This is a genomic window from Nostoc sp. FACHB-110 (genome assembly GCF_014697425.1).
Taxonomy (GTDB): domain Bacteria; phylum Cyanobacteriota; class Cyanobacteriia; order Cyanobacteriales; family Nostocaceae; genus Nostoc_B.
In genome coordinates this window covers 57,672-113,489 of record NZ_JACJRU010000025.1, presented here as the reverse complement: position 1 = coordinate 113,489, position 55,818 = coordinate 57,672, and the positions used below count along the sequence as shown (strand labels likewise).

Below are 55,818 nucleotides of genomic sequence, written 5' to 3'. Positions count from 1 at the left end.
TGGCGCGGGCTTTGACTATCTAGACTACATAGTTACAAGCCTTGTCGCCCGTGCCAGACACCGCCGAATCTAGCGCAGCGATCCTCAGTTGCGTCAATGTTTCTACCACCTCTTTTTTGTTCATGATCGCTTGACATTCAAGACAGTCGCTACTATTCTCTTAACTGAACCGTATTGAGGTGTAGGTTGGGTGGAGGAACGGAACCCAACATTCACGCATACTTTGTTGGGTTACTTCGGATAAGCTTGAGTCATTTAATCATTGCTATATATTATTTTTCGTAAAGCGCAATACGTTCAACGTTTAATGATTCGTTATCGTCACCGCTTGCCTTTTGAATCAAAAGGCTAACATTTTTACTATTCCTTTCCAGAATCCTTTTACGAGCCTGTTGGATTAATTCGTCTGTAATGTCGAATTCAAAATTCTTGGTGACTGGTTCAGCAGTTGGCGACACAAGGAAGGCAATTGTGCCAACAAAGAAGGTATTTATGTCACTCTTAGACTCATCATTAGGTAGGTCTAGATACACATCGTAAGTGCTGTAGGGTCTACCAGTATAAGTAACATCAATTTTTAATGTATAGCCGTTGAAATCTGGTGAATTTGGGTTGATCTGATCCAAAAGTCTAAATTCTGTTAACTTCTGAGATGTGAGATTTACCTCTACTTTAAGAGGATGCTCGCTATCAACAACCTTGTTTATTTCTCGTGAAGCAAACTTCTTGGCAGAAATAGATGGCTGTTCTGATGAGAGTTTAACGATAGGCGTGTCATCATTAACTATAGGCGTGTCATCATACTTATAGCCCAAGTCATAAACCTTTTCAATTACTTTCTCTAAGGTGTATGTAACTTCTTTTGATTCAATTGTGCCATCATGCTTTACTACAGCGTCAAAAAATTTGTATTGCCAATGGTTTTCATTATCTGCCTGTAAGTCAGCCAAAGTAACGAGCTTCCCTTCCTCAGTAGTCCACTGAGCCCATAAGCGATCAATGTTACCGTGGTGAAGCCAAAATATTGGATCAAAACCAGCACTGGGAATCTCAGTCACTAAGCCTGTATTCTTCTGAGAATTATATATCTTATTGAAGCCGTTTTTGGGAGGATAAAATCTGATATCGGGAGTCTGAAAATCCAATCCGCCAATATATGGATGCATAATTATGTGGGGATTCAATTCGATTAAAGTATTAAAATCAACAAATTCCCTTTTGTTTCTGAGATCCTCCACTCCCTTGTATAGCTGCATTTCTAAAAACTTTTGGTCAATCTCTTCGCCGTTTAGCAATCTCTCAGATCGTCCATCCTCATAAAGACTATTGCCTACAAATTGTTCGTTCTGATCTTTCTTATAGAGAATAGCAGGTTCTATGAAGGCTTTCGGCATAGTTAGAAATATCTTATTTTCCGGCACTGTTTTTGATGGCAAAGAATCTAAACTGATATATCTCCAGTAAGGTAGGGCAAAATCTTTATTTCCGGAAAGCACACGCACAATATTTTCAAAATGATAAAGGTAGAATCGGTGCCAAACTAAAAAGTTGCGTCCAGATGTTGTACTGTTCTCGATATGGGTACAGTTGTTCCAAGCTATTTGAAAACCGGGATTGCTTTGAGTGTAAGAAGAACATAGCGGATTACTTGTTAAACCAACTATCTCTTCAGGCTTTGTCGGAAGCCAATGAATTGCTCCTTGGTAATACCAACTCAGCGGATTGGTACAGTCCATCGCACGCATCTTTTCAAAGGCAATTTTCAGTGATTCAAGATCCTTTTTAGCTTCTGGTGAGTGAGCGTTCTTCCGAACGTAAATTGTTGAAGCTTCAGCTGGAGTAATTACCATCCCGAAAGCTAAGATGGTGCACATCAGAATGGGTCCTAAAAATTTAAGAAGGTTTTTGAGTAAATTTCTACTCAAAAAAACCCCAGAAATAGGCAGCCGTTTAAAGAGGTTCATATTTTTCCTCTAAATAATTTTGTTGAGTTATTGGGCTTGATTAGAGCAAGCAAAATTTTTCTACTTACGTTACTCCTTTTGCTTAGGAAATGCGTTAGCAGACTCTTGGTGGATAAATATTTTGCTTTTAGATAGCTGACATTTCCCCAACAAAATTGCACACCACAGATGTACAGTGGTTCACAATTTTGTTTTTTCTATATCTCTATGACGTAAGTTATGCCAAAACCTATTGACTGAGCAATCAACTATTTTGACAGAGCAAGTCTGTTTTAGAGACTTTTATCTCTCAAAAATAGCTATCAATCTTGATCTAGTAATTTATCAACTAGGGATATGTCAAAATTCAAAAATGATGTCAATAGCATAACAGCGACAGTTTAACACCCACCTAAAGATAGTTGCAAGATATAAATAAAGTATTTTTGTAAAAAAATATACCGATATATATTAAGAAATATTATGTATAAATACGATCGCCTAACTTAAGCAAAGATGAATGTGCGATCGCCAAAAAACCAGGTAAAAAGTATACTTTTTAAGTAGCGGATGAGTCACAAAAGTAGATTGAAGGGCTGAAAGTCCTAATTTAGCGTTGATTTAGCTTGTTGAATAGTAAACTTCACGATTTAAACCTTGATTAAGTAATTGAACGCTCTACTGGTTTTCAAGTTACAAAATAGAAAAAGGTGTTGGGTTTTGCAATTATGAATCAGCCACTGCGGACTTTGGGAGTTGTACCAAATGCTTGGATGGTAGATAATGCGATCGCAGATATTACCCGTTCTCCCAAAATCCCACAACCCGTTATCTTAACAACCGAAACTAAAACCCTGCGCCTTGACCTGGCAAAAGCCGCAATCCTCGTGATTGATATGCAAAACGACTTTTGTCATCCTGATGGCTGGTTGGCGCATATCGGCGTGGATATTACCCCTGCACGTCAACCCATTGAACCGTTACAAAATTTACTGCCCAAACTGCGCCATTTTCAAGTACCTATAATTTGGGTAAATTGGGGTAATCGCCCCGACTTACTCAACATCAGTGCGGCTTCACGTCACGTCTACAACCCGACAGGCGATGGTGTGGGCTTAGGCGATCCCTTACCCAAAAACGGTGCTAAAGTACTGACAGTGGGTAGTTGGGCTGCTGCCGTAGTTGATGAACTATCACCCTTAAGCGAAGACATCCAAATTGATAAATACCGCATGAGTGGCTTTTGGGACACACCCTTAGATAGTATCTTGCGGAATCTAGGAGTAACTACAATATTTTTTGCTGGTGTGAATGCTGATCAATGTGTATTAACTACACTTTGTGATGCCAATTTTTTAGGCTATGACTGCATCTTAATTAAAGATTGTACCGCGACTACTTCTCCCGATTATTGTTGGTTGGCAACTTTATACAACGTCAAACAATGTTTTGGCTTTGTCACCGACTCTCAAGCACTTTTCACAGCTTTCAATCACCCAGAACTAACAGCAGGAGATTCAGAAAATGCACTCTACTAGTTGCGTAATTCCTGTGATTAAATCTCCCAAAGATTATCAAGCATACCGCATCAATCCTAATGATACGAATCGGTTAGCCATTATCTTTGATTCCACCAACGCTAACACTTCTTTAACTTGCTGCATAGAAATCTTTGACGTAGGTGGACAAACACCACCCAACCGCCATCAGTGGGCAGTGGAAATGTTTTTCATCCTCAAAGGCGAAGGCATCGCAATTTGTGATGGTAAAAAAGTGGCAATTAAAGCCGGAGATAGTTTATTAGTACCGCCTACAGGTACACATTTAATTAAAAATACAGGTTCTGGTCGCTTGTATACACTGACAATTATGGTTCCCAATGAAGACTTTTCGGAATTAATTCGCAGTGGCACACCCGTAGAATTAGATACCGAAGATATGGCAGTCTTTAGCCGATGGGATACTTTCATGCCTTATTCCAGATAACGCTATAAATTAAGGTTGCAGAGGTGAAGCGATCGCTTTAGCTATACTGACACATACAACAAGTAATAGAGTTAAAAGCCCAATAATTACCTTTTGTATTTAACTGTGCCAAAACTCCTGATCAGTCTTTCCATTTAAGCAAATTTTTCTCACCAATCAATATGGTTCAAGCATACGAAGACAATAAAAGTTCATATTCATCCCCCAACAATGTGAACCTCTCATACCCAAAAAACAATACAAAAACCTCAACAGGGCGCAAACATATCGAAACAGAAGCATCACTGCTCTCTGTTGTCAGCTTTCCCCAAATACCTTTTGAAATCAAAAACTTCGTCAGTGCCGAACATGGCACAACTCAAGTACTATCAACTAACGAAAGTACCGGAGAATCTACCCAAAGAGTCATCCTCAAACAAGGCTGGAACGCACCTATTGGTCACTTCACCACCGACGTAGAAATTTTTGTCCTAACAGGTACACTCTACCAAGGTGGGTTTAAACTCCGCAACCTCAGTTACTCCTTCATCCCGGCTGGCATACCTACAGGCCCTTGGAAAACCGAAGAAGATACCATACTTTTGTGGATGCCAGATGCTACCCCCACATACATTACACAAGACTACGCTACTCTAGAGCAAATCCCCGAAAACTCTGTATATCATCCAAATATGCAGACCCATCCACGGATGACTGAATACGTCCCTTTGCAAGAACTCCACGCCATGAAATGGGAAAGCACAACATTTCTACCCCCAGGTTCAGCGCGTAAAAGTTTGTATACCAATAAAAAAACCGGACGTGCTACATGGATACTTGGCTTAGTACCTATGTGGATTGAAGGTAACTTCTACGCTGGACATCCCACCACCGAAGAAGCCTATGTCATCAGCGGTGATGTACTAGGACATTGGTCGATGAGTGACGATCCATTTAATAGACGCTATGCCGCAATGTGCAAAGATGGTTATTATTGGCGACCAGCACACATACCACATGGCCCATTCTGGACAGAAAGTGGTGCGCTACTTTTATTTAGAACTAATGACCGCCTAGATTGTTATTGGATGTTACATAACCCAGACATTACTCAACAGGATGAAAACCGTCTGCAAGCTGCACTTAATCAACAAAAGTGATGATTAAATTTTTGTGCTAACAGATGCTGATTCATTCAAAAAATCGGCATCTGTTTTTTGTGTACAAGATGAATTTATAAAGCCTTATCCCACTCTAATTGATGAGCTAAACCATACTTAATAAAATCATCTACACTTGCTTTATCACTCTTACCAAATACACCTAAACTGTAAGGATTGTCTTGCATTCGCTGTGCAACTTGTTCTTGTTCAAAACTGATTACTTCGTCTCTAGGTTTATCTGGTTTAAAAAAGTCTACAACCAAAACAGTTCGATCATAATTAGTGTAATTGTGCGGACAATGGGGATAACTATGATCTAAAATCAAAAACTTGCCTTCATGCCAATAAAGTTTTTCATGACAAATTTTCATTGCCACATCACCCTCTGGCACAATTAAACCTAAATAACCGCGATTCATGTGCGGGTTATAGTTGACATGAAGCTTAATATCTAAACCTGGATGAAACGTACCAAAATAAACGTTTCTCAAAATAGCATCATGACTAAAATTTACTTTCTCTATAGCATTAGCTAAATTGGGAAAATATTTATTCCTAAAAGCCCGAGCTTGTGCTGATGCTGCTTCTGTTGGATAATCTGGATATTGGATTTGATGTAATTGAATATATTCTTCAATAAATAAACCTTGAAATAAAATTCCAAAAGCACTATATTTGGAATCGCCTTTGGTTTTAATAGTTTTACTTTTAGGCCCTAAAACATCGTAAGCAAACTTTAACTCGGCTGACGATGAGTGCTGCCGAAATTTGGTAAACTCATCTCTAATTACTTGCCATTCATCTTGAATACTTTTGAGAAAATAAAATTCTTCGGGGTTGAGATGATACTCATTAAAATTTGCCATTTTTTTATCCTAGAGATAATTGAATAAAAAACTGTTACATAATTATGGGTTATTGCTGGAGTTCCGTTACTATGTGGAAATTCCTAGTTATACCTTAACTTAATCTATTGTCATTATTTTAGTGTGAAGTCTACTGTGTCTGAATCTCCTTTATTAGATAAAATTATCAAAAATGTGCGCCTAGTTCGACCTCATCATGATGCTGTCGAATTAACTGATGTAGGCATTAAGGATGGAAAATTTGCGGAAATTGCTCCTCATATTAGCGCAAACCAAGCTATAGAAGTATTCGATGCTAAAAATTTCCTGGGATTTCCTGGGGTTGTGGATGCTCATATGCATATTGGAATTTATCAACCCCTTGATCAAGATGCAAGGACTGAAAGTAAAGCTGCTGCAATGGGAGGAGTAACCACAAGTCTCAACTACATTCGCACAGGACAATATTATCTAAATAAAGGTGGTTCTTACCGCGATTTTTTTCCTGAAGTATTGAGTTTATCTGCAGGTAATTTTTTTGTTGATTATAGCTATCACGTTGCACCTATAGCGAGTCAACACATCGCCGAAATCCCCCTCTTGTATGAAGAATATGGGATTAGCTCATTTAAAATTTTTATGTTTTATGGTGGTTATGGTCTGCATGGTTTGTCAGACAAACAAAATTTATTTTTGATGATCAATAAAGAGGAACGCTACGACTTTGCTCATTTTGAATTTATCATGCGTGGCATCACTCGCTTAATGGCACAATATCCCAGTGCCCAAGACACTATTAGCTTGAGCTTACATTGCGAAGTTGCAGAAATTCTCAACGCCTACACCAAAATAGTCGAAAACGATATTAGCCTGAGTGGACTGAGTGCTTATAGTGCGGCGCGTCCTCCCCATTCTGAGGGGTTAGCTATTTGCATCGCTGCTTATTTGGCGCAGGAAACTAACTGTGCAAATATCAATTTGCTGCATCTGAGTTCCCGCAAAGCAATGGAAGCTGCTTTAACTATGCAAATTGCTTTTCCTCATATCAATTTTCGCAAAGAAGTCACTGTGGGGCATTTACTATTAGATGTTGATACACCTAATGGTACTTGGGCTAAGGTGAACCCACCGATTCGTCCCCGCGCTGATGTGGAATATTTATGGCAAGCTGTACTCAATCATCAAGTAGATTGGATAGTAAGCGATCATGCTTGCTGTTCTGCTGAACAAAAACGCAATGCAGAAGACCCGAATAATATTTGGTTGGCGAAGTCTGGTTTTGGTGGTACAGAATATTTACTTTCGGGTGTGATGAGCGAAGGTAGTAAGCGGGGTATGTCTTACAATCAGATGGCTAGGTTGTTGTCTTGGAACCCATCACGGCGTTTTGGTTTGCAGACAAAAGGTGATGTGGCTGTTGGTTATGATGCGGATTTGGTGTTAGTAGATCCCGATGAAAGCTTTGTGGTTAATGCGGCTGAATCAGAGTCACAGCAAGGCTATACACCTTTTGCGGGTATGGAGTTAACCGGAAGGGTAAAGAGTACGTTTTTGCGGGGAAATTTGATTTATCACAATGGCCAGGTTTTAGGTTCACCGACTGGACGCTATGTCAAAAGAAATTAAAAGTATTCCCAGATAAATTTCCTGAGTTTAGTAGGATGGGCAAATACTTGCCACCCTAATCTTGGATGAATAACTATTTATTCTGTATAGCAAGTTGTACCATACGTAGTTCCGACTTGAAATTTATTACATTGTTTGGGAATTAGACGTTGTGGCGACCACCAATAGGGTTTATCTGAGGTGATACTCCCGACTGATAAAGTGGTGAGGCGGAAGTTCGCTCCGCGAAAATTGGTGAACTGCAAATTAGCACCTTGTAGATTAGTAGCTTCTAAATTGGCTCCAATTAACCCTGTAAAGGACAAATCTGCATTTTGGAGGGATGCTGATTTTAAGTTTGAGCCTGTTAAAGAGGCGTTAGTGAGGTTGGTAGATTGCAACACGGCATTTTCGAGATTTGCGCCTGTTAAGTCGGCGTTGGTGAGGTTTGACTGAGTGAAATTTGCTCCTTTTAAGTTAGCTCCGCGCAAGTTGACATTAGTTAAGTTAAATTGACTCAAGTCGGCTCCGCTGAGTTCGCATCTAGGACAAGCACCAGATGTTTTTAATTGTTCTAGGTCTTGCTGATTCAGGGCAAAGGCTGTTTCTGTGAACCCCGCACAAACTATTAGAGCAACAAGGCTGACAATCTTGTGTTTCATCAGAGAAATGGGTTTTAAACCCCGCCCTTAGCAACACGGAGGGCGGCTTTACAAAGACTTCTAAGCAACAATTAACCCGTTAGAACGACGAATTAACCGTACTTTGCAAGAAGCGATCTGCCCTAACCGTTTCCAGTTAGCGTTGCTGACAGATACTTGTTTTTCGGTGTCGCCGGACACATAGCCAATCCCTTTTGGGGAGTTAACTAAATCACTTTTACGAACACCATAACGAGTTGTAGATCCGCCATATTTACGGCGCACTCCACCCCTGACTGGAACCATTAAATGCAACTGGCGACGAGAGTAAGGGGGACGGCGAATTACTCTAAACACCGCAGGCGTAATTGCGACACTACTAAACCAATTGCCACCATCAACCTTGATTGTGTGGTACTGACGATACTCAACAAAAGCTGTTGCTGCAATAGCCACGCCATCGACAGCATGAGTATTAAACTCTAGCTTGGATTTATCAGTTTTATTTTTGGCTAATCCTAAGTGTTTGCGAGTTGATGCAGTTTGATAGCCTTCAACCTTAACAACTGGGACAAGCTGTTCTAGCTGTTTTAACATCCACTTTTGTCCAACCATGACCGCAGAAAAACCTTTACCACTTCTGGCTTTTTTGCGTCCACTAGTGAGGTCTACATCTGCCCTAACGTACTCGTAACGAATTTCTGAGACTGGGTAGATTTTACAAAGCTCAGAAACAATTCTGAGTTCTAGTTGACGATTGGCGCGGATTGACGGAGCTAATTTACCTTGTCTTCGGTTGGAAAACCGTTTTTGGCGATGTGCGCGTTTAGAAAAAATGACCTTACGATTAATTCTTCTGCCCCTACGACCACGACGCATTAATCGCCTTGCGTCCATGCGGTCACGCACTATTTGAAACGGCAAAATCAAATGTGCTGTATACAGAGTGAATTTGGCTGACTGAACGCCAATTCCAGAATAAAGTTTGCCAGGGTCAATCCCAATAACAATATCTTGGGTATTGCGTCCAGATGGTTCACCGGTCAGTTGCACATAAAACTGTCCGCAATCTGACCAACGCTTTACTGCTTTACCCGACTCTACCCACTTCCTAGCCCTTGCAGGTGTTGTGGGCATTAGTGCTTGGTGCAAATTGTCTACTACAGGTACTCGTTGCATTTGGTATAACCCAAAATTGTTTTAGTCGCTTTGCCCAACACAATCAAGATGTCTTAGCTTTACCTAACGCTTAACCAATCAAGCTTACAGATAGTCCGAACTAGCGAAACATTCGGAAGTGTGTACCAGATTGTGTCTCAATGGGCTATTCACTTCTTGCATCGGAATAACTGGTTATTCCAATCCCCGCACTTTTAGGGCGGGGTCAGTGAAACTTAAGATATACACATATACAGCTTGTTCCGCAAATCCTAGCAATGAAGTGGTGATGAAGAAGCGATAAAAATAGTATAAATTATAATTTTGGGACTACCCAAAACTAGAATTAGGTTTTAAAATCGATTCGTAAGGAAATATACAGAACTCACTATAGACTACCACATATGCGATCCCCCTAGCTAGAAGAATCAAGTAGCTAGGGGGATTTTGATTTAGAGTATATTTACTTAACGCCATCCTAAAAAGCGCAATCCTGGAACGATGAGATAATGGCTAATGCCTAACCAAAAACTCATCAAAATTCCCACAACGCTAAATAAAGCCAAGGGTAAGCCTAGTTCTGACCAAGGTGGCTGTTGCGAAAAATTAAATAATGTAGTGGGAAAGCCTAAAATAAATAAGCCGGAAAAAATACTGGCAGTACCGAAGGCAGCAACTAAGGCATAGGCTAAGTGATGACTGCGAAATTTAAAACCAAGAGATAGTAAAAACACTGAGATAGTGATCATCGCTACTAAGCCGTCACTGCTATCTTTTGGCGACATTACTTCCCAACATAGCCAGCCAAAACTGTAACTAATAATACCCATAACTGAGGCGACTAAAAATCGTCGTCTTTGCCCAAAACACCCAGAGGTTGTGAGTCCCCAAGCAGTTCCTAAGCCTGCGATCGCAAATAATACCAAATTTGCACCAATGTTAGTTTGCACATTAGGCACAATTTCTGGTAGCTGACTCCAGATTAATTGAACGATGCGATCGCCTAAAATGGTGCGGTATGCCAAAAAGAAACCAAAAATTGTCCCAATACAAGCCCCCAGAGCCGATAACAACATGGCCCAAATTGTGGCTAAACAGGCTTGAATCATCTTGAGCAAGGCTTTCGCCACAAACAAAACCACCTTACCCAAAGCTTGCAAACCATCAGCTAAAGTGCGCTCTATCGTTTGGATGAATAAGGATAACTGATTGCTGGCTTGGGTGGAAGTTTGATTGGCTGAGTTTTTGAGTTGGTTAAACAAACCTGGCTGATGAGAACGGCTAATCTTAGTCAAGCGTTTGAGAATTATAACTGCATTTGCAGGACGCGATCGCACATCTTCCTGCACCATCTCATCCAGCAAATCAGCAAACTGGGGGTTTACATTGACTTGGTTGCGCCAACGAAGTTCTCCTGTTTGTACATCTTCCAATTCTGGCGGATACTTACCCGTCAGCAATTCAATCATTGTGCGACCAAGAGCGTAAAAATCAGCCGCCGGCCCCACATTACCCCCAGTTACCTGTTCTGGTGGACTGTAACCAGACGAAAATAAACGCGTTGAACTCGACTCACGTTTGAGTGTTGCGGAATTAAATTGTTTTGCTCCGCCAAAATCAATCAATACTAGCTGTTCCCAACCTGTTTTGGCTTGGCTTGGTGGCGCAGTTGAGGCTGGTATCCGCAACATTAAATTAGACGGTTTGATATCGCGGTGAATAATTTGGCATTTATGCAGTTCTTGTAAAATTTTGACAGCTTGCGTAAACCAACTCAGCACCAAGTTTTCTGGACATCCTTGAGGATAGTTATCCAACATCTCATCCAGAGTCGGCCCATTAATTTTTTCCATCACCAAGCAAGCTAACTGGCGTTGTTTGGGACTAGACAAAGTTACCTGAAAAAAACCATCAGCCTCGACTTTCGGCACGCCAGGATGCTGCAAACTAATTAAAACAGCCGCTTCTTGTGTAAATAACTCTAGGGCTTTGGGGGAATCTTCCACCAATACTTTTAAAACTTTTTCGCTTTGGGTCTTCTCGTCCCAAACTGTGTAAATTTGAGCAAAACCACCAGACCCTAAGGGTTGGAGTGGCACATAGCGGTCTAACAGTTGTAGCAATGCGCCACAACTGTTACAAAACTTGTTTCCCCAAGGTTGGGGATAAGGACGTTGACAAGTAGGATTTATGCAGTGAACCGCTAAGTTACCGTGCATCTAGTTTAACTGTTGATTTTTATTAAGCTGCTCATCAAAATGGTAGTTGCCAGTATTTGAGCATAAGTCTTACGGATGTTTGAACAAATAGCAACTTCTATTTTATGTTTATGCGAACAGAGTTTAGAACTGTTGACAGTTTGACAGTTAAAAATTTTATCTAATCACTCTGGGTAAAATCCTGATAGCTGATGTATGAAACCGCAAAATTCAGGATTTCGGCGGATAAATAATGTATTTTTTTACACCTAATTTCAATTAGTAATTGGCAAGAATAAATAACAAGTTCCTTGCCCCGCAAGAATTTTAGGATGAGGAAAACGCGCTTAAGTCGGCAAAATGTCAGTAGTGATTCTATGACAGTGGGTTGAAATAATAGACAAATGTCAATTTCTAGTGAAAAAGGAGAGCCACTTGGGCAGCTCTCCAGATCATCAGGGTGCATCTACTTAACACAGCATATCATTTTTGCCCTGAGGAGTATCACCCATTATTTGTTTTTTTGTATAAATATTGTTAAGAAATTTCCCTTAGACTACTTAGAAATAAAAAATTGTGTGAAGACGGTAACTTTACTGACTTTGTTCCCGGCAATGGGAAAGAGGGAATGGGTAATAGGAACTATGTATAGTAGAGACTTAAAACCCTTACTAACCTGTTTCCTTCTCCCTATTCCCTGTTAAGTGTTAAGTGAATCTACTTCACTCAAATTAGGAATTGAGCTTTTTCTCGACTAGTTCGTTAGTTAATTTAGGATCAGCGCGTTTGCTGGTCTTTTTCAGAACTTGTCCTACAAAGAAACCTTTGAGATTGGTGTTACCGCTACGATATTTTTCTAGTTCTTTGGGGTTAGCCGCGATAACTTCATCAACAATTGGTTCGAGGACGCTGGGGTCGGTGATTAACTCTTGTCCCGCAAAGGCTTTTTCTGGAGGTACGCCTTGGAGTAAATCAGGCAATTTTTCTTTAGCTTGGGCGTTGCTGATTTTGCCTTTTTCAATGCGAGTAATCACATCAGCCAAGTTAACTGCAGTTAAGCCAATTTGGGTAATGCTCAATTTTTGCTTGTTGAGGTAAGCGGCGATATCTTGGGTAATCCAGTTAGCTGCGGCTTTGGGATTAGCCCCAGCTGCGATCGCACTTTCAAAATACTCACCTACTACACGTTCTTCTGTTAAAACTCGCGTATCATAAGCTGAAAGCCCCAACTCCGTTTCATAACGATGACGTTTGTGTGCGGGTAGTTCTGGTAATTCACTGCGCCAGTTTTCTAATTGCGTATCAGATACTTCAATGGGGGCTAAATCTGGTTCCGGGAAATAGCGATAATCGCTAGAACCTTCCTTAGTCCGCATACTAATTGTGCGTTGCGAACCTTCTTCCCACAGCCGCGTTTCTTGAATAATGCGTTCCCCTGCTTCCACAGCAGCGATTTGGCGTTCAATTTCGTATTCAATCGCCCGTTGAATGGCGTTGAAGGAGTTCATATTTTTAATTTCTACCTTCGTGCCAAATTCTTTTTGTCCCACAGGACGCACGGAAATATTCACATCGCAACGCAACGATCCTTCCTGCATATTGCCATCACTCACACCGAGATAGCGCAAAATCCGGCGTAATTCTTGGGCATATTCGGCGGCTTCTTGCCCAGAACGGATATCTGGTTCCGAGACAATTTCCACTAATGGCACACCTGCACGGTTGTAGTCTACCAAAGAGTAGCTCGAACCAGACAAGCGATCGCTACCTGCATGAACTAACTTTCCTGCATCTTCTTCCATATGCAGACGGGTAATCCCAATGCGTTTACGCACAGGATTACTATCAGCATCTACCAACTCAATTTCTAACCAACCATGTTCAGCAATCGGTAGATCATATTGAGAAATTTGGTAATTCTTCGGCAAATCAGGATAAAAATACTGTTTACGGTCAAATTTACTATATTTAGCAATTTGGCAATTCAACGCTAAACCGGCTTTGACAGCGTACTCTAGAACTTTTTGGTTAAGTACAGGTAAAACCCCAGGTAATCCCATACATACCGGGTCAATGTTAGTATTTGGTTCAGCGCCGAATGCCGTAGAACTAGAAGAGAAAATTTTTGTATTTGTACTGAGCTGACAATGGGTTTCTAAACCAATAATCGCTTCGTACTCAGTTTTGACTCGAGTAGCAGAAGTCATAATATCTAAAGTTCAAGCAATTTACACGTAGATTACTATTTTAGCCCCGCCTCTTCCCAACCCATACACTCACGGGGCTATTTATTCCCCCACACCCAACACCCCGCCCCGGAGGGGATGGTCAACTTTTGTAGTTGTGTCAAGATGTAGGTAAGCTTGGACAACTCATGCAATGTTAGGAACTGTATTAGCCGGGCGTTATCAAATTCGTCAAATCTTGGGTGGAGGTGGATTTGGTCAAACTTACATAGCCCTAGATACCCATCGTCCTGGTTATCCTAAATGTGTCGTCAAGCACTTTCAGCCTGTCACCCATAACCCCGAATTTATGGAAACAGCTAGACGACTATTTACCTCTGAAGCAGAAACATTAGAAAAACTTGGCCATCACGATCAAATCCCCCGACTGTTAGCATACTTTGAAGAAAACCGAGAATTCTTTTTAGTACAAGAGTTTATAGAAGGCCATTCTTTGAAAGTAGAAATGCCACCAGGACAACCTTGGTCAGAAAGTAAAGTTATCTTACTTTTACAACAAATCTTAGATATTTTAAAATTTATTCACCTTCATAATGTCATTCACCGAGATATCAAACCAGACAACATTATAAGAAGACTGCAAGATAATAAATTAGTCCTAATTGACTTTGGTGCAGTCAAAGAAGTTCAAACACAAATGATTAGCCCCAAGTTAACAGAAATCACTGTTGCTGTTGGTACTCCTGGTTATATGTCTCTAGAACAAGTCAGAGGTAAACCACGCACCAATAGCGATATTTATTCTTTGGGTATTGTTGCTATTCAAGCACTTACAGGTTTAAATCCCCGAGAATTAGAAGATGACCCTCATACTGGAGAAATTTTATGGCAAAATCGCACCCAAATTAGTCCAGAGCTAGCAAATATCTTATCCAAGATGGTGTTAAATAACTTCAAAGAACGCTATCAAACAGCAACAGAAATTTTACAAGTATTACAACAGCAATTTACTTTTACATCAGAAAATCAAAATACTTCAATATCCTTACATTTAACCCAACCACCTCAGATTTCACAAACTCAAAAAGAACCAGCAAACATCAATAATTCAATTCTTTCCCGAGAAAAATATAACGCACTGGAAAATTTATTTTCAACATTTGTCGGCCCAATAGCTAAAACATTATTAAGAAGAGCTTCATCTGCACAAACTCATCAAGAATTAATCGATAATTTAGCGATTCATGTAGTCGAAACACAAAAAACACAGTTTAAAGAAGCGGCAATATTACTACTTGAAAAACAAAATTACCCTCAACCTTCATCACAAAATGTTCAGCCAGTCATCAATTTAGATATTGATGACCGTTTTATCAATCAATGTGAGCAAGAACTATTAGGTATAATTGGCCCAATTGCTCGTTTATTAGTTCAAAAAACAATTAAATCTGTTGACATAACAACTTCGCGCGAGGAATTTATCAAAACTTTAGCTGCGGAAATTCCAGATGTACAGCTAGCCAAGCAATTTCAGCAACGTTTAATTAGTTAAATTAACCTTTGAATATGCACTAATTTTGTTTATCCAAGATGTTCATAGCTATCATTAAACTATATTTCATCCGGTTGAAGGCAGCTGCTAAACTACCAATTTCATCATGGGCATTTTCCTCAAACTCTGCACTCATATCTCCAACGCTAACTTTTTGGGAAATTTTTTCAATTTTTTTAATGCGTTGAATGATGGTTTTCTTAATTAAGAAGTTAATTAAAATAACTATGATGGCAAAGATAGTCACTAAAAATGCCATAATTAGCAGCCAAGCTCTGTGTGCGCTGTCAAATATTTCCTCAGAAGGAACAGATACTATCTGCGCCGCCACAATTTCATTCAGGTTCCAACCAAAACCATTTTCTGAACCATAAGTTCGCAACTGACTTTTAGGTGCTTTATCCGGTGTGGAATGACATTGCAGACAGCTTTGCTCTGTCACAGCTAATGGTCGCGCAATATAAAATACTGTCCCTTCTGGTAAACTCCGAAAATCTGCAATTTGTTTAAGAGCAGGATTTTGGCGAAATCGCTCTACAATTTTTGCTTCATAACTATCAGCTTTATCACGTAAATTCGTAGGATTTAAAGTAGCTTCTTTGTAGAAAAAATTCTGATATTCTTCATTTTTACGTAAATTAGCAAATACCTCTGTAGCAGAGTAGGCAGGTACTGTTTCGGGTATAAATAATGGTTCTGTTTCTAGCCTCGACAATAGTAGATTTCTCACTTTATCTTGTGTGTACTTTCTTACAGAACTCATCGTTTTAATCAGAATAGAAGCTTTAGCAGTTACTTCTATTTGCGCTCGATGCTGGAGTACACTAGATAATGCAGTGCCAGTTACTATAATACTGATGATAAAAACTATAGTTAGAAGTAGCGTAAACTTCGTACCAATTTTTAAGTTTTTTAACATTAATTTATTTTTTAATACTTTTTTATATTAATTAACTCTAGCTAATTTTACCGAGAAAAGCAAGTATAATCCCTGTAATTAAAATCAGAATGCTTAAGAAATTATCACGTCGTTTTGTTATCGGCCAATTGCTTTTATTAATAGTTCATAGCTGTAAATCACAAAAAACGCCGGCAGGCGGATTAACTATTGGTGTGATCGATTATGGTGGAGGAACACAAATCATTAATCAGTATGCTAGATTTAACCGCTACTTAGCAGAAAAAACCAAAGCCAGAATTAGTTTAGAACCAACTTTTAACGAAAATAAAGCTATTGAGCGTTTAGAATCTCGCGCTTGGTCATTAGTATTTGCACCACCAGGTATAGCGGCTATTGCGATCGCACGTTATCAATATATTCCTATTTTCCCCTTAGTCGGCGTGAATAATTTACGTTCTATATTAGTTAGCCGTCAGGATAGTCCCATCCAAAATCTCAGAAATTTACAAGGTAAAAAAGTAGCCTTAGGAGAATTAGGTTCAGCTACAGGTTATTATTTTCCACTTTATAATCTTTATGGATTAACATTGGCGCAAGTTATCTCTGCACCCATACCTCACACAGTGTTGGAATTAGTAGCTCAAGGACAAGTAGATGCTGGTGCTGTTTCAATTGAGGAATACAACCTTTACACATCAACTATCCAAGATACTCAACTTCGCATCCTTTATACAGATCCGCATTATGTTCCGCCTGGCGTAGTTTTAATTGGCTCAAATGTAGAAAGCAAACGTCAAGAATACATTCGCAAAATTATGAGTGACTTTCCTTCAGAAGTAACTCAAGAAGCTGGATATATACCCAATGCAACCATACCAGATTACAAATATATGATTAGTGTAGTTGAAAGAGTCCAATTACTGACTAATAACCTAAAAAAAACACCTGTACAGTTATTTGATAAAACAATTTAGCTGTGTTGATAGATATGACATCAAAGTAGAGTTTAGAACATCCAGATACAATAAAAATTAAATGTCAGCCTTAGAGGATGTTTTAAAAATTTTGAGTGAATATAAACTCATATACATCAAAGCCCGTGACGAGGATTGAACTCGTGACCTCACCCTTACCAAGGGTGTGTGAAACAACCGATTATCAAGCCTTTGAGCAAGTCGCATAGTTGGGTTATGCAAGAACTATGCAACTTAGAGAATGTACGAGACTGGAAAGCCATCATCTAGAGTTCCTAAGATTACCCCACGCAACAACAATGGCGGAATCATCATTAGGTTTCAATACCAAGGGAAGCAATACTCAGTCTCTCCTGGTGGTAAATACAGCGACAAACTAGCGATCTCAAACGCCAATAGAATCGCTAGTCAAATCAAAACAGATATCCTTGCTGGCTACTTTGACCCCACGTTAGAAAAATATCAACCAAAGGTTAAACAGCCTGATAACGTTGTTTCAATAAATAAAGATGTTGCGCGAAACCTCAAAGATTTATGGGGACAATACAAGGTAGCTAAACGACTAAGTGTAGCTGAAACTACTCAAAAAGAGAAATGGTCACAGATTGATAGATGCTTGGCAAAAGTATCACCAGAGATGCTTAACTCAGAAAATGCTCGGTTGTTGATACCAGAATTACTCAAAACCTATTCTGGTACTACACTTGAACGCATCATTAACGATATACAAGCTTGTAGTAGTTGGGCATTTGAGACTGGATTAATTAGCCTGAACCCTTGGCGAAGACTGAAACAGCAATTACCTGATAAACCTCAAAGCGTTAGAACAAAAAAAGCATACTCACGAGAAGAGGTTAACGCTATCATTCAAGCGTTTAGAGGTGATTGGTACTGCAACATTAAATCAGCTTTCAAAGATAGCTGGTATGCTGATTTCGTTGAATTCCTGTTTATAACTGGTTGCCGCCCTGAAGATGCGATCGCATTAACTTGGGATTCTATCAAAGATAAAGTAATTGTCTTTGATAAAGCATATTCCTGTGGTGTGTTAAAAACTACTAAAAACAAAAAAGCGCGAATCTTCCCTATTACACCACAAATTAGAGAGTTATTAGAGCGACGCTCAACCTATATTTCTATCATTCCTAGTAAATTAGTCTTCCCATCACAAAAAGATGGCTACATTAACTTAAGAAACTTTACACGGAGGTATACCAAGAGAATTGTAGAAAATTTAGTTAGCGAAGGTAAGGTAAAGCAATACTTACCTACTTACAATCTTAGAAACACGAGTATTACTCATTATCTCCGTCAAGGTGTCGATATAGCTACAGTAGCAGCATTAATGGAAACTTCAGAAGAAATGATTAACCAGCATTACTGGAGTCCAGATGATGACATTATCAACAATAATGCTCAGTTACCGGAGATTTAAAGAGGTACAACAGCAATTTGCAACAATGTATCTGAAGTATGGCGATTGCGTAAGGGTGAACAACATGAAACTTTATCTAATACACAACGGGTATTAGAAATAGGAAAGTCTCGTTCAGGTTGTACTGGAAAACATCTAATTAATTTAGATACAGATGATTATTCTTGGAAGCATCAAGGTAGTTTTGGGGAACCAGACAACACTCCCAAATCTCTAAAAGACAAATTACTAGGTTTTCTTGAAGATCAAGCAGGACGTGAATACACATTAGAACAGCTAGGAACCACGTTTAGTAGCAATAAAGAAACAGTTAGACGTAACTTAGAACAACTACGCACAAAAGGACTGATTGAGCGTAAAGAGAAAAAAATGCACACTAAAGGTGGTATGCAAAATGTAATTTTTTATTTTGCACCTAACACACTGACAAGTGTGGAACCTTGCTCTGAAATGCAGCCATAGCAAGGTTTAGAAGCCTCTACACTGGGGATAACACTAAGGGTCAACGCTACTTTAATGTTGACCCTTATAGCCAAATACTTCATTAATATATTCAGAACAAATTATTGTTTTAGTTCCTAAACTAGATAATTACTAACTTCACCATAGCTTTTCTTAGCTTGCACGTCACTTACTAAATCATGAAACCCTCGCCATTATTTGGCAAGGTTACACACACTCATACTGTGGAACCTATTTTGAAACCTATAGTGGAGCCTTCAAACACAATCATAGCAATGGTTTTAGTCAAGGTTCTACACATTTATAGATGATATACCTAAAAGTGATAATGCTGGAAAGGATAGAAGCAAAATACTTCAGAGATAAATTAGTCAATTTTACTTAGATATTTACAATTAATATTTAATTCTAAATACAGTGGGATTACTAAACTATTTGGTAATAATTAAAGTTATCTTCGTAAGAATGCCGTTACCTTATATCTGCTGTAAAGCATAAAATTTTAGAATTAACATTATGAAAGAAATAATAGAAAATTACAATAAAGAATTAAAAAATATAAATGAAAATATAAAAATTAATTTTGATAATACTGAATTAATAAAACAACAAATTCAACAATTAAAAAAGAACCACAAACGAGTTGAGCAAATAAAAAAAGATATTAATTCTGAACTTAAAAACCTAAATGTTACAAAATTTATTAATCAAGTAGGAGAATTTGGTAATCGTGGTTTAGAGATAGCTAAAGGTGTTGGTAAAACAGCATTAGGTTTTAAATTGAGAATGGCAGAAATAGCAATTCCTCTTTTATCCGATGTTGTCTCAACAATAGGTGATGAATTATTAGAGTCTGGAGTTGAGGATATATTCAACTCTAAATCAGATAAAGATATTAACCACTCAAGAGAAAGAGAAATATATTTATTATTGAGTCTTCAAGAATTAAGTGAAAATATTATTAATAATATTAATGAAATCAGCCAACTAGTTGAACCATGTAAATTTAAACTACATAAAAATAAAACTATTGACTTGCATGAAGAACTTAGAAAAATTTTACCATCAATTAGACTTGATTTAGAGTGGTTTAATTTACAAAGTATAGAAACACAATTAAAAAATAGTCTAGAAATAAAAAATAAGCTTGATAGCCTACACATAAATATTCAAGAAATTATAAAAATAGGTAGCGATAACACAGAAAGACCATTAGGATTAAATCATAAATATGTTTTAAATTCTACTAAATTAGAAGCATTAGTAACTAAATTAGAGGGATATATATGTGGAATAAAAATTAACTCTAAAGGAGAATTCATTTTTATAACTTATAATAAACAAAGCATTAGTTTAGAAAAATTAATCTCTAAGTATGAGAATTTAAATAAAAAAGTAGAATCTCTTAAATTGCAAACTGAACATTTTCAAGAATTTATTAAAAGTAATCTTACTAATAATTTTTACAGTATCAAGAGATCCTTAGAGGAAAAGAATATAGATATTCAATCTGCTCAATATAAAATAGACGCAATTAGTAAAATAGTTAAATTAGATTTAAAAGAAATCAAGACTAAATTAATTAAACAACATATTGAGCAATTAACTAATGTAAAAGAACCATTATTTGCTTTAAAAGAAAAGATTGATCGATTAGCTCAAACATTGAAAAATTGTAATACTGAATTTGATATTAAACCTGCGACAATAGAAAAGTTTATATCTATATTTGGTAAATCCTTAATAGGATTAGAATTCCATACTAGTGGTGAAGTTATTTTAAATGTTAGTTCTAAAAAAGATAAAATAACTGATATATATATTCAATATTTAAACGTATCTAAATCTATAGATAACCTTATTCAAGAAGCTAACCAGACAATATTATCTGCAAACAAACAGTTAAAAAATAAACGAATATTAGGAATAGTAATTTTTTCTATTACACTATTGATAAGCCTTAGTATTTTGGTAACTGCTACTAAGCGTACACAATTACAACAGTTAATAGCATATCTAAGTATTGTTAGAGATACTGTTGATAGAGACAGTAACTTAAAAATTGAAGAAAGCTCGGCATATAAAGTTAATCAAGAAAAAGAAATTATATTAACAGATATAAAGTATAGTGAAAAATTGAAAAATGCTCAACAATTAGCTATGGAAGCTTCTGTTATAGTTCAGAAACCTCCTCATCCGCCAGAAGTATGGCAACAAGCAAAATCAAAGTGGCAAAAAGCTATTAGTAGTTTAGAATCTATTCCACAGAATTCTAAAATTTATCCTCAAGCCAAAGATAAACTCGTTTTATATAGGAATAACTATAACGCTATCAATAAAACAATTTTAATAGAGCAGAAAGCCTTAGAAGACTTTAAGTTAGCCCAACAGAAGGCGTGGCAAGCCGCTCTTACTGTTCAAGATAAACCTCAGCAACTTACCTCATTGCAACAAGCACAATCGAATTTATCCCAAGCAATTGATTTATTAAACTCTATCCCAAAAAGTACTTTCATTTCTAATAAAGCTAATGAGAAAATAAATTATTATCGTAGTAATTATAAGGTCATAAATAGCAAAATACAAAAACTTATAGTTAAATAATTTTCTAACTTTAATTTATTTAAGTTACTCTAACTATACTAATATAATATTTATGCCCTGATATATATTGAAAACTGTTTTAATTGAATAAATTGATATATAGCGTATTGCGGTTTATTTATAGTCAATACTGCAATTCATCCTGTTGTGATGCGCCTTATTTCTCACAGTGAAATTATAATACTTAGCTTGATATATGCAGTATTTTGACATGAGTATGTGTCAATTGTTGATAATTGCCTTTATAAGCCTCTATAACTGTTAATGTAAAGCTAATGTAGTTTGATACCTGAAACTTAAAACAGATGGGTTATAGGCTCATGTAGCGTGAGTAGTTATCTAACAGAAGTGGATAAACTACAAAGTACTACTGAATATATCACAATAACTTATATATTTAAGCTCATTCTATAAATAATAGTGTTATGCAACTTCTATGCAAGTTCAGGTACGTAGGGCGATACTGGTAGAGTACAGCCAATTTATGCAACTTGCGGAAATTTTAGCTTTCCCTATACTTTCGGAAAAGCCCGTGACGAGGATTGAACTCGTGACCTCACCCTTACCAAGGGTGTGCTCTACCACTGAGCCACACGGGCAAACTAACACTTACTATTTATTATAAGCTATAATTTTTGTGTCTGCTACAAAAACTATAAATGTGTGAGAAGTGGGCCGGGCTAGATTCGAACTAGCGTAGGCAAAGCCAGCGGATTTACAGTCCGCCTCCATTAACCACTCGGACACCGACCCGTTTCGTCTCACGATTTATCATAGTAGCAACAGAATTTAAAAAGTGCAAGTCTTTTCCAAAAAAAAGGCGGTAAAATTTACCGCCTTCTTGCTATCAACCGTTGGGTGATGAAAACTTGTCCAATTTTTAGTGCCTGATTCCCCCCTAACTCAGGAATTCGCCTGTTTCTTGCAAAGAGTGTAAGCGTTGATAAATGCCTTCTTGTCGCAAAAGTTCTTCATGGCTACCGACTTCGACAATTTTCCCTTGGTCTAGAACCACTATTTTGTCTGCGTCCCGGACTGTACTCAAACGGTGAGCAATGACGATAGTCGTACAAGTACCTTGAATCGATCGCATCGCCATTTGAATTGAACGTTCTGACTCATAGTCTAAGCTAGATGTGGCTTCGTCAAAAATCAGTACGTCTGGTTCGACTAACAACGCTCTAGCAATTCCTAAGCGCTGTCTTTGTCCGCCAGACAGTCTTACCCCACGTTCGCCAACAATGGTGTAATAACCTTGGGGTAGGTGCTGCACTACCTCATCAACTCTGGCTATCCTACAGGCTTCTTGCACTTGCGCGAATGTTGCATTTGGTCTACCGTAGGTCAGGTTATCCAAGACTGTACCGTTGAAAACGTCTACTTCTTGGTGAACGATCGCCAACCTGCGTCTATACTTACCTACATCCAAAGTGCGGATATCTTGACCATCAATGAGAATTTGTCCTGTTTGGGGTTCAAAATACCGCAACAGAAGTTTGACTAAAGTCGATTTACCAGAACCAGAACGCCCGACTAAAGCAACTGTTTGGTAAGGTTCAATTAATAAGTTGATATCTTGCAAAACTTGGCGTTTGGTATCATAGCCAAAACTGACGTTAGCCAATTCTAATTTGCCAGTAAATTTCTCAGCTGCTTCTGCCTCATTTTCGACTAAAAGATTAGAGGTATCAAAACTCGTTGGCTCTTGCAGAAATTCGTGAAATCGCAACATCGAAGAATAGCGACGAGCAAAAGTTTCTGCTACAGTACTAATCGGTTCTAATTCAGCATAAGCCATGCTAGAAAGTGTCAAGGTCATGACAAAATGACCAAGAGAAATTCTCCCATCTAAGGTTGCTGCTAAAGTTAAACCTAAAATCGTAAACACACAAAACTGAATTACTGTTTTTTGCCAAGTTATCAGTTTCACATAATTTTTGTGGATACGATAATCGACTACTTTTAACTCACGATTTAAACGCTTCTGTTGCCGTTTTAACTCTCTAGATTCTGTAGCAAATGCTTTTACTGTTTTGATGTTGGTGATTAATTCGGAAGTCCGGCTTTCGGTATCTTCCATATATTTATCCAAGCGTCTTTCATGCCAAATTATTTGCTTTAGCTCTTTTAAGCTAAACACCAAAATAATCACAAAAGAAATCAGATATAAAATAGCAATTCTCCATTCAATCACCAGAATAAATGCAAAAATCCCCAACACCCGCAGTAATTTAGGAATTAATTGTCCAGCGATTTCTGGATATGTCCAAGTATGGTTAGCAATACCTCTAGCTACTCGACCAGCAATTCTTCCTGGGTTATTGACATCATAAAATTCTAAAGGAAGAGAGAGGATTTTTTCTATGGCTGTTTGACTTTTACTCCGGCGCGACTTTAAAGCAATATCCCAGTGATACCAAACTGTTAACCAAGGTTGTGTAGGCGCACGTACTACAGTGGCGAGAAAAATCAACCCTAGTAATACACCTAAAGATAGAGTTTGATTAACTGGATAGTTGATAGTGTTTGACAAAAGTGCGATCGCACCTTGTAATGGTTTATCCAATGCTTGGCCAGACAAAACATTTAAAATTTGCCCAATCGCATAAGGAACAACCAAATCAATAATTTCGTATATACTTGACGCTGCAATACTGAAAACGCCGATTTTCCAGTGAGGACGGAAATAATCGATAATATCTCGAAACTTTGCCATGATATATTTTGTCCAAGAGCGTGAGCTTGAGCTTGGAATTTTTATACTACAAACGTATTACAAAAGAGTCAATAGTTAAATCACCAAATCATTCTTTTGGAATAGGTAATAACTACCCAGGATGAAATTCGAGCCGATAGCGATAAAGTGCAACAGGTCGAGAACCTGCTTGAAAGTAATCGGGATCTTGGGGTGAAAGATAAACAGCAGTAACTTGATCAGCTTCTATTGTAGGGTTATTTGTAGGTAATTTATGATATGCGGTAGTAGATTCGACAGAATTCAAATAAGGACGAGAACCACCTTTAAATAGTTGTTGAAATACTTCAGACGTAATAAATTTGTCATCAGCCGGACTTTCTGTAGTACGTGCAGTGACGATAGAAACTAATTGACGTTCTTGGCGTAAAAATGTAATTTGCCGATTAGGTGATTCTGGATCTACTTTGACAGATAATACAGTTTCATCACCTAAATAAGCTCTTGCCAAATTTAAACTGTTAAATGCTCTATCTGCAACTAAAATTGGTGTTTGATTTTCGATTTTAGGAATAAACTGTAAGCTATTTGTAACTGGTGGCTTTTCTTTGATAAACCTGACAATAAAACTCACAGGTTGATTAAGTTGTTGACGGTTACTTTCAAACCCAGGTGTAATAATATCTGGTGCTAAAGGTGCAGCTAAATCTATTAATGTACTTGTAACTTTCCAAGTACCCGCCATCCATTCAGGGTAAACTAAATCGCCGGAAGCAGGCTGTACTGAAGTTAATTTATTCCATTGAGGGAAGTTTGCCAAGTGTTGAGATAATTCACCTGCGGCTGCATTCCCACTGCATCCTAGAAGGAATAAAACAATAAAAAAAAACTGCAAATTAACCTCATATCAATTTTGGATTTTGTGTGAAAGGGTATGAGTAAAAAATGTATATTAAGTGTAACGGAGTGAGATTCAATGATTATGTTGGGTTAGGCTGTTGCGCCACCCAACCTACAACTTAATTTGACTTATACCTCTACTGGTAAAGGTTGCCAAACTTCGCCATATTTATCTTTTAAAACTTGCCAAGCTTCTACTTGACCGGGTTCATATTCTCCTGGTTTACCCCATTGTAAAAATAAGCTTAAAGCAGGTTCTTGCTGATCATCTAAAAAGCGGATGGCGTAGGTTGTAAAATTGCCGCGTTTTGCTTCACCTGTTTCAAATTTTACTTGGGTAATTTTGTCCATATTCAGGTGAAATTCAAAGCCTTCGGTGTGCATATTGGCGTATTTACCTTTGGGCAATTCGGCATAAAATAGCTTTTCTATTTTGCCGCGTGCTTCTAATACCGCAGCACTACTAGTGACGATTAAACGTAATGTTCCTAAAGCTTCGCAAGCTTCTAAAAATTCTTTTAAATTTGCACTCATGATTAGTTGTCCTTTGTAATTTGTTAACTGTTGACTGTTAAGTGTTGATTATTTTTCATACTTTTCGTAAGCCGCAACAATGCGCTGAATTAGGGGATGACGTACGACATCTTTTTGGGTGAATTCGCAAAAAGCAATGCCTTCAACGTGTTTTAAAATATCGATCGCCACTGAAAGCCCTGATTGTTGATTATGGGGTAAATCAGTTTGTGTCGTGTCTCCTGTAATCACCATCCGCGAACGGAAACCCAAACGAGTCAACACCATTTTCATTTGCGCTGGTGTGGTGTTTTGGGCTTCATCCACAATGACGAAAGCATTATTGAGCGTGCGTCCCCGCATATAAGCTAGGGGTGCAACTTCAATAATTCCCCGTTCCATTAAATTAGGGACTTTTTCAACATCGATAAATTCGTAAATCGCATCGTAAAGTGGACGCAGATAAGGATTAATTTTCTGCTGTAAGTCTCCTGGTAAGAAGCCTAACTTTTCGCCTGCTTCGACGGCGGGACGAGTTAAAATCAGCTTTTCAACTTGATTGGTTAGCAATGCTTGAACGGCGACAACCACAGCCAGATAAGTTTTACCTGTACCAGCAGGCCCCGTGCAGAAGGTAACGTCACGTTTGCGGATCGACTCGATGTATTGTCTTTGACGAAATGTTTTAGCGCGGACTTCTTCACCGCGACGGGTTTTAGCGAGAACATCTCGACGCAGTTCTTGTAGTTGGTCTTCTTGATGGCTATCTAAGGCTTGACGAGCTGTTAAAATATCGGCACTGGAAATGTTGTTGCCTTTCATCCACAGGTCTTCAAGCGATCGCACTAATCTAGAAGCTAGGTTAATCTGGGCATCTGTACCAGAAATTAGCAATTCCTGTCCGCGCAGAACTAACATCGCGCCTGTTTGCCGAGACAGGATTTTGAGATTTTCTTCACCATCACCTGCAAGGGCGATAGCACTCGGAATATTAGGCAGCTGAATAGTTAAGGCATCTGCCATAGTTATTTCATCAATGTGTGAGGAGGAATTTTTAACAACGGTCTAGTATTTTGAGGTTTTTACTAGAGTATTTTTACATTTTTAAGATGATTAGTCATTTTTCCTCTGGAATATCAATGACTATCTCGAAATTCTTTTGGGTTTTTATATAAGAGTGCTTATTTAATTTTGACCTAATTTTTTTGGTGAGGTAGAGATGCGATCGCATCTCTACTTTTTTGAGGTGAAAATTAATCAAACTTTCCCACCTCAATCGCACTTTTCACATTGGTTCACCGATTAATAACGGCCACCTTTGCGTGCGGCTTCCGCTTTACGCTTACGGCGTAGACTGGGTTTTTCGTATCTTTCTCGGCGTTTAACTTCAGATAAAATCCCGGCCCTTTGAATTTTCTTTTTAAAACGTCTTAGTGCCGAGTCAATTGTTTCATTTTCACCCAAACGGACTTCAGCCACTCCCTGATTTCACCCCCTTACAGAGATTTAGAAGTTGCATTCAACAATAGCATTTAGAAACAAGGCAAATGAGGAAATTTAGGAGTCAGAAGCAAGAAAGTTAAAGGATGAAATTTCATACTTCACACTTCACACTTCACACTTCACACTTCACACTTTTTCCCTCATCTTCCTTTCTCTCTAGTTTAAACCGAGCGGGAACGGGGTTTAGCAATAGGTCTACTAGGCCCGTCTCCGCGTCTTTCCCTAGTTTTTGGCGGTGGTGTTCGCTCTTCGCGGTCTTCATCAAAAGACATACCATCTCGCCCCATAGCAGCACTGCCATAGATATCCAGGTATACTGATTGGCCAGCAAGCTCCGCAGCAGCCGCAATTACTGTGCGAATTGCCTGAATATTGCGTCCACCGCGACCAAATACTTTGCCTTTATCTGTGCTGTCAAAAGCAATGCGAATCCAAACCTTTTTCAGGGTATGAGAAATTTCACAATCGACGCTTAAAGTCTCTGGAGATTCCAAAAAAGGCTGCACCAAAAATTTAACTAGTCCCACATAGTTAGGACTAGCTGTTGGAAATTGTGTGTTGACGTTATGATGCGGGTTGGGCACTGACCTGTTCAAAAACATTAGCTTTTACTAAAATGCGACGTACTGTGTCAGTGGGTTGAGCGCCTTGTTGTAGTCGCTTGACGATGGCAGGAACATCTAGTCGCACTTCATCAGTTCTGGGGTTGTAAAAGCCCAGTTCTTCTAGGGGACGACCATCTCGGCGAGAGAGGCTATTCATGGCGACAATGCGGTAACTAGCTTCCCGCTTTTTTCCGTATCGCTTCAAGCGCAGTTTGATCATTTTGAAGAATCGTTCTCCTGTTTATTGGTATTTTTGCAGCAATTATCTAGGAAGTAATTATAACTTCCCATGCTGAAATGCTCATTTTAACACTCGAATGGTGTTTACGGCTATTAAGTTAAGGGAATGGGAAATAGAAAGCTGTTGCCTGTTCCCCCAACCTTGTTCCCTTTTCTTATAGATTGCCAAAGCCTTTTTTCTTTTTATCTTTGGGTTTTTTCTTTTTGGTAGCACCACCGCCGCCAGTGTAACCGCGCCATCCTGGGGCGGCGGGACGGTTGCCTCCACCTGCGAAGGCGTTACCCATACCGCCAAACATTCCTCCTGGCATACCGGGGAAGTTACCTTGACCCATTTGCTGCATGAGCGATCGCATTTTTTGGAAGTCTGCTACCAGCTTACTTACATCTGTTTCTTTGTAACCAGAACCTTTTGCTACCCGTCGTCGTCGGCTGGGAGAACTTGCCAATAAATCAGGGTCTTTGCGTTCTTGCTTGGTCATGGAATTAATCATCGCTTCGCAGCGTTTAAGCTGGGTTTCTCCCTGCTTGAGTTGATCATCTGACAGCTTGCCCATGCCCGGAATCAACTTCATGATTCCGCCCAGCGACCCCATATTTTTCAACAAACGCAGCTGTTTGAGAAAGTCGGTAAAGTCAAACTTTGCTGACAGAATTTTCTCTTGCATTTGCTCGGCATCGGCCAAGTCAATTTCTTCTTGGGCTTTTTCGACCAAAGTCAGCACATCCCCCATGCCCAAAATCCGCGAGGCCATCCGGTCAGGGTAGAAAGGTTGTAAGGCTTCGACTTTCTCGCCAATACCGACAAATTTGATGGGCGCGCCGGAAATTTGCCGGACTGACAAGGCTGCACCACCACGGCTATCACCATCTAACTTGGTAAGAATTGCGCCAGTAATCCCGATTTCTTCGTGGAATGTGCGGGTGAGGTTGGCGGCTTCTTGACCAGTCATCGCGTCCACGACAAGTAGAGTTTCGTCGGGTTGGACTGTGGCTTTGATGCGGGCTAATTCCGCCATCATGTCTTGGTCGATTTGCAGACGACCTGCGGTATCGATAATTACCGTATTTACACCTTCTGCCTTGGCGCGTTCTACACCTTGACGAGCAATTTCCACTGGGTCAGCGTCACTACCCAAATCAAATACGGGTACGTCAATTTGCTTGCCTAAGGTGATTAGCTGATCAATCGCGGCTGGGCGATATACGTCTGTGGCGACTAACAAACAGCTACGGTCTAATTTACGGAGATGTAAGGCTAACTTGGCTGTAGCTGTGGTTTTACCAGTACCTTGCAACCCAGCCATCAACACAACTGTCGGCTTTTGTTCAGTTTCCGCCAGGGGAACGTTTTCTTCCCCCATCACCTGCACCAATTCATCGTAAACAATTTTGATGAACTGCTGGTCAGGGCGCACGCCAGAAATTACCTCGGCTCCCTGCGCCTTGGCTTCAACTTCGCTAATAAAATCTTTGACTACCTGGAGGTTAACATCTGCTTCCAACAAAGCGCGGCGAACTTCCCGCAAAGCATCTTGAATGTTGGATTGGGAAATTTTATCTTGACCTCGGAGCTTTTTCCAGGCGGATTCTAAACGGTCTGCTAATGCATCAAACATATCTTAGTTACAAGTTAGTTAGCCAGTAGGGAAGCCTGAACCGCTAAATAGCGATACAGAATTTCCGGTAGAATTTGAACGTGCTATCTACCAGCTTAGTAGTTTTCCCTCCGAGTTGAGCAACTATATACCTACTTCGGTTGGGGCGGTAAACCGTATAATGATGGTTTTGCGAGGTGCGATCGCTTTCTTAGCTTGGGATATTAACAGTAGTATTCAATTAACAAATTGTTCTTTCTTAGAAGAAATTTTAGACTTTAGACTTCCTCTGCTTCATTTGGTTTAATTTCACAAACCAGTTCATAAATTGAGGCTTTGGGCGGTTCAGCAAATAAAGGCATCATTTTTTGCAAAATGCTATCGTAAATCTCGTTGTGACAAGCTTCCATATCTTCAACACTCTCCCAGAAAATGATAGAGATGCCTTTGTCGGTTCCTGGTTCTTGCAACAAATAGGCTCCTTTAAAACCAGTTGTATAAGTTGCAACTGCTTCTTCATAAAGTTTTTTGGCAGTTTCAAATTTACCTGGCTTGAATTCTCCTATGGAAACATGGGTAAATTTGTGTCTGAGAAAATCTTGAAAATCCATAAAATTTTTACTCCTTATTTTAGGTGTATGATATATAGATATTTTTTTGGCTGAGGATAGAGCTACATTTTCATTCTTTAACAAACTAAAACAAATAGATTTATCAAGCGCAATAAAATCCGAAAATGAAGTAAAACTTAAAAGTTAATTACTTAACTTTAAATTAGCTAAATAGTTTATCAAATATGTTATGAGTTATGCTAAATAATTTAAATACTAAAATAGTTAAGTCTTGTAAATAACCACAGCATATAATTAAGAAACTAAAGCATAGTTTTTCTGTAATTAAGAATTATTAAAATGCCAAAAGAAATAGAAAGAAAATTTTTAGTCAAAGGAGATAGTTGGAGACAACTAGCCCAAGGTAGTGTTTATCGTCAGGGATATATCTCAACGCAAAAAGAAGCTACAGTCAGAGTCCGCATTGCTAATAACCAAGGTTATTTAACTATTAAAGGTAAGAGTGAAAAATATACTCGCTCTGAGTTTGAGTATGAAATCCCGGTGGCAGATGCTCAAGAAATGCTAGATACTTTGTGCGATCGCCCATTAATTGAGAAATTACGCTATAAAGTAGAGTTTGGTAGTTTGGTGTGGGAAATTGACGAGTTTGATGGTGCTAATAAAGGATTGATCATAGCAGAAGTAGAACTCAGTGACGAGCATCAACAATTTGAATTACCAGATTGGATTGGTGAAGAAGTCTCCGATGATCCCAGATACTTCAACAGTAATTTAGCCAAATTTCCTTTTGCGGAATGGTAAATTTTTGTGAATATTTTGTGGCAAATCCTTTTGTCAGGTTACTCAGCACATTATAGAGATATGCCATCATCATCAAAAATCTCAAATGCGCTGACCATAACTATTGATTGAATGGCACTCACCTCATACTTGTTTAGCTATTCCTCACAAGTTCCTCAAGATTTTCTCATAGATTTTACCTAGAAACAGCAAAATCTAGAAGAACGAGAGATTAGAGGCTAGAGGTGAGGGACGATTATTTTGATTTAGCAATGTTCATTTAGCCACTCACACAAAAAAACCGTAACCCAACATAAAAAACTTTTTTCTCTAGCAGTTCAATCTCTTTTCTCAACTCAGGGGAACGGAGCAGAATGAACCACAGAACCTTTGCAACCATAGATGGTAACGAAGCTGTTGCCCAAGTTGTCTATAAACTGAATGAAGTTATCGCCATTTATCCAATTACGCCTTCGTCACCGATGGCTGAATGGGCGGATGCTTGGGCGAGTGAAAGTAAACCAAATATTTGGGGAACTGTACCAACAGTAGTGCAGATGCAGAGTGAAGGCGGCGTAGCGGGTGCTGTACATGGGGCTTTACAAACAGGTTCTTTAACAACCACATTCACCGCATCCCAGGGATTATTGTTGATGATCCCGAATATGTACAAAATCGCCGGAGAACTCACACCTACAGTATTTCATATTGCCGCGCGATCGCTCGCTGCCCAAGGTCTATCGATTTTTGGGGATCATAGTGATGTGATGGCTTGTCGTGGGACTGGTTTTGCGATGTTATGCGCCGCCTCTGTACAAGAAGCTCATGATTTTGCTTTAATTTCTACCAGAGCAAGTTTAGAATCTCGCCTGCCTTTTTTACATTTCTTTGATGGTTTTCGCACTTCCCACGAAGTTGATAAATTAGAACTTTTAGATGAAGCAGATTTACGCGCCTTCATTCCCCATGAATTAGTATTTGCCCATCGTTCCCGTGCTTTAACTCCCGATAAACCAGTGTTACGGGGTACAGCCCAAAACCCTGATGTTTATTTTCAAGCCAGAGAAACGGTTAATTCTTATTACAATAATTGCCCAGAAATCACCCAAAAAATTATGGATGAGTTCGCCCAAATGACAGGGCGACAATATCAATTATTTGAATATTATGGTGACTCCACCGCCGAGAGAATTATCGTGATTATGGGTTCTGGTTGCGAAGCCGCCCAAGAAACCGTAGATTATCTCAATGCCCGTGGTGAAAAAGTTGGTGTAGTCAAAGTGCGGCTATATCGTCCCTTTGATAGTCAAAGATTTATCGCCGCTTTACCCCCCACTACTCGCAGCATAGCAGTTTTAGACCGCACCAAAGAACCAGGCTCATCCGGTGAACCGTTGTATTTGGATATTATCGCTGCTTTAACTGAACACCTACTCAGCACTCACACTTCGGCTACTTCGACTGCGCTCAGTACAAGTCCGCTCAGTGAACAGCACTTTCAACTCAGCACTCATAAAGTTGTTGGTGGAAGATATGGTTTATCTTCTAAAGAATTTACACCAGCGATGATTAAAGCTGTGTTTGATAATTTGGCAGAGACTACACCCAAAAATCATTTCACCATTGGGATTAACGATGATGTCACCCATACCAGCTTAGATTATGACCCAGAATTTCACATCGAACCAGATAATATAGTCCGGGCAATTTTCTATGGTTTGGGTTCTGATGGGACTGTGGGTGCAAATAAAAACTCTATTAAAATTATTGGTGAGGCAACTGATAATTACGCCCAAGGTTATTTTGTCTACGACTCGAAAAAATCTGGTTCGGTGACGGTTTCTCATCTACGCTTCGGTTCTCAACCTATTCACTCTACTTATTTAATTAGCCAAGCTAACTTTGTCGCCTGTCACCAATGGGGATTTTTAGAACAGTTTGATATGTTGGCGCATATTATCCCTGGTGGAACTTTCTTATTAAATAGTCCTGACAATTTAGAGGATGTTTGGCAGAAATTACCGAGATTAGTTCAAACACAAATTATTGAGAAAAAACTCAAATTTTATGTAATTAATGCTTATAAAGTTGCCCGCGAAGCCGGGATGGGTGGCAGAATAAATACGGTAATGCAAGTATGCTTTTTTGCATTGTCTGGTGTGTTGCCACGAGAAGAAGCGATCGCCCAAATCAAGCAATCAATTATCAAATCCTACGGCAAAAAGGGCAATGAAATTGTGCAAATGAACCTCAACGCCGTAGACCGCACCTTAGATAATCTCCACGAAGTTCCAGTTCCCCAAGGTGTAGATAGTCACATCGAACTGCGCCCACCTGTACCCGATACTGCACCAACTTTTGTGCGGGAAGTGTTGGGTAAAATGATTGCTAAATGTGGCGATGATTTACCTGTGAGTGCTTTACCTGTGGATGGAACTTACCCCACCGGCACAGCTAAATGGGAAAAACGCAACATCACCCAAGAAATTCCTGTGTGGGATGCAGATGTCTGCGTGCAGTGTGGTAAATGTGTGATGGTATGTCCTCACAGTGTGATTCGTAGCAAGGTTTACGAACCCCAACAACTGGAAAATGCACCGCAGACTTTTAAGAGTACCAATGCTAAAGACCATGATTGGCACGGGTTAAAATACACTATCCAAGTAGCAGCCGAAGATTGTACAGGTTGCGGTATTTGCGTCGATGTGTGTCCGGCGAAGAATAAAAGCGAAACGCGCAAAAAAGCTATCAATATGGAACCGCAACCACTATTGCGGGAAGCTGAACGGCAAAATTGGGATTTCTTCTTGAATCTTCCTAATCCTGATAGACGCAACTTGAAGCTAAATCATATCAACCAACAGCAAATGCAAGAACCGCTATTTGAATTTTCTGGTGCTTGCGGTGGTTGTGGGGAAACTCCCTATATTAAATTAGCAACACAGTTGTTTGGCGATCGCATGATTGTTGCTAACGCCACTGGTTGTTCTTCAATTTACGGCGGTAACTTACCCACCACACCTTGGACACAAAACGCCGAAGGACGCGGCCCGGCTTGGTCTAACAGTTTATTTGAAGATAACGCCGAATTTGGGTTAGGTTTTCGCATCTCTATTGATAAACAAGCCGAATTCGCCGCCGAATTACTGACTTTACTTGCACCAGTAGTAGGAGCAGAACTAGCAAATAGTATTCTCAACGCAGTGCAGAAAGATGAAGCCGATATTTGCGAACAACGCGATCGCATTGCTATCCTCAAGCAAAAGCTAGAAATTATTAATCACCCCAAAGCCAAGGAACTGCTGAGTATTACCGACTACCTTGTGAAAAAGAGTGTCTGGATGATTGGCGGTGATGGTTGGGCCTATGATATCGGCTTTGGCGGGCTAGATCACGTCTTCGCCAGTGGTCGGAATGTGAATATTTTAGTGCTAGACACAGAGGTATATTCCAACACAGGTGGGCAGATGTCCAAATCCACCCCGAAAGCCGCCGTCGCCAAATTTGCGGCTGGTGGTAAACCTGCACCCAAAAAAGACTTAGGTTTAATCGCCATGACTTACGGTAACGTCTATGTTGCAAGTGTGGCGATGGGTGCGAGAGATGAACATACACTCAAAGCCTTTTTAGAAGCCGAGGCTTATCCTGGCACTTCGTTGATTATCGCCTACAGTCATTGCATCGCTCACGGCATCAATTTGAGTCAAGGTATGCAAAATCAAAAAGCCGCCGTAGATTCTGGTAGATGGCTACTGTATAGATATAACCCCGAACTCCGCAACCTCGGCGAAAATCCCTTACAACTAGACTCCCGCACACCAAAACTATCGATAGAACAATCGATGTATTTAGAAAACCGCTTCAAAATGCTGACCAAAATTAACCCCGCAGCAGCCAAGCAGTTACTCCAAGAAGCCCAAGCCGATGTCAATACTCGATGGCAAACATATCAACAGTTGAAAAGTGTGAAGTATGAAGTATGAAGTGTGAAGTATGAAGTCTGAAGTGTGAAGTATGAAGTCTGAAATTTCCTACTCCCTAGTCTCTAACCTTTAGCCCCTCATAGAATATGGATATAACTACAACATACATGGGGATGCAGCTGCGATCGCCTTTTGTCCCCTCTTCATCTCCTTTAACGCAAGAGATTGACAACATTAAACGTATGGAAGATGCCGGTGCAGGTGCGGTGGTGATGCATTCACTGTTTGAAGAACAGTTAAGCATGGAAAGCTATGAACTGCATCATCACTTAACTTACGGTACAGAAAGTTTTGCTGAATCCCTGACTTATTTTCCTGAACTAGACAGATTTCGCATCGGCCCAGAAGAATATTTAGAACTAATTCAAAAAGCAAAAGAAAGCGTACATATTCCTATTATTGCTAGCTTAAACGGCTCTTCTTTAGGGGGATGGATTGGTTATGCCAGACTATTAGAGCAAGCAGGCGTATCAGCACTGGAATTAAATACTTACTACGTCCAAACTGACACCGAACTGACAGCCGCAGAAATCGAGCAAAGTTACGTCAATATGGTGCATACTGTCAAATCTTCAGTGAATGTTCCTGTTGCAGTTAAGCTAAGTCCATATTTTACCAATATGGCAAATATGGCCAAGCGTTTAGCTCTGGCTGGGGCTGATGCTTTAGTGTTATTCAACCGATTTTATCAACCCGATATCAACCTCGAAACCTTGGAAGTGGAACCAAACGTATTATTAAGCACTCCCCAAGATATCCGCTTATCTCTGCGTTGGATTGCTATTCTCTACGATCGCATCAATGCCGACTTAGCCGCAACTAGTGGTATTCATAATGCTCACGATGTCTTAAAAATGCTGATGGCTGGAGCAAATATTACTATGTTGTGTTCTGTACTGCTGCGTCAAGGCATTAATCACATCCGTTGCATCGAGGAGGAAATGCGCCAATGGATGGAAAAACACGAATACGCATCAGTCCGACAGTTGCAAGGTAGTATGAGTCAGAAACATTGCCCAAATCCCAGCGCCTTTGAACGCGCTCAATATATGAAGGCTTTGCGGACTTATAAACCTGAATGGGGGCGGATTTATGAACCATCTTATTATCACGGATGAAGAGAAAGTATGAAGTATGAAGTCTGAAGTCTGAAGCTCAGGTGTAGGTTGGGTGGAGGAACGGAACCCAACATTCGAGCATACTTTGTTGGGTTACGCTATCGCTACACCCAACCTACTATTCTCTGAAGTCTCAAGTCTGAAATTTCCTACTCCCCACACCCTAGCCCCTACTCTCTACTCTTATGAAAAAACGTATTGGCATTCTGACTAGTGGCGGTGACTGTCCGGGTTTGAATTGTGTGATTCGTGCAGTTGTGAGTCATGCCACACTCACATACAATTGGGAAATTGTCGGTATTCCTTATGCTACACAAGGTTTATTAGAGCGACAAGCGATCGCACTCAGCTTTCATGGTTGGGATTTACGCGGTATTGATCCCCTGCTGAATATGGGCGGTACTATCCTCGGCACAATCAATAAAGGTGATACCCTAGCCCGTGCTAGAGAGATGATTGCTGGTTATCAAGCCTTAAATTTAGATGCCTTAATTGCCATTGGTGGCGATGGCAGTATGAATATTATTCATCAGCTGGCAACTCTCGGCAATTGGAATTTAGTCACTATTCCCAAAACTATAGATAATGACGTTGCTTTAACAGAACGAGCGATCGGATTTGATTCGGCTGTGAATACAATTGTCGATGCTCTCAATCGTCTCACATTTACCGCCGCCAGCCACGATCGCGTCATGATTGTGGAAGTGATGGGACGCACGGCGGGACATTTAGCTTTACATTCCGGTATTGCTGGCGGTGCAGATGCAATATTGATCCCCGAAGTTGCTTACACAATTCCCGCTTTATGCCAACATCTAGAGGCACTCCGAAATACCTGGCGGCGGAAATTTGCCATAGTTGTAGTGGCCGAGGGTATTTCATCTTGTGCAACAGATTTGGGTATTCATTGCAGTTTAGCCACAAATACTAAATCCCCATCGCTAAAATGTGGTATGGGACAATATATTGCCGAGCAAATAACTCAGTGTACCCACCAGGAAGTGGATACCAGAGTTTCTGTATTAGGACACATTCAACGCGGTGGAATTCCCTCCGCTTTAGACCGACTGACAGCTACAGTTTTTGGCAAAGCAGCTGTTGATTTAATCGCTCAAGAAAAATATGACCAAATGGTCGCTTGGCAAAATGGCCAAGTTGTTGCGGTTCCAATTGCAGATGTAGTGGCTAAAAGTCCATCACCAGTAGATCCTGGCGGTTATTTGGTGCAAAGCGCCCATTCTTTAGGTACTTATGTAGGTGAATGGTAAAGTGCTGAGTTGCTGAGTCAAAAATTCTCCCTTCACACCCAGATGGTGAGCGTAGCCTAAGCACCCCTAATCCCGACAAAAACTAAACGTCTGTGTGGGTAAGTTCCAACTAGCAAACACACCATTTCCCAAGGGTAAACCATCAGGTTAAATCGCAGAGCGCGTCCTGGGGCGTTGGGGTTTTCGACTACAGCTAGAGAAGATTTACCTTGTCCTGTCCAGTAGATTTTGTCGTCAGGTGCTAACCTCGGCCCGGAATAGCCAGTCATATCACCAATTGCTAAGGTATCAATTTCAGTTTCTATCTCAGTCACTAAATCCATTTGGTGGGGTGTGGCGTTCCAACCTTCCAAGGTATGGTGATTCCACTGTCCAAACTCCCAATCACCTTTGGAGTAATACAACTTTGTGCTATCAGGTGAGAAGGCGCAAGAGTAACCAGCCGAACCGCGAATTAAAAAATCACTGTGGCTCACTATACCTGTACTAGGGTTAAAGTTGGCGATCGCAATTCCCAATCCGGCTACACCTAAAGCTACTTTATTCCAATTGGGGCTGAAAATAATTGAACCTTTATGAACTCGTTTCCCAACTAAAGAATTTAGTCTATTTTCGGGAAACCCAATGGGAGAGGAAACATATTTGCTATTGATCCCCTGATTGTCTACCAAATAGGCACGCACCTCAGTTCTGCCGTTAAACATCAGTAACCAAAAAGATTTTCCATTGCTATGGGGTGCAACACCAATAGCTTCGCCAGGATTATCAGATTTCCCTGTGAGTTTTCGGTTCAACAAAGTTACTGCCCCGTCTGCACCTTTAGATAAGTCCGCTAGAGAGTAAAATATCGTCTGATTATTGTTAGTAAAAATGTAGAATCTCTCACGATGCTCATCAGGGCATGGTACAATCGCCACTGCTTGGGTCGCCGACCAACTTTTTGCACCCCAAACTCCATCTTCTAGAATCTGGTGGGTTTGTCCGTTGAAGATGAGTTGACCATCACTATATAACCGGAGTTTCCCAGTCAACGGATCAGTATAGCTAGCAGTTGCTTCAAAACCAGAACTTTGTCCTGCTTGATGAATAATTTTTGGGCGATCAGTGCCAAAATCAATCAATACTTTTTTCCCAACTCCCGTATACCAAAATCTATCTGGTGCAGCAAGCTTCGTAATCGATACTACATTCATAGTGAGTTTTCCTTAGCCAGTTAATATTATTTGTCAAAACTGCCGGAACAGCAATTACCAGCATCTATGTTTGCAATTCACAAGAATCTGAGCTTTTTACGCAATTATTGTTACGTAATTAGTTAAGGATTTTGACAATTTCATTGAATAGGGTTGACACACGAACGAACACACAAAATCAGCTTTTTCGCAACCCACTGTGGATGCAAATATTTTTATTTATTGATTTTCTTTTTCAATTTACTCATCACGTATAAATAAGGTTAATAGATGTCTATTTGCTTGATTTAAACAGAGGTTATCACATAAATTAGACGGTTTTTGTTGTTTACTACACAACTTTGGGAATTTCGCGTTTGGCTACTTATATGCTTTTTTAATAGAAAAATGATATTTATTAATCAGCCTAAAGTAATAAGCTACAAGCTAGAGTTGTTGTATTTTTTTGTACTTAAGTATTTAATTTATCTTATATTTGAGGTGTCGAACGAACTTTTTCAGGGTTACTTACGAGGTCATATTATCGTAATATTTTAGAGTTTAAACAAATTAGACAAAAAAAATACCCCCATATTTTGATGGAGGTAGGCAGATCGTTGATGAGTTTAGGTTTAGAATCTGAAGATTCAGGTTAAATATAGTTGTTTCCGTATATGTGTCTATACTAGCATTGGCAAAATTAGGTGATAATAGCGATCGCTAACTCTTAAAATTAACTTCATCTCAACTGCACAAGGTAGCTAGTTGGCTAACTCTGCGTAATCTTCCGGAGTATCTAGATCAATTAATCCTTCGGGAAAAGGGATTGCCACAACATTATGGGCATATTTTTTGATAAGAAATTTTGCTCCAACTGCACCAGAAAGATTCATGAGTTGCTCAAACAAAGTTTGAGGAAATAAAGCCGGAACGCCTAAATTAAATGCATATTCACAAGCCACAATTCGCTTAAGATTATTGTGATATATTTCAACCAGATGATTAATCAATTGGGTACTGATCAAAGGTTGATCGCAGAGCATCAAAACAACAGCCTCTGCGTTAGGACTAATAGCATTTAAGGCTACTATTCCCGCACAAATTGAGCTACTCATTCCTTGATGCCAATCTGAATTGATTACTATATGTATTGGTAGCGGCTGAATTTCTGGTTGAATAACTTCAGCCTTAGAGCCTAGTACAACTATAACTGGCTGACAGACTGAGGCGATCGCTATTTGTGCAACGTGTCGAATTAAACTTTGCTGATTGTATTGTAGTAGTTGTTTGGGCGTTCCCATCCGCGTCGATGCCCCAGCGGCCAGAATGATTAAACCGACACTAGACATGATATTTCTTCTTGGTGAATTGAGCCAACCCTTGTTCTTAGGCAACCACCTGAGCGATTTGCTAAAACAGCTTGAATTTCCGCTACGATGGAAAGAGCGATCGCTTCTGGTGAATCTGCACCAATATCCAAACCCACAGGCCCAAACAAACGCTGCAACTGTGCATCGGTGGGGATAAAACCTAGTGATTTTAAATCTTGCAATAACTTTTGAGTGCGACTTTTTGGCCCTAAAATCCCGATGTAACGCACTGATGAGGATAACAACGTTTTTAACAAAGCTAAATCACTCTTGTATTGATGCGTCATCACTACAGCCACTGTGTTTGATGTCAAAATACAGTGATTTTGAATGGCTTGGGGATCGCTAAAAATAATTTGGTCAGCATCAGGAAAACGCCCAGCAGTAATGTATCCTGGTCGGTTATCCACAACTGTAACGTGCCAACCTTGGTGTTTAGCTAAGTTCACCACTGGCATTGCATCATGACCAGCACCAAACACCACCAAAGGAACCAAAGGATGAATAACTTCTAAAAATACTTCAGCAGTTCCACCCTGTAATTTGTAGCTTTCTACACGCGAACGATTGGTTTTTAATGCTTGGTGAGCATCTGTTAAAACTTGGTGAGCCAAAGTTGCATCTTCAATACCATTCACAACCATATTGTCTGGTTTTAAGAGTAATCGAGCAGCTACCCGGACATTACTTTTCGCTGTTACCCGAAAAACCGTTGCCATCACCCCTGGTTGCTGACCATACAGACATTCGCTGATAAATTCTAATTGTTGTTCAGCTAAAGAGTCAGACAGTGGCTCAATTAAAACCTCAACCACACCATTGCAACCTAGACCAAAACCCCAAACAATATCGTCGCTGGCTGTGGTGTCATATTTAGCAACAACAGGTTCACCACCATAAAACATCAGTGGTTGGGCAAGTTCAAACACATCGCTTTCCAAACAACCGCCACTGACACAACCAATCATTTGTCCAGATTCCGTTAGCAACATCCTAGCACCAGGACGACGATATACAGAGCCGCTAGTTTTCACCACTGTCGCTAGGGCGGTGAACTCTCCTTGATTTTGAGCTTGCTGATAAGCTGCAAGTATATTTTGAAGTTCTTTCATCAGCACAACAGTAGAACTATTTGTATTTGGGATCAGGATATCAACTCCTGATAAAACCCATACAAAAATCAACTGTCTGATTACAGATTTATACCCAAAATCGCCCAAAGTTTTAATTATGCGTGAGTAAGTTGGTGAGCAAAAACCACACTAGGAATATCTAAAACCAAATCAGTACCGTAAACACTGGCCGGAGTTTGGAAACCTGATTTGGCTTCTCCTTTAAGAATTCGTTGGATAATTGCTAATGCAGCTAAAGCTGTAAAATCATAAGCTTCTGGGCCAGTTAGTTGGGCGGTGACTTGGCGGCCAGTTTCGTCTTCAGCAATACCCATGACTCTGACTTTACCTTGAGCGCGTTCGGCTGGGCTGGGGCCTGGTGGTAATTTTTTAATCAAACTGACTAAAGCACTTTGGCAGGGGGAAGAACTAAACAACCATCCTAAATAATGACTGCTTTCCATCAAGAAACTGATAGGGCCAGGAAATACTGTATAAGCTTCTATGTTAGGAATGCCAGTACTGTGGAAGGCTGTAACAATATCAGCACGCCAAGGGTTAGTGACTGCGGTAACTGGCCCCACACCAAAATCAACTTTGCGCTTTTTCTCGGCTGGTTTGGCAGCAACTAGTTTACCTGCTTTTCTGACTACACCTATTTCATGTAAGTTTGGTAAAACAGTGTTTGCCGTCCCTTGGGAGACACCGCCCTCGGTTTCGTAGATTAATGTGAGTGTTGTAGCACTTGGTAATAGAGATTTGAGATAGACAGCAATACAATCAGTTGGTACAACCCCAAATCCCACACCGGGAAGCAGCATAATTCCAGCATTTTTGGCTTCACTATCGCGGGCTTCTAAAGCGGCAAATTCAGGAACTTCCCCGGCTATATCTAGATAGTGGGTTTGGGTTTTTAAGCAGACATCAACTAATGATTTGGCAGTTTTCGCAAAAGGCCCGGCACAATTGAGAACAACTTTAACATCTTCTAAAGCGCGGGCGATCGCCTGAAAATCATCTAACCCAAAAACACGAAAATCAAAGTTGCATTGTTCAGCTATTGATACCAATCCACTCTGATTTCGCCCAGCCAAAATTAATTCTACACCCTGACTTTTTGCAGTTTCCGCTATTAGTTTACCTGCATAGCCAGTTGCACCATACAATAACACCTTTGCGGCCATTGTTTTTCCCACATTAAATGAGCAATAAACAGTTAAATCCCCCCTGAACTGATAAAAAACACTTAGAGGGGATCTAGCTTTAATCGAAATTAATTATTAACAATCTGTTGCCATAATTTAATTTCTGGCGGCTCTACCAGATATTCTGCAGATTTAGCACCAAGCTCTCTAATATAAGGCTGCTGTAAATGCTCATTTAAAATAGCTTCACTCGCCCAATTCTCATGCAGCAAAAATAAAGATGGGTCTTCAACAGATTGATGTAAATCATAATTAATACATCCATCTTCCGTACGAGTTAAAGCAATCACTGGCTCAAATTCTTGCCTAAATCTGTCCTCTAAACCTGGTTTAACCTTTAAACGCGCGGTGACTGTGACTTTTGTATCTGACATTGGTTTCTCCTGTTTTGGTAGATCCTCACAAAATAAAAAGGTAAAAGGATATTTTTTACTTTTACCTTTTTACTTTTAACTTATCCCATCAAGTATTGATACTGTTAATAATTTGAGAAGGCTTGAGATAGTTATAAGGGATAGGACGAGTTTGATTTCTAATGTCTATTTGACGTTCTATGTCATGCAAATTCTGTTGGAACTGCACTAACATTTCTTGCGCCAAGGGATCAGCAAATTCTTCATCATAATAACCCAATTTATCATAATGGTATGATGTTAAAATATGTGTCCACATTACTTGGTCAGCCGCTTGTTTAAATGGTGGCAAGATATTCATCAGAGTTGGCATATCTATACCCTTAGTTGCTGGAGTTGGCTGATAAGCTGCATAGGGCATATTGGGTACGAAAGCCATATATTCGTACTGAGAAAAATTCAAGGCCGAATGAAACGGAGCGCAAGTAAAAACTACTACCGTAATAATTTGAATTAATTGGTCAATAGTTGCAATTTTTTCGGGGACTCCCTTAACTCGGCCACCATCTTGAGCAATTAATTCTCTGACCCAATTTTGCAATTCATAATCTTCGCTTAAGTCTTGCGGAGTTTTGTAATAAAGTTGCAAATAGTCGGTGACAAACTTTTTAATGGCATCCCAAATTAACATACCATCATCCCTAAAAGGAAAGTGCGGTAATATTTCTGGGTCATCCATATTTTGACTCTTCATGAGTGTGGGGAAGACAAACTTATCAACACTCCACTCTTGATAAGTTTTGACTACAAAAGTTAAAGATTCTTCCAAACTACCCGCCATGAATTCATCCACTGGGCCGCCTGGTTGTAAAAAGTGAGTGCGTCCCAAGTCGTTATCAAATAACATAAACCGGAAGTGCGGTTTGAGTAATAAAGCGATGGGATGATTCGTAGCTAATTGGCGTGCAGTGGCAATACAAAAAGGAGCCATCACTGCATGAGTATATGAAAAGTGACTACCCAATTCTTGATGATTACCATCAGCAATTTGCACACTAGTTTTTGCCAAGAACCAATCAAGATAAGGGTCATCGGGAGTGTAAATCAATCCGTCTGTACCAGCATCATTATTTAATTTGATGGCGATAGGAAGTAGTGAGCCACCGTTGGGTGCGCCGTTACTATGCCAGTAAAATAAAGCTTGAGGTTTAGGTAAATACTTTCTCACATTTTGGAAAGTGCCACCTTGAATATCAAACAGTGTGGGATAATCTAATAAATATAGTTTACCCTCTTTGAGAGCGGCTTCTAAATTGCTTTCTGTACCGACAGATTTTTGAAAATGAGCATTGGTGATGCCTAGATTTTCTGGTAAGGTATCAATTCGCCGAATTGCTAATGGGTTAGCACCAGATAATCGTTGTTCGGCAAAACATGAATCTGTTTTGTAGTTTTTGATGACTGCTGGTTTCGGCAGTAATGTTAATAGTTCTTCGTATTCTTCTAATTCATCGAGGGGGTCAAGAAAATTTCTGGCTTTGGCTGCTAGCATATTGGGTGCTAAATTCGCCATACTAGCGAGGCGTTTAGCTGTATATTCAGCAGAGAAAATTTCTTGGTGGGGGACTTTATCAATAACTGGGATGGGAGCTAGATAATCATGATTAAATTTATAATCTGATTGGTTTTTTACTAGCTCATCTTTCCGAAGACTGGGATTAGGATCTACCTGGGGTAAATATGGTTTCATGATGGTGTTGGAGCGGTAAATAAAAACTGATAATTCCTCAGAAATTTCTGAGGAAAATTATGAAAATGCACCTATCTTTGCATTTATGTAAATCTTTGAATGATTTTTTTAATTACAGTATCGTTATGCCAGTAACTACCATGTGGATTATTGGGTAGCAGAGATAGCAACAAGGGTAATTGAGTTTGGGCTAACGGAGAGTTAGCAATGAGATTTTCTAACCCTCCTAGCCATCCTGTATTTTGGGTAAGAATATCTTGAATATCTAAGATATCCTCATAACCATCTACTAAATCTGTCATTAGTGTTTGCAATGGGTAAGCAATAGGATCAGCCGGATGAATATAGTTCCACCAAGTTAGTTTTCGGTTGAGGGGTGCTGCTTCTTGCAAAGACTTTAATAATGTTTGCAGCTTGGGTGTAATGTCATGGCTACTGGAAACAGTTTGATTTTGACTTAACGACTGAAGTTTGGGCGTAGTTTGAGTTTCATCTTGATCTGATTTAACATCAGTCAAACTAAAGATAGCGACAGGCGAACCCATTGTGTGAAGACTAGCAATTTTAATCCCCTCAGAACGATCGCGCTTTTCTCCATCTACACCAAAAATGGCATCACGGATAGCCATCACTTCCTTATGGCCAGGCGCATCTTGATCTTCCCAACGACTAGCAAATAAAATGTCAAATAAAATGACCGTTCCCCAGCTATGGGTTACTATGTGCAGACAATCGTCGCTTTGGGCGTGATGTAATTCTTCCGTCGCTTTTTTGAGTTTGAAAACAACTTCTGCACCAACATAACGGCTGATATAAAGGGCCGCATCTCCCGTAAATGGTAGAATTTGCTGTTCTCGAACATCGCGGAACCACATCTGATTCCAAGCAGGGGAACTTTTCAGGTGTTTTAGAAGCCGATTTTCTGGTTCCTGATTCAAATCACCCCAATAAAAAGCGATTTTTTGGAAGTGGCGATCCTTAGCACTTTTTTCTAGACGTTGAAACAATTCATCAGCGTAGTTTGGGTTGCGAATAGTCACACCATGTACAAACAAAACGTAGTCTGTAGCCATTACAACACCTCTTTTTTGCAAGTTTTGAACTAAACTACGATGCTGCTGGGATTCACAGAGTTTTCAAGTACTCAATTAGTGCTTGTTTATCGTCACTAGCTAAATCAGTACCGTAAGTATGTCCCTGATTGGAGTTGGCAGCAACGCTTGTATCGTATTTAAAACCTACACGTTTAGCTTCTTCGCCTTCGGAAACAAAGCCAACTTTTTGCGAATCGTAGACATCGTAACCCCGATAAAAGGTCTTGGGACGATTCTCTGGTTTGGCTAACAAGTCTTGCAACGATGGTACAGAACCGTTGTGCAGATATGGCGCTCTAATCCATAATCCATCCAACGATACAGAAACATAGCCATCGGTTTTGCGTAATTGGCTAAAGTCCCAAGGATAGCCATCACCAAAGTGGTTATAGGTTTCGGCTGCTTGTTGTGTCCACATATCCAGGCGATGGCGGTCTGTTCCTACTTCATCTACAGGGATGACTGTTCCAGTTCTTTCGCCACCAAAGGCGTGACAAGATGCACAATTACTCGCAAAAATTTGACTACCTTTAGCCGCTAATTTCTCATCCACTGTAAAGGGATATTTAGGCGGTGAGAGTTCGGTGATATAGTCTTCGACTCGCTGCAAATCAGCCACAGGTAAGGAATCTTTGGTTGCACCGTCACCAATTGCCCCTGTTTGCACAGTTTCTTTGAGGGAAGTTTCTAAACCATCCCAATGCAGGGCAAAATTTTGATGCAGTTTCTGATTCCAAATCGGCATCATATCGGAATTACCGATGGTGTCGTCTTGGGGTAGCTGTAAGGTATTGAATTTCACTGGATTAAACGGATCAATCCGACCAGGCCCCCAATTCGGACGAGAATTCATCCAAGCGAAGTCTGCATCTTGTTTGAGTAGGGCTTTTTTGGTTTGGGGAATAATCAAAAAGCGATAGAGTAAGTTTTCTATCCACGAAAATTCATGGTTATATTTGATTTCATCGAGGATAGAGTCGGCGTTAAATCTGGGGTCTTTGGCGGTTGCACCCAAAAAGCGAATGTATCCTTGCAAATCAAATTTGCTGGAAGGGCCAGCCGGAAAGATGTGGGGTTTTTCTAGGGGACTGGTTCTATAAGTGGCGGTATGACAGACGGCGCAAGTTATTCCCACCCTGGGAAAACCAATGGTTTTTTTGGTAAAACCCACTGGTGTTTCTTTGCCTTCTTCCCAGGTAATTCCTAAAGCAGTATAGCCCCCAGGATGGGGTAGTTTGTCGGCAAAAATTCGCGGTAAAACTAACCAAATCCAATAGGGTACACCTTGGGAGGGTTCTGTCCCAATGGAACCATATTTAAAGTGTTCTTCTGGGGATGCGTAGGTAATCGGAACTTCCCGAAACAGATGATACCATGCGGTATAACCAACTACGCCGCCTAACAAGACAACAACTAAAGCAATGCTGGCGAGAATTCTGCCTAATTTCTCTTTGAATATTTTCATAACATTACATTGCTCCTGAGTAGAAATTAGGAGAATTGTTTGACTGGTGCTTGGGCGATCGCATTGGCATTTTCAGCCCGTGTCGCTAAAGTTAAGAAAATTGCTTCAACTACGCCAAAAAATAAATCGACAAAGGCAATCGATAAAAATCCTTTATCTTGCCCAAAAAAGAAAACGGCACAGATAAAAAATGTTGAACCAAAGGCTCTCGAGGGAAATATGGATATCCAAGCTGTGGCTCTATATCTATTGGGGTCAATAGCACCAGGCACATAAAATGCACTAATAATAAATAACAACATTCCTGCCGTTCTTACCCAAATAATTGGGTCTGGTTGGTGCATTTTCAGAAACGATAACATGAACTCGGGAAAGAAGCAGGAAAGAATGACAAATAGCATATTGACGATAATGCCCAGCCATGTAAACCGACTAAACCATTTTGCGTAGGAATTCATATTTTCTCCTAATTACAGTTGCTTCATGTACTCAACTAAAGCATCTTTATCAGATGGTGAGAGTTCAGTTCCATATACATGGCCGCTGTTGCTGTTTCCAGGCTTGGTTGTGTCGAATTTAAAATATTTCTGACCATTTTCTTGGGCAACAGTTGACACAAACCCAACTTTTTCTCGATCAATCACGTCGTAACCCCGATAAAATTCTTTGGGGCGATTTTCAGGGTTTTCTAGCAAGTCTCGTAATGTGGGAACTGAGCCATTATGTAAATAAGGGCCACGTAACCAAATACCATCTAAAGGTGCATTGGCGTAGCCATTGGTTTTGCGAAAATGATTAAATCGCCACGGATAACCAGCATACAAAGTATTTTGGTTAGAGAGGGTTTCGTAGGTAAAAGAATTGAGCCGACTGGGGTCTGTGCCAATTTCTTGAATCGGCACAACTTTACCTGTATATTCGCCGCCAAAGGCATGACAGCTAGCGCAATTACTAGCAAATAGCTTTTCGCCGGTTGCAGCTAAAGTTGCATTCACTTCGTAGGGATATTTTGGTGGTGGTAATTCCCACAACCAATCAGCTACTCGTTGAATTCTCTTTAAGTCAATTGTTGTCGGTGTAACTCCTGCACCTAAAGCGGCACTCTTATTCCGTTCATCAACAGATTTATTATTACCATCCCAGTGTAATTGCAAGCCTTCGCGCGGCTTTTGATTCCACACAGAGGGAAAATCTGATGTCCCAATTAATTCATCTGAACGCAATTTATCCATGGGAAAATGGAATTGAATTGCTTTATAAGGATTGAATGTATCGACTCTGCCAGGGCCCCAATCTGGTTGGTTATAAATAAACGAAAGTCTGCCTCTTTGATTAATCAGTGCGTCTCTAGTTTGGGGAATGGCAATAAAGCGATAAACTAACTTTTCAATTGGGTTGAGACCACCACTAACTTTTTCAATTTCGGGCATCATCCGGTTAGCTGTAAATCGTGGGTCTACAGCCACTTCTGACAAGAATTTAATATATCCCTGCAAATTTACCACATTAGCAGGCATAGCAGTAATTACTTGGCGATCGCTATTTGGCGTATCGCGTAGTGTGCCTGTGTGACACACTGCACAATTTAACCCGACCCGATTAATAAAAACCTTGCGATTGGAAAATCCAATCGGTAAATCTTTACCAGGTTCTTGAATAAATCCTAAGGAAGTATATCCTTGATCGGGCAATTTTTCAGGAAATAATTCTGGCAGAATTTTCCATATCCAATAAGGCACGCCGTTGACTGGTTCGCTACCAATAGAACCATATTTAAAATGGTCTTGGATATCAGCATAATCCACTGGAGAATTAGAGATATTCGGCCAAATTAAAAACAAAACTACTGCGACAACTCCGACAATTGCCAGCAAAATTCGCTTCAAAACTTGATTAGTTCCTTTGACTACGCTAGAAACTAATGTCGGGCTTGTTTGAGCCATGACAAACTCCTTGGTCAATATTCAATAGTCAATTGCCAATGGTCAATAGTCATTAGCCTTTGGTTAAATCCCAACGACTAATGACTAATAACTAATGACAACTTAGACGGGCAATGCTGGAACTTCTACGTTATGTTTTGCCGCTTCATCACCGTGATAAACTGACATAACTTCTGCCATCATGGCTTCATAGTTATCAAAGCGGCTTTGTTCATAACAACCCAAGGGATTTTCAATGACGTTCAGCAAGCATTTATTACAGTAAGTACAAGGTTTATCGGGCAAGTCTTTGCCTTGTTGTAATTGTTTTGGTAAATCGTTGTTAGCAATTAATTGCCGCGCAATGGTGACACCATCACAATAGCCATCTTCAATCGCTTTGCGAATAAAGGAACCTTGTTGAAAACCACCAGTACACAACACGGGAATATTTACGGCTTGTTTAATGGCCTGGGATGAAAGTAAGTTTCTGCCTTGATTTTCCGCCAGCAGCTTTCGCATTTCTTCATCTGCGACATGATCGCCTGTAAATGCTGGTGCGGGAAGTTGTTTTTTCACCCGATTCCACAGGAATTTGAAAATGGGATTTAAGAGTTTGTAGCGGAAAAGAATGTAGTTACGGGTGGTGTAAATGCCACTGGAAAGCATTGTGTCATAGGTTTTAGTAATGACATCAAAGTTAAAATCGCCAATGGGGTTGAGGGGATGGGGGAATAAACTCCCGACAGAAACGTGAACTGCATCGGCTCCGGCGGCTTCAGCCCATTGACAAATTTGTACCGATTCTTCTAAGGAGTTTCCGCGTTTTTCCCAAGGAATTACTGCATCGTTGTAATCAATAGCACTGATTTTAAATTGCAGATGAAAGTCGGGGCCGACTTCTTGACGAATGGCGCGAATGACATCTAGTAAAAACCGCGCCCGATTTTCTAATGAACCACCGTATTCGTCTTGGCGATTGTTAATGCCAGAACTGAGAAACTGATTAAATAAATAGCCGTTAGCACTGTGCAGTTCTACACCATCTAAACCAGCCAACCGCGCTCTTCTCGCACCATCCGCAAACATTTGGATAGTTTCTTTAATCTCTGTCAAGGTCATGGCTTGACAGCGCAAGCCGTGAAAAGATTCAGTATTGCTAGTAGAACTTAATGCTTTTAAACCATCGTTTTCTACACCACCAATGTCTTGCTGACGACCAGAATGGCTAAGTTGCAAAATTAATTTACAGTCATACTCATGGACTTTTTCACCAACTTTGCGCCAAAAAGGAATTCGGTCATCAGAGTGGATTGTGGCGTAGTTGGGCATAATTCTGCCCCGAATTGCCACTGGCACAAAGGAAGTAATAATTGCTCCTACACCACCACGAGCAAATTTCTCTTCCCAGTTAATTCTGGCTTGAGTTCCTGAACCATCGTAGTTATCCCACCTACCTGATATACTGGAGCGAAAAATTCGATTTTTGACAGTGAGATTGCGAAATTGCAAGGGCTTAAAGATAATATCGTTCTCCATACTCTCTCCTTCCTATTTGCAATAGTATCTGGCATGAAAATTGCCGCTATGTATGCAGAAACCACCCAGAAAACTACCTTAAGGAGATTCGCTGGGATGTTGATTTTTTCTACCTACAAGTCCAAGATGAGGATTTTCGGATCAGATGCAAAACTTTAATTTTTTGTTACTTTTTGCGTTCCGAATATCAAGCCTAAAGTTTATACTCCGCAGTACTTTGAGCCTTATTTAAGACTTTTAAACAAAGTAAACTCAGCGTACTAAGCCAATAAAATCTTAAGAAAAAATGAAAATCTCTTTGCTTTTTACATTCAATTAATGTACCTTAAATTTATGCTTGGGATCACAATTTGTTACAAAAATAATCTAGCCATAAATCTCGGTTACACGATAACAAATCAGTTTTTGGAACTGCAGGATAAGTTTACAAATTTTAAAAAAAATAACGTAACAAATAAAATAAGTTGATGGTGACGTTTGTCAAAATTGTGTAGTAACTTCGTATATGACTGTGCCTGGACAGGATACATAATTTAATCACCAAAAATCACTCAAAATATCTGAAAAATAAATCAGGAAAATGGGGAACTGATGGTGAAGCTTTGTTATTGATCATGCTCCTAACCGGGTAATAGTATTACTCATTGAGAGTTTTATGAAGAAAATACGCCTACTGTGGAAGGGCTGTATAGTACTCCTAGCTGCGATCGCATTTACATGGTGTGGTGGCTATGGACTACCAACAGCTTTAGCTAGTGAGTATAGTGAAACACCTGCACCAATCGCTAATGAGTATAACGATACATCCTATGCAGATAACTGCGATGGTATCGGTTATCTCCCGCCCTATACGAAGGAGAATCTCACTGAAGCAGAAAAAAGAGGCCGTTGTACTTGGTATCTCTGGACTGGTGGTAATGATAAATACTATCGGGAAATTGCCAAGCGCACCCACGGCAATGTGGACTTACTTCAGTTGATTGACTCGCGTCTGCACGATGTCCGGTTTCAGAAATTCGGGGCAATTAACGACCCCGGATGTGAAAAAGCAACTGCACCAGACGAGTATGGGTTGTGGTTGGATAAGTGTAAAGACCCATTATCTACTGGTGTGATTGGGTTACGTAAATTCCCCAACCCCGATTTTGACCCAGCTAAATGGAAACCTGTGCAATATGCTAAGGATGCAGCTATCGAGCCTCCTTATCGGATTGGACAGTCTTGTGCTATATGTCACGTAGCGTTAGACCCACTCAACCCACCTCAAGATAAAGAACACCCGAAATGGGACAACCTCGTTCCCGCTTTAGGCAACCAGTACATTAAAGAAGCGGCATTATTTTCTACCAAAATCAGTGACGATAGCTTTATTAAGCAAGTCCTGAATGCACAAAAACCGGGTACATCTGACACTTCGCGGATTGCGACCGATCACATTAATAATCCTAATGCGATCAACGCCATTTTTAATTTAGGCGATCGCCCCACCTACCCAGAGGTGATGAACGACGGTTCCACCAAAAACGTGCATCGCATTCTCAAAGATGGTGCAGACTCTACCGGAGTTGCTAATGCTTCTTTGCGAGTCTACGTCAACATCGGTATGTGCGGCGACTACTGGCTGAGTCTTCACGAAGCTATGTTAGGTAGAACTCCCCAAAAACCTTTTGATATCGCCACCGCCAGAAAAGAATGCGAAGGTTGGAGACAAACAGAAGCTCGTATGGCTGATGCTGAAGCATTCCTCAAAACTATCAAACCAATGCACCTCAAAGATGCACCAGGTGGCGAGGAATTCATCACCAAAGATGAAAAGCTTCTAGAACGCGGCAAACTAGTTTTTGCTGATACCTGTGCTAGCTGTCACTCCAGCAAGAAGCCACCTGCGGAGATTGCGGCTGACCCCGAACAAGCGAAGAAATGGTACGAACAATCTGTACTGAGCAGTAACTTCCTCGACCATAACTTCTTATCTGATGACCAGCGTTATCCAGTCACATTAATTGGAACTAACGCCGCCCGGGCGTTAGGCACTAACGCAGCTAAAGGTCATATTTGGGAGCAGTTCTCTTCTAAGACTTTTAAAGAACTACCTTCTCCAGGTAAACTGACGCTGTATAATCCGTTTGACGAAGCTAAACCTATTGAGTTTCAAATACCCGATGGTGGCTTAGGATATTACCGCACACCTTCTTTGATTAGTGTTTGGGCAACAGCGCCACTTCTCCATAACAACACCTTAGGCTTGTATAACGAAGATCCTTCTGTGAAAGGACGGATAGCAGCCTATGACGATGCTATGGAAAAACTGCTTTGGCCAGAAAAACGTGAAGGCATTATCAGCAGAACTGACCGCAAGACTAAATTAGACTTGCCCCCAGGAGATCCCAATCCTAGATTGCGAATTCCTGTACCTAAAGGTATGCCTGTAGACTTGTTGGCTAACGTCAACATGCGAGAGGCGATTACTTCTTTGAATCTGGGGAATCTTTTCCAAGATTTGCGACCAGGAGGTGGCATCAAAGGTAAACTAGCTCGCGTACTTTTAAGAGCTAATAAATCTCCTGACTTTGTTGAAGACAGAGGTCATACTTTTGGCTCTGATTTAGCTGATGAAGATAAGAAAGCTCTGATTGAATTTGTGAAGACTTTCTAACACAATTCATCAGAACACTAGGTATTGAGTGAGTCGTTCCCAGGGTTAACTTGGGAACGATAAAAATTTGTGAATCAATAGTTAATCAAAAAAAATAATAATTAGGAGGCGATAAATGCAATATTTACCAATTATATATGTCCGGGGTTATGCAGGTTCAGAGCAAGATGTAGCACAAACTGTGAATGATCCATTTTATGGATTTAATAGTGGTTCTACTCATGTGCGAGTTGGAGAAACAGGCACACCAGAAAAGTTTTTTTTCGAGAGTCCGTTATTACGCTTAATGACTGACCACGGTTATCGACCTGTATTTGATAATAAACAGATGAGTAGTAACTTAAAAACCATCTGGATTTATCGATTTTATGATATTACTTCTGATAGTTTTGGTTCGGAAACTACAACCAGACTAGAAATAGAAGCGATCGCTGAAGGTTTAAGAGATTTAATTAATCTAGTTATTCAGCAAACTGGTGCGCCCAAAATTTATCTCATTGCTCACTCAATGGGTGGCTTAGTTTGTCGGAGTTTGATTCAAAAAATTTATCCTGAACACAAGCAACAAGCAGAAAATTATATTGATAAATTATTTACCTATGGTAGTCCACATGGTGGGATTTATTTCCAAGTTGGTAGCGGCTTAATTGAAAGTATCCGAGACACAGTGAAATGGAATAACTCTGATGATTTTGGCCCCCAAAGGATGTATGAATATTTCACTCCTCAAGACCAGTTACAGTCCACATATCCGCCTAATTTTGATGTTCAAAGTCTCAATGAGACTTTTTCGCCAGACCGAGTTTTTTGTATTGTTGGGACTAATGCCCGTGACTATGAAAATGGAGCAGGCTTATCCCAAAAAATTGTCGGGCCACAAAGCGATGGTTTAGTTCAACAAGATAAAGCCTACGTCAGAGGAGCGCATCGAGCTTATATTCATCGCACTCATGGCGGACGTTACGGGATGGTCAATTCTGAAGAAGCTTATCAAAATTTACAAAGATTTTTGTTTGGGGATATTAAAGTTAAATTATCTTTAAGTAATGTCGAACTAAGCGATCGCCAAAATACTTTTTATCAAATGGAAGTGCGGGTAGCTTTGCGTGGTTTACCTACTCCCATCCACGAACAATCAATTGACCATTATTGCCCCATCACCGTAGAATTAATCCGCGATCAACCTGTACCATTATTTACCGCTTTTTTAATTCCCCGCTACGCGGTCAATGCTGATAACACTTGTAGATATGCAATTCGTTTAGCACTGCATTCTTTTACCAAAAAAGAAAGAGATTGGTTGTTTGATAGCCATATCGACCAAGTACCATTATGGTCTGATTATTTAATCGTTGATGTGACAGCAGACAATGGTATATATGCCGCCAAATATAGTTGGAGTTCAGAACAAATAGAACCAAATACTAGTTTAAGTGTCGGTAATGATATTCCTTTACCGCAACGAGGCCGTGATGTGGTTGGTGCAGCATCATCGGTCAAATTAGAAATTTCGCAATGGCAATAATACGAAATTGATGATTTGTAGCGCGTAGTTTTTCTTGGAGGAGGAGACAGTCTTAATGCCAGAAGTATTTCTCCTACTCCTAATTTAGACAAATTTGTTGTTGGGTAACACATTCGATGAATTTAGTTCTGTTACAAAACTGGTTGGATAATGCGGCCTTTGCTGTTTTATTGATTACTATGCTGCTGTATTGGTTAGGCGCAGCTTTTGAGGGTATACCATATTTACCATTATTGGGGACTGCGGGAATGGCGATCGCCAATCTCTGCATTGCCACTTTATTAGGGGCGCGATGGCTAGAGGCTGGTTATTTTCCACTGAGCAACCTTTATGAATCCTTATTTTTCTTGACTTGGGGAATTACAACTATTCATTTGATTGCCGAAAATAGAAGTGGTAGCCGTCTGGTAGGTGTGGTAACAGCCCCCGTCGCAATGGGAATTACAGCTTTTGCGGCTTTAACTTTACCTTCAACTATGCAACAAGCCGAGCCGTTAGTGCCAGCCCTCAAATCTAATTGGCTGATGATGCACGTTAGCGTTATGATGCTGAGTTATGCTGCTTTAATGGTAGGTTCATTATTAGCGATCGCTTTTTTGATTGTGACCCGTGGTAAAAATATTCAATTACACGGTAGTTCTGTTGGTACTGGTGGTTATCGCTTGCAGAAAAACCAACCAGAACCATCGATAGATAACGCTAATTTCATAACTACACCAAGTAGTGCGATCGCAGTTTTAGAATCAGTTAAAATTTCCACAATTAGCAATTCTGAAGTTTTATCACCACAGCGTTTGAGCCTAGCAGAAACCCTTGATAATATTAGTTATCGTGTAATTGGTTTAGGTTTTCCCCTGCTGACCATTGGGATTATTGCTGGCGCAGTCTGGGCAAACGAAGCATGGGGTTCCTATTGGAGTTGGGACCCAAAAGAAACTTGGGCATTGATTACTTGGTTAGTTTTTGCAGCTTATCTCCACGCCCGGATTACTCGTAGCTGGCAAGGTCGCCGTCCCGCCATTTTAGCCGCCACTGGTTTTGCTGTGGTTTGGGTATGTTACTTAGGAGTGAATCTCTTAGGTAAAGGGCTACATTCTTATGGATGGTTTTTTTAATTAATGAAACATTTTTGGGTTTGATTTTGTTAGTTATTATTGATAAATAATGACCAACAACTAGTTATTTAGCGTCGGCAATTAGGTAAAAAACAATAATTTTCAGAGTTATTTAAGGAAAAAATCATGC

Annotated in this window: 44 protein-coding genes and 2 tRNA genes (1 of these 46 cut by a window edge); 17 read left to right on the top strand and 29 right to left on the bottom strand. The window is 40.0% G+C overall.

What is annotated here, in order from left to right; all coding sequences use genetic code 11:
* Positions 1-272: 272 nt before the first annotated feature.
* Entirely contained in the window at positions 273-1,964 is a 1,692-nt protein-coding gene (locus H6G69_RS21300; protein WP_190691113.1) for a tyrosinase family protein, read from the bottom strand.
* 707 nt (positions 1,965-2,671) lie between these two features.
* Here H6G69_RS21300 and H6G69_RS21295 point away from each other — a divergent pair.
* From H6G69_RS21295 to H6G69_RS21285, 3 genes are all read left to right on the top strand, one after another.
* Positions 2,672-3,481, top strand: coding sequence for a cysteine hydrolase family protein (locus tag H6G69_RS21295; protein WP_190691112.1), 810 nt, complete (start codon positions 2,672-2,674; stop codon positions 3,479-3,481).
* Positions 3,468-3,929 carry a cupin domain-containing protein gene (locus tag H6G69_RS21290; protein WP_190691111.1) on the top strand — a complete coding sequence of 154 codons (462 nt, stop codon included), beginning with the start codon at positions 3,468-3,470 and terminating at the stop codon, positions 3,927-3,929. The genes H6G69_RS21295 and H6G69_RS21290 overlap by 14 nt, the downstream gene beginning before the upstream one ends.
* Before the next feature lie 161 nt (positions 3,930-4,090).
* Entirely contained in the window at positions 4,091-5,068 is a 978-nt protein-coding gene (locus H6G69_RS21285; RefSeq protein ID WP_190691110.1) for a DUF4437 domain-containing protein, read from the top strand.
* Between the two features lie 74 nt (positions 5,069-5,142).
* On the opposite strand, the gene H6G69_RS21280 is transcribed toward H6G69_RS21285, so the two are convergent.
* A complete protein-coding gene (locus H6G69_RS21280) occupies positions 5,143-5,937 on the bottom strand; it encodes an aspartyl/asparaginyl beta-hydroxylase domain-containing protein (protein ID WP_190691109.1) in 795 nt (264 codons plus the stop codon).
* Positions 5,938-6,072: 135 nt separating this feature from the next.
* On the opposite strand from H6G69_RS21280, the gene H6G69_RS21275 reads away from it, so the two are divergent.
* Positions 6,073-7,542 carry an amidohydrolase family protein gene (locus H6G69_RS21275; protein WP_190691108.1) on the top strand — a complete coding sequence of 490 codons (1,470 nt, stop codon included), beginning with the start codon at positions 6,073-6,075 and terminating at the stop codon, positions 7,540-7,542.
* A gap of 77 nt (positions 7,543-7,619) precedes the next feature.
* On the opposite strand, the gene H6G69_RS21270 is transcribed toward H6G69_RS21275, so the two are convergent.
* The 4 genes from H6G69_RS21270 to gatB form a co-directional block, all read right to left on the bottom strand.
* Entirely contained in the window at positions 7,620-8,183 is a 564-nt protein-coding gene (locus H6G69_RS21270; protein WP_190691107.1) for a pentapeptide repeat-containing protein, read from the bottom strand.
* A gap of 60 nt (positions 8,184-8,243) precedes the next feature.
* The gene (locus H6G69_RS21265) at positions 8,244-9,341 is read right to left on the bottom strand and encodes an RRXRR domain-containing protein (protein ID WP_190691106.1); all 1,098 of its coding nucleotides are present in this window, start codon (positions 9,339-9,341) and stop codon (positions 8,244-8,246) included.
* 446 nt (positions 9,342-9,787) lie between these two features.
* A complete protein-coding gene (locus tag H6G69_RS21260; RefSeq protein WP_190691105.1) occupies positions 9,788-11,539 on the bottom strand; it encodes a serine/threonine-protein kinase in 1,752 nt (583 codons plus the stop codon).
* 710 nt (positions 11,540-12,249) lie between these two features.
* Entirely contained in the window at positions 12,250-13,725 is a 1,476-nt protein-coding gene (gatB, locus tag H6G69_RS21255) for an Asp-tRNA(Asn)/Glu-tRNA(Gln) amidotransferase subunit GatB (protein ID WP_190691104.1), read from the bottom strand.
* A 172-nt stretch (positions 13,726-13,897) separates the two neighbouring features.
* On the opposite strand from gatB, the gene H6G69_RS21250 reads away from it, so the two are divergent.
* Complete coding sequence (locus H6G69_RS21250; RefSeq protein WP_190691103.1) at positions 13,898-15,256, top strand: serine/threonine-protein kinase; 1,359 nt, start codon at positions 13,898-13,900, stop codon at positions 15,254-15,256.
* A gap of 19 nt (positions 15,257-15,275) precedes the next feature.
* Here the strand turns inward: H6G69_RS21250 and H6G69_RS21245 are convergent, their stop codons facing one another.
* Positions 15,276-16,175, bottom strand: a complete 900-nt coding sequence (locus H6G69_RS21245) for a DUF3365 domain-containing protein (protein ID WP_190691102.1) — start codon at positions 16,173-16,175, stop codon at positions 15,276-15,278.
* Positions 16,176-16,264: 89 nt separating this feature from the next.
* Between H6G69_RS21245 and H6G69_RS21240 the strand changes: the two genes are divergently transcribed.
* From H6G69_RS21240 to H6G69_RS21225, 4 genes are all read left to right on the top strand, one after another.
* Positions 16,265-17,131, top strand: coding sequence for a phosphate/phosphite/phosphonate ABC transporter substrate-binding protein (locus H6G69_RS21240; protein WP_190691101.1), 867 nt, complete (start codon positions 16,265-16,267; stop codon positions 17,129-17,131).
* A 241-nt stretch (positions 17,132-17,372) separates the two neighbouring features.
* Positions 17,373-18,566 (top strand): tyrosine recombinase XerC, encoded by a 1,194-nt coding sequence (gene xerC, locus H6G69_RS21235; RefSeq protein WP_190691100.1) that lies wholly within the window; start codon positions 17,373-17,375, stop codon positions 18,564-18,566.
* A 45-nt stretch (positions 18,567-18,611) separates the two neighbouring features.
* Positions 18,612-19,028, top strand: a complete 417-nt coding sequence (locus tag H6G69_RS21230; RefSeq protein WP_190691099.1) for a hypothetical protein — start codon at positions 18,612-18,614, stop codon at positions 19,026-19,028.
* A gap of 516 nt (positions 19,029-19,544) precedes the next feature.
* A complete protein-coding gene (locus tag H6G69_RS21225; protein ID WP_190691098.1) occupies positions 19,545-21,632 on the top strand; it encodes a hypothetical protein in 2,088 nt (695 codons plus the stop codon).
* 527 nt (positions 21,633-22,159) lie between these two features.
* Here the strand turns inward: H6G69_RS21225 and H6G69_RS21220 are convergent.
* The 11 genes from H6G69_RS21220 to H6G69_RS21170 form a co-directional block, all read right to left on the bottom strand.
* Positions 22,160-22,231, bottom strand: a tRNA-Thr gene (locus H6G69_RS21220).
* Between the two features lie 72 nt (positions 22,232-22,303).
* Positions 22,304-22,385 (bottom strand) — tRNA-Tyr (locus tag H6G69_RS21215).
* A gap of 145 nt (positions 22,386-22,530) precedes the next feature.
* On the bottom strand, positions 22,531-24,348 hold the full coding sequence (locus H6G69_RS21210; protein WP_190691097.1) for an ABC transporter ATP-binding protein: 1,818 nt from the start codon (positions 24,346-24,348) through the stop codon (positions 22,531-22,533).
* Positions 24,349-24,460: 112 nt separating this feature from the next.
* Positions 24,461-25,222, bottom strand: coding sequence for a DUF6816 family protein (locus tag H6G69_RS21205; protein WP_190691096.1), 762 nt, complete (start codon positions 25,220-25,222; stop codon positions 24,461-24,463).
* A 134-nt stretch (positions 25,223-25,356) separates the two neighbouring features.
* Entirely contained in the window at positions 25,357-25,761 is a 405-nt protein-coding gene (locus tag H6G69_RS21200; RefSeq protein ID WP_190691095.1) for a ChuX/HutX family heme-like substrate-binding protein, read from the bottom strand.
* A gap of 48 nt (positions 25,762-25,809) precedes the next feature.
* Entirely contained in the window at positions 25,810-26,763 is a 954-nt protein-coding gene (locus H6G69_RS21195) for a PhoH family protein (protein ID WP_190691094.1), read from the bottom strand.
* 279 nt (positions 26,764-27,042) lie between these two features.
* Positions 27,043-27,219, bottom strand: coding sequence for a 30S ribosomal protein S21 (gene rpsU / locus H6G69_RS21190; RefSeq protein WP_190691093.1), 177 nt, complete (start codon positions 27,217-27,219; stop codon positions 27,043-27,045).
* A gap of 185 nt (positions 27,220-27,404) precedes the next feature.
* A complete protein-coding gene (locus H6G69_RS21185) occupies positions 27,405-27,845 on the bottom strand; it encodes a KH domain-containing protein (protein ID WP_190691092.1) in 441 nt (146 codons plus the stop codon).
* Positions 27,808-28,068: a 30S ribosomal protein S16 gene (gene rpsP / locus H6G69_RS21180; protein ID WP_190691091.1), complete on the bottom strand. Its 261-nt coding sequence runs from the start codon at positions 28,066-28,068 to the stop codon at positions 27,808-27,810. Before rpsP ends, H6G69_RS21185 begins: the two co-directional genes overlap by 38 nt.
* Positions 28,069-28,243: 175 nt before the next feature.
* Positions 28,244-29,707 (bottom strand): signal recognition particle protein, encoded by a 1,464-nt coding sequence (gene ffh / locus H6G69_RS21175; protein ID WP_190691090.1) that lies wholly within the window; start codon positions 29,705-29,707, stop codon positions 28,244-28,246.
* Between the two features lie 257 nt (positions 29,708-29,964).
* Positions 29,965-30,297 (bottom strand): antibiotic biosynthesis monooxygenase, encoded by a 333-nt coding sequence (locus H6G69_RS21170; RefSeq protein WP_190691089.1) that lies wholly within the window; start codon positions 30,295-30,297, stop codon positions 29,965-29,967.
* Between the two features lie 300 nt (positions 30,298-30,597).
* On the opposite strand from H6G69_RS21170, the gene H6G69_RS21165 reads away from it, so the two are divergent.
* The 4 genes from H6G69_RS21165 to H6G69_RS21150 all read left to right on the top strand — a co-directional run bounded on the left by H6G69_RS21165 (position 30,598) and on the right by H6G69_RS21150 (position 37,410).
* Positions 30,598-31,062, top strand: a complete 465-nt coding sequence (locus H6G69_RS21165; protein WP_190691088.1) for a CYTH domain-containing protein — start codon at positions 30,598-30,600, stop codon at positions 31,060-31,062.
* A 353-nt stretch (positions 31,063-31,415) separates the two neighbouring features.
* Positions 31,416-35,024, top strand: coding sequence for a pyruvate:ferredoxin (flavodoxin) oxidoreductase (nifJ, locus tag H6G69_RS21160; RefSeq protein ID WP_190691087.1), 3,609 nt, complete (start codon positions 31,416-31,418; stop codon positions 35,022-35,024).
* A gap of 86 nt (positions 35,025-35,110) precedes the next feature.
* Entirely contained in the window at positions 35,111-36,142 is a 1,032-nt protein-coding gene (locus H6G69_RS21155; protein ID WP_190691086.1) for a dihydroorotate dehydrogenase-like protein, read from the top strand.
* A 185-nt stretch (positions 36,143-36,327) separates the two neighbouring features.
* Positions 36,328-37,410, top strand: a complete 1,083-nt coding sequence (locus H6G69_RS21150) for an ATP-dependent 6-phosphofructokinase (RefSeq protein ID WP_190691085.1) — start codon at positions 36,328-36,330, stop codon at positions 37,408-37,410.
* A gap of 56 nt (positions 37,411-37,466) precedes the next feature.
* Here H6G69_RS21150 and H6G69_RS21145 read toward each other — a convergent pair whose 3' ends face one another.
* From H6G69_RS21145 to H6G69_RS21095, 11 genes are all read right to left on the bottom strand, one after another.
* Entirely contained in the window at positions 37,467-38,603 is a 1,137-nt protein-coding gene (locus tag H6G69_RS21145) for a hypothetical protein (RefSeq protein ID WP_190691084.1), read from the bottom strand.
* A gap of 740 nt (positions 38,604-39,343) precedes the next feature.
* Positions 39,344-39,931, bottom strand: coding sequence for an NTP transferase domain-containing protein (locus tag H6G69_RS21140; RefSeq protein ID WP_190691083.1), 588 nt, complete (start codon positions 39,929-39,931; stop codon positions 39,344-39,346).
* The gene (locus tag H6G69_RS21135; protein WP_190691082.1) at positions 39,913-41,064 is read right to left on the bottom strand and encodes an XdhC family protein; all 1,152 of its coding nucleotides are present in this window, start codon (positions 41,062-41,064) and stop codon (positions 39,913-39,915) included. The genes H6G69_RS21140 and H6G69_RS21135 overlap by 19 nt, the downstream gene beginning before the upstream one ends.
* Before the next feature lie 116 nt (positions 41,065-41,180).
* The gene (locus tag H6G69_RS21130) at positions 41,181-42,248 is read right to left on the bottom strand and encodes a trans-acting enoyl reductase family protein (RefSeq protein WP_190691081.1); all 1,068 of its coding nucleotides are present in this window, start codon (positions 42,246-42,248) and stop codon (positions 41,181-41,183) included.
* Positions 42,249-42,337: 89 nt separating this feature from the next.
* Entirely contained in the window at positions 42,338-42,643 is a 306-nt protein-coding gene (locus tag H6G69_RS21125; RefSeq protein ID WP_190691080.1) for a putative quinol monooxygenase, read from the bottom strand.
* 88 nt (positions 42,644-42,731) lie between these two features.
* Complete coding sequence (locus H6G69_RS21120; RefSeq protein WP_190691079.1) at positions 42,732-44,372, bottom strand: lipoxygenase family protein; 1,641 nt, start codon at positions 44,370-44,372, stop codon at positions 42,732-42,734.
* An 83-nt stretch (positions 44,373-44,455) separates the two neighbouring features.
* Entirely contained in the window at positions 44,456-45,445 is a 990-nt protein-coding gene (locus H6G69_RS21115) for a hypothetical protein (protein ID WP_190691078.1), read from the bottom strand.
* A gap of 52 nt (positions 45,446-45,497) precedes the next feature.
* Complete coding sequence (locus H6G69_RS21110) at positions 45,498-46,931, bottom strand: c-type cytochrome (RefSeq protein ID WP_190691077.1); 1,434 nt, start codon at positions 46,929-46,931, stop codon at positions 45,498-45,500.
* 26 nt (positions 46,932-46,957) lie between these two features.
* Positions 46,958-47,389, bottom strand: a complete 432-nt coding sequence (locus H6G69_RS21105; protein ID WP_190691076.1) for a hypothetical protein — start codon at positions 47,387-47,389, stop codon at positions 46,958-46,960.
* 12 nt (positions 47,390-47,401) lie between these two features.
* Positions 47,402-48,874 carry a c-type cytochrome gene (locus H6G69_RS21100; RefSeq protein ID WP_190691075.1) on the bottom strand — a complete coding sequence of 491 codons (1,473 nt, stop codon included), beginning with the start codon at positions 48,872-48,874 and terminating at the stop codon, positions 47,402-47,404.
* Between the two features lie 102 nt (positions 48,875-48,976).
* Positions 48,977-50,392 carry an NADH:flavin oxidoreductase gene (locus tag H6G69_RS21095; RefSeq protein ID WP_190691074.1) on the bottom strand — a complete coding sequence of 472 codons (1,416 nt, stop codon included), beginning with the start codon at positions 50,390-50,392 and terminating at the stop codon, positions 48,977-48,979.
* A gap of 655 nt (positions 50,393-51,047) precedes the next feature.
* Here H6G69_RS21095 and H6G69_RS21090 point away from each other — a divergent pair.
* From H6G69_RS21090 to H6G69_RS21075, 4 genes are all read left to right on the top strand, one after another.
* Entirely contained in the window at positions 51,048-53,048 is a 2,001-nt protein-coding gene (locus H6G69_RS21090; protein ID WP_190691073.1) for a hypothetical protein, read from the top strand.
* 115 nt (positions 53,049-53,163) lie between these two features.
* On the top strand, positions 53,164-54,573 hold the full coding sequence (locus tag H6G69_RS21085) for a triacylglycerol lipase (protein WP_190691072.1): 1,410 nt from the start codon (positions 53,164-53,166) through the stop codon (positions 54,571-54,573).
* A gap of 116 nt (positions 54,574-54,689) precedes the next feature.
* Positions 54,690-55,688 carry a c-type cytochrome biogenesis protein CcsB gene (ccsB, locus tag H6G69_RS21080; RefSeq protein WP_190691071.1) on the top strand — a complete coding sequence of 333 codons (999 nt, stop codon included), beginning with the start codon at positions 54,690-54,692 and terminating at the stop codon, positions 55,686-55,688.
* Between the two features lie 126 nt (positions 55,689-55,814).
* A protein-coding gene (locus tag H6G69_RS21075) for an SDR family oxidoreductase (protein ID WP_190691070.1) crosses the window boundary here: on the top strand, positions 55,815-55,818 show its 5' end (the start). The gene runs 788 nt beyond the window's last position; only the first 4 of its 792 coding nucleotides appear in the window; it begins with the start codon at positions 55,815-55,817; its stop codon lies off the right edge, out of view.

Bases quoted from the DNA above. Each gene is read 5' to 3' on its own strand.
- xerC (WP_190691100.1), top strand. From the start codon at position 17,373: ATGTACGAGACTGGAAAGCCATCATCTAGAGTTCCTAAGATTACCCCA.
- H6G69_RS21280 (WP_190691109.1), bottom strand. From the start codon at position 5,937: ATGGCAAATTTTAATGAGTATCATCTCAACCCCGAAGAATTTTATTTT.
- H6G69_RS21195 (WP_190691094.1), bottom strand. From the start codon at position 26,763: ATGGCAGATGCCTTAACTATTCAGCTGCCTAATATTCCGAGTGCTATC.
- H6G69_RS21125 (WP_190691080.1), bottom strand. From the start codon at position 42,643: ATGTCAGATACAAAAGTCACAGTCACCGCGCGTTTAAAGGTTAAACCA.
- H6G69_RS21135 (WP_190691082.1), bottom strand. From the start codon at position 41,064: ATGAAAGAACTTCAAAATATACTTGCAGCTTATCAGCAAGCTCAAAAT.
- H6G69_RS21295 (WP_190691112.1), top strand. From the start codon at position 2,672: ATGAATCAGCCACTGCGGACTTTGGGAGTTGTACCAAATGCTTGGATG.
- H6G69_RS21165 (WP_190691088.1), top strand. From the start codon at position 30,598: ATGCCAAAAGAAATAGAAAGAAAATTTTTAGTCAAAGGAGATAGTTGG.
- H6G69_RS21245 (WP_190691102.1), bottom strand. From the start codon at position 16,175: ATGTTAAAAAACTTAAAAATTGGTACGAAGTTTACGCTACTTCTAACT.
- H6G69_RS21150 (WP_190691085.1), top strand. From the start codon at position 36,328: ATGAAAAAACGTATTGGCATTCTGACTAGTGGCGGTGACTGTCCGGGT.
- H6G69_RS21090 (WP_190691073.1), top strand. From the start codon at position 51,048: ATGAAGAAAATACGCCTACTGTGGAAGGGCTGTATAGTACTCCTAGCT.
- H6G69_RS21140 (WP_190691083.1), bottom strand. From the start codon at position 39,931: ATGTCTAGTGTCGGTTTAATCATTCTGGCCGCTGGGGCATCGACGCGG.
- H6G69_RS21265 (WP_190691106.1), bottom strand. From the start codon at position 9,341: ATGCAACGAGTACCTGTAGTAGACAATTTGCACCAAGCACTAATGCCC.
- H6G69_RS21270 (WP_190691107.1), bottom strand. From the start codon at position 8,183: ATGAAACACAAGATTGTCAGCCTTGTTGCTCTAATAGTTTGTGCGGGG.
- H6G69_RS21170 (WP_190691089.1), bottom strand. From the start codon at position 30,297: ATGGATTTTCAAGATTTTCTCAGACACAAATTTACCCATGTTTCCATA.
- H6G69_RS21085 (WP_190691072.1), top strand. From the start codon at position 53,164: ATGCAATATTTACCAATTATATATGTCCGGGGTTATGCAGGTTCAGAG.
- H6G69_RS21145 (WP_190691084.1), bottom strand. From the start codon at position 38,603: ATGAATGTAGTATCGATTACGAAGCTTGCTGCACCAGATAGATTTTGG.
- ffh (WP_190691090.1), bottom strand. From the start codon at position 29,707: ATGTTTGATGCATTAGCAGACCGTTTAGAATCCGCCTGGAAAAAGCTC.
- H6G69_RS21260 (WP_190691105.1), bottom strand. From the start codon at position 11,539: ATGCACGGTAACTTAGCGGTTCACTGCATAAATCCTACTTGTCAACGT.
- H6G69_RS21110 (WP_190691077.1), bottom strand. From the start codon at position 46,931: ATGAAAATATTCAAAGAGAAATTAGGCAGAATTCTCGCCAGCATTGCT.
- H6G69_RS21155 (WP_190691086.1), top strand. From the start codon at position 35,111: ATGGATATAACTACAACATACATGGGGATGCAGCTGCGATCGCCTTTT.
- H6G69_RS21185 (WP_190691092.1), bottom strand. From the start codon at position 27,845: ATGTTTTTGAACAGGTCAGTGCCCAACCCGCATCATAACGTCAACACA.
- H6G69_RS21240 (WP_190691101.1), top strand. From the start codon at position 16,265: ATGCTTAAGAAATTATCACGTCGTTTTGTTATCGGCCAATTGCTTTTA.
- H6G69_RS21250 (WP_190691103.1), top strand. From the start codon at position 13,898: ATGTTAGGAACTGTATTAGCCGGGCGTTATCAAATTCGTCAAATCTTG.
- H6G69_RS21200 (WP_190691095.1), bottom strand. From the start codon at position 25,761: ATGAGTGCAAATTTAAAAGAATTTTTAGAAGCTTGCGAAGCTTTAGGA.
- H6G69_RS21300 (WP_190691113.1), bottom strand. From the start codon at position 1,964: ATGAACCTCTTTAAACGGCTGCCTATTTCTGGGGTTTTTTTGAGTAGA.
- H6G69_RS21105 (WP_190691076.1), bottom strand. From the start codon at position 47,389: ATGAATTCCTACGCAAAATGGTTTAGTCGGTTTACATGGCTGGGCATT.
- ccsB (WP_190691071.1), top strand. From the start codon at position 54,690: ATGAATTTAGTTCTGTTACAAAACTGGTTGGATAATGCGGCCTTTGCT.
- gatB (WP_190691104.1), bottom strand. From the start codon at position 13,725: ATGACTTCTGCTACTCGAGTCAAAACTGAGTACGAAGCGATTATTGGT.
- H6G69_RS21210 (WP_190691097.1), bottom strand. From the start codon at position 24,348: ATGGCAAAGTTTCGAGATATTATCGATTATTTCCGTCCTCACTGGAAA.
- H6G69_RS21120 (WP_190691079.1), bottom strand. From the start codon at position 44,372: ATGAAACCATATTTACCCCAGGTAGATCCTAATCCCAGTCTTCGGAAA.
- H6G69_RS21095 (WP_190691074.1), bottom strand. From the start codon at position 50,392: ATGGAGAACGATATTATCTTTAAGCCCTTGCAATTTCGCAATCTCACT.
- rpsP (WP_190691091.1), bottom strand. From the start codon at position 28,068: ATGATCAAACTGCGCTTGAAGCGATACGGAAAAAAGCGGGAAGCTAGT.
- H6G69_RS21285 (WP_190691110.1), top strand. From the start codon at position 4,091: ATGGTTCAAGCATACGAAGACAATAAAAGTTCATATTCATCCCCCAAC.
- H6G69_RS21290 (WP_190691111.1), top strand. From the start codon at position 3,468: ATGCACTCTACTAGTTGCGTAATTCCTGTGATTAAATCTCCCAAAGAT.
- nifJ (WP_190691087.1), top strand. From the start codon at position 31,416: ATGAACCACAGAACCTTTGCAACCATAGATGGTAACGAAGCTGTTGCC.
- H6G69_RS21100 (WP_190691075.1), bottom strand. From the start codon at position 48,874: ATGGCTCAAACAAGCCCGACATTAGTTTCTAGCGTAGTCAAAGGAACT.
- H6G69_RS21115 (WP_190691078.1), bottom strand. From the start codon at position 45,445: ATGGCTACAGACTACGTTTTGTTTGTACATGGTGTGACTATTCGCAAC.
- H6G69_RS21130 (WP_190691081.1), bottom strand. From the start codon at position 42,248: ATGGCCGCAAAGGTGTTATTGTATGGTGCAACTGGCTATGCAGGTAAA.
- H6G69_RS21225 (WP_190691098.1), top strand. From the start codon at position 19,545: ATGAAAGAAATAATAGAAAATTACAATAAAGAATTAAAAAATATAAAT.